General features: G+C 45.3%; 47 protein-coding genes and 10 tRNA genes. 46 read left to right on the forward strand and 11 right to left on the reverse strand.

Annotated elements, in window-relative coordinates; genetic code table 11:
• Positions 1 to 15: 15 nt before the first annotated feature.
• Both JOC95_RS17170 and JOC95_RS17175 read left to right on the forward strand, forming a co-directional pair.
• A complete protein-coding gene (locus tag JOC95_RS17170; protein ID WP_204418425.1) occupies positions 16 to 1,725 on the forward strand; it encodes an ABC transporter transmembrane domain-containing protein in 1,710 nt (569 codons plus the stop codon).
• A gap of 91 nt (positions 1,726 to 1,816) precedes the next feature.
• Complete coding sequence (locus JOC95_RS17175; RefSeq protein ID WP_204418426.1) at positions 1,817 to 2,368, forward strand: general stress protein; 552 nt, start codon at positions 1,817 to 1,819, stop codon at positions 2,366 to 2,368.
• 139 nt (positions 2,369 to 2,507) lie between these two features.
• Here JOC95_RS17175 and JOC95_RS21585 read toward each other — a convergent pair whose 3' ends face one another.
• Positions 2,508 to 2,639: a hypothetical protein gene (locus JOC95_RS21585; RefSeq protein WP_275580581.1), complete on the reverse strand. Its 132-nt coding sequence runs from the start codon at positions 2,637 to 2,639 to the stop codon at positions 2,508 to 2,510.
• A gap of 274 nt (positions 2,640 to 2,913) precedes the next feature.
• A complete protein-coding gene (locus JOC95_RS17180; protein WP_204418427.1) occupies positions 2,914 to 4,332 on the reverse strand; it encodes an LVIVD repeat-containing protein in 1,419 nt (472 codons plus the stop codon).
• A 325-nt stretch (positions 4,333 to 4,657) separates the two neighbouring features.
• Here JOC95_RS17180 and JOC95_RS17185 point away from each other — a divergent pair, with 325 nt between their 5' ends.
• Both JOC95_RS17185 and JOC95_RS17190 read left to right on the forward strand, forming a co-directional pair.
• On the forward strand, positions 4,658 to 5,182 hold the full coding sequence (locus JOC95_RS17185; protein ID WP_204418428.1) for a hypothetical protein: 525 nt from the start codon (positions 4,658 to 4,660) through the stop codon (positions 5,180 to 5,182).
• 125 nt (positions 5,183 to 5,307) lie between these two features.
• Positions 5,308 to 6,237 (forward strand): manganese-dependent inorganic pyrophosphatase, encoded by a 930-nt coding sequence (locus tag JOC95_RS17190; protein ID WP_204418429.1) that lies wholly within the window; start codon positions 5,308 to 5,310, stop codon positions 6,235 to 6,237.
• A gap of 59 nt (positions 6,238 to 6,296) precedes the next feature.
• On the opposite strand, the gene JOC95_RS17195 is transcribed toward JOC95_RS17190, so the two are convergent.
• Positions 6,297 to 6,443, reverse strand: a complete 147-nt coding sequence (locus JOC95_RS17195; protein WP_204418430.1) for a lmo0937 family membrane protein — start codon at positions 6,441 to 6,443, stop codon at positions 6,297 to 6,299.
• A 181-nt stretch (positions 6,444 to 6,624) separates the two neighbouring features.
• On the reverse strand, positions 6,625 to 6,771 hold the full coding sequence (locus JOC95_RS17200) for a lmo0937 family membrane protein (RefSeq protein ID WP_204418431.1): 147 nt from the start codon (positions 6,769 to 6,771) through the stop codon (positions 6,625 to 6,627).
• Positions 6,772 to 7,004: 233 nt separating this feature from the next.
• Between JOC95_RS17200 and JOC95_RS17205 the strand changes: the two genes are divergently transcribed.
• From JOC95_RS17205 to JOC95_RS17215, 3 genes are all read left to right on the forward strand, one after another.
• A complete protein-coding gene (locus JOC95_RS17205) occupies positions 7,005 to 7,202 on the forward strand; it encodes a CsbD family protein (protein ID WP_204418432.1) in 198 nt (65 codons plus the stop codon).
• A 24-nt stretch (positions 7,203 to 7,226) separates the two neighbouring features.
• A complete protein-coding gene (locus tag JOC95_RS17210; RefSeq protein WP_204418433.1) occupies positions 7,227 to 7,712 on the forward strand; it encodes a DUF2188 domain-containing protein in 486 nt (161 codons plus the stop codon).
• Positions 7,713 to 7,794: 82 nt separating this feature from the next.
• Entirely contained in the window at positions 7,795 to 8,673 is an 879-nt protein-coding gene (locus JOC95_RS17215) for an SDR family oxidoreductase (RefSeq protein ID WP_204418434.1), read from the forward strand.
• Between the two features lie 505 nt (positions 8,674 to 9,178).
• On the opposite strand, the gene glsA is transcribed toward JOC95_RS17215, so the two are convergent.
• The 3 genes from glsA to JOC95_RS17230 form a co-directional block, all read right to left on the reverse strand.
• A complete protein-coding gene (gene glsA, locus JOC95_RS17220) occupies positions 9,179 to 10,132 on the reverse strand; it encodes a glutaminase A (RefSeq protein ID WP_338083115.1) in 954 nt (317 codons plus the stop codon).
• Between the two features lie 140 nt (positions 10,133 to 10,272).
• Entirely contained in the window at positions 10,273 to 10,566 is a 294-nt protein-coding gene (locus JOC95_RS17225) for a hypothetical protein (protein WP_204418436.1), read from the reverse strand.
• 134 nt (positions 10,567 to 10,700) lie between these two features.
• Positions 10,701 to 11,246: a hypothetical protein gene (locus JOC95_RS17230; protein WP_204418437.1), complete on the reverse strand. Its 546-nt coding sequence runs from the start codon at positions 11,244 to 11,246 to the stop codon at positions 10,701 to 10,703.
• Between the two features lie 155 nt (positions 11,247 to 11,401).
• Here JOC95_RS17230 and JOC95_RS17235 point away from each other — a divergent pair, with 155 nt between their 5' ends.
• Positions 11,402 to 11,725 carry a YciI family protein gene (locus tag JOC95_RS17235; RefSeq protein ID WP_204418438.1) on the forward strand — a complete coding sequence of 108 codons (324 nt, stop codon included), beginning with the start codon at positions 11,402 to 11,404 and terminating at the stop codon, positions 11,723 to 11,725.
• A 33-nt stretch (positions 11,726 to 11,758) separates the two neighbouring features.
• On the opposite strand, the gene bioB is transcribed toward JOC95_RS17235, so the two are convergent.
• The gene (gene bioB, locus JOC95_RS17240; protein WP_419096263.1) at positions 11,759 to 12,772 is read right to left on the reverse strand and encodes a biotin synthase BioB; all 1,014 of its coding nucleotides are present in this window, start codon (positions 12,770 to 12,772) and stop codon (positions 11,759 to 11,761) included.
• Positions 12,773 to 13,437: 665 nt separating this feature from the next.
• On the opposite strand from bioB, the gene helD reads away from it, so the two are divergent.
• Positions 13,438 to 15,810: an RNA polymerase recycling motor HelD gene (helD, locus tag JOC95_RS17245; RefSeq protein ID WP_239582986.1), complete on the forward strand. Its 2,373-nt coding sequence runs from the start codon at positions 13,438 to 13,440 to the stop codon at positions 15,808 to 15,810.
• A 113-nt stretch (positions 15,811 to 15,923) separates the two neighbouring features.
• Here helD and JOC95_RS17250 read toward each other — a convergent pair whose 3' ends face one another.
• On the reverse strand, positions 15,924 to 16,490 hold the full coding sequence (locus tag JOC95_RS17250; protein ID WP_338083113.1) for a TVP38/TMEM64 family protein: 567 nt from the start codon (positions 16,488 to 16,490) through the stop codon (positions 15,924 to 15,926).
• Between the two features lie 85 nt (positions 16,491 to 16,575).
• Between JOC95_RS17250 and JOC95_RS17255 the strand changes: the two genes are divergently transcribed.
• The 12 genes from JOC95_RS17255 (at position 16,576) to JOC95_RS17310 (ending at position 31,306) form a co-directional block, all read left to right on the forward strand.
• The gene (locus JOC95_RS17255; protein ID WP_204418441.1) at positions 16,576 to 16,929 is read left to right on the forward strand and encodes a metal-sensitive transcriptional regulator; all 354 of its coding nucleotides are present in this window, start codon (positions 16,576 to 16,578) and stop codon (positions 16,927 to 16,929) included.
• Between the two features lie 21 nt (positions 16,930 to 16,950).
• The gene (copZ, locus tag JOC95_RS17260) at positions 16,951 to 17,157 is read left to right on the forward strand and encodes a copper chaperone CopZ (protein ID WP_204418442.1); all 207 of its coding nucleotides are present in this window, start codon (positions 16,951 to 16,953) and stop codon (positions 17,155 to 17,157) included.
• Positions 17,158 to 17,265: 108 nt separating this feature from the next.
• Positions 17,266 to 19,656, forward strand: a complete 2,391-nt coding sequence (locus JOC95_RS17265; RefSeq protein ID WP_472926651.1) for a heavy metal translocating P-type ATPase — start codon at positions 17,266 to 17,268, stop codon at positions 19,654 to 19,656.
• A gap of 15 nt (positions 19,657 to 19,671) precedes the next feature.
• Positions 19,672 to 20,544, forward strand: a complete 873-nt coding sequence (locus tag JOC95_RS17270) for a hypothetical protein (protein WP_204418444.1) — start codon at positions 19,672 to 19,674, stop codon at positions 20,542 to 20,544.
• 12 nt (positions 20,545 to 20,556) lie between these two features.
• Entirely contained in the window at positions 20,557 to 21,192 is a 636-nt protein-coding gene (locus JOC95_RS17275) for an NAD(P)/FAD-dependent oxidoreductase (RefSeq protein WP_204418445.1), read from the forward strand.
• Positions 21,193 to 21,307: 115 nt separating this feature from the next.
• Positions 21,308 to 23,200 (forward strand): beta-propeller domain-containing protein, encoded by a 1,893-nt coding sequence (locus JOC95_RS17280; RefSeq protein WP_204418446.1) that lies wholly within the window; start codon positions 21,308 to 21,310, stop codon positions 23,198 to 23,200.
• A gap of 508 nt (positions 23,201 to 23,708) precedes the next feature.
• The gene (locus JOC95_RS17285) at positions 23,709 to 24,779 is read left to right on the forward strand and encodes a D-alanine--D-alanine ligase (protein WP_204418447.1); all 1,071 of its coding nucleotides are present in this window, start codon (positions 23,709 to 23,711) and stop codon (positions 24,777 to 24,779) included.
• 96 nt (positions 24,780 to 24,875) lie between these two features.
• Positions 24,876 to 26,240: a UDP-N-acetylmuramoyl-tripeptide--D-alanyl-D-alanine ligase gene (locus tag JOC95_RS17290; protein ID WP_204418448.1), complete on the forward strand. Its 1,365-nt coding sequence runs from the start codon at positions 24,876 to 24,878 to the stop codon at positions 26,238 to 26,240.
• 432 nt (positions 26,241 to 26,672) lie between these two features.
• Positions 26,673 to 28,196, forward strand: coding sequence for a degradosome RNA helicase CshA (gene cshA / locus JOC95_RS17295; protein ID WP_204418449.1), 1,524 nt, complete (start codon positions 26,673 to 26,675; stop codon positions 28,194 to 28,196).
• Between the two features lie 129 nt (positions 28,197 to 28,325).
• The gene (gene uvsE / locus JOC95_RS17300; protein WP_204418450.1) at positions 28,326 to 29,291 is read left to right on the forward strand and encodes a UV DNA damage repair endonuclease UvsE; all 966 of its coding nucleotides are present in this window, start codon (positions 28,326 to 28,328) and stop codon (positions 29,289 to 29,291) included.
• A gap of 76 nt (positions 29,292 to 29,367) precedes the next feature.
• Complete coding sequence (locus JOC95_RS17305; protein WP_204418451.1) at positions 29,368 to 29,847, forward strand: PH domain-containing protein; 480 nt, start codon at positions 29,368 to 29,370, stop codon at positions 29,845 to 29,847.
• Positions 29,837 to 31,306, forward strand: coding sequence for a PH domain-containing protein (locus JOC95_RS17310; protein ID WP_204418452.1), 1,470 nt, complete (start codon positions 29,837 to 29,839; stop codon positions 31,304 to 31,306). The genes JOC95_RS17305 and JOC95_RS17310 overlap by 11 nt, the downstream gene beginning before the upstream one ends.
• Positions 31,307 to 31,339: 33 nt before the next feature.
• On the opposite strand, the gene JOC95_RS17315 is transcribed toward JOC95_RS17310, so the two are convergent.
• Positions 31,340 to 32,047, reverse strand: a complete 708-nt coding sequence (locus tag JOC95_RS17315) for a rhomboid family intramembrane serine protease (protein WP_204418453.1) — start codon at positions 32,045 to 32,047, stop codon at positions 31,340 to 31,342.
• Positions 32,048 to 32,303: 256 nt separating this feature from the next.
• Between JOC95_RS17315 and acpS the strand changes: the two genes are divergently transcribed.
• From acpS to JOC95_RS17385, 14 genes are all read left to right on the forward strand, one after another.
• The gene (gene acpS / locus JOC95_RS17320) at positions 32,304 to 32,663 is read left to right on the forward strand and encodes a holo-ACP synthase (protein ID WP_204418454.1); all 360 of its coding nucleotides are present in this window, start codon (positions 32,304 to 32,306) and stop codon (positions 32,661 to 32,663) included.
• A 144-nt stretch (positions 32,664 to 32,807) separates the two neighbouring features.
• Positions 32,808 to 33,824, forward strand: coding sequence for an outer membrane lipoprotein-sorting protein (locus tag JOC95_RS17325; protein ID WP_204418455.1), 1,017 nt, complete (start codon positions 32,808 to 32,810; stop codon positions 33,822 to 33,824).
• A gap of 149 nt (positions 33,825 to 33,973) precedes the next feature.
• Complete coding sequence (alr, locus tag JOC95_RS17330) at positions 33,974 to 35,146, forward strand: alanine racemase (RefSeq protein WP_204418456.1); 1,173 nt, start codon at positions 33,974 to 33,976, stop codon at positions 35,144 to 35,146.
• Positions 35,147 to 35,294: 148 nt separating this feature from the next.
• Positions 35,295 to 35,576 (forward strand): CopG family ribbon-helix-helix protein, encoded by a 282-nt coding sequence (locus JOC95_RS17335; protein WP_078382395.1) that lies wholly within the window; start codon positions 35,295 to 35,297, stop codon positions 35,574 to 35,576.
• Between the two features lie 4 nt (positions 35,577 to 35,580).
• Entirely contained in the window at positions 35,581 to 35,931 is a 351-nt protein-coding gene (ndoA, locus tag JOC95_RS17340; protein ID WP_010195163.1) for a type II toxin-antitoxin system endoribonuclease NdoA, read from the forward strand.
• Between the two features lie 255 nt (positions 35,932 to 36,186).
• Positions 36,187 to 37,014 carry an RsbT co-antagonist protein RsbRA gene (locus JOC95_RS17345; RefSeq protein WP_204418457.1) on the forward strand — a complete coding sequence of 276 codons (828 nt, stop codon included), beginning with the start codon at positions 36,187 to 36,189 and terminating at the stop codon, positions 37,012 to 37,014.
• Complete coding sequence (locus JOC95_RS17350; RefSeq protein ID WP_010195165.1) at positions 37,011 to 37,367, forward strand: STAS domain-containing protein; 357 nt, start codon at positions 37,011 to 37,013, stop codon at positions 37,365 to 37,367. The genes JOC95_RS17345 and JOC95_RS17350 overlap by 4 nt, the downstream gene beginning before the upstream one ends.
• 3 nt (positions 37,368 to 37,370) lie before the next feature.
• A complete protein-coding gene (locus JOC95_RS17355; protein ID WP_204418471.1) occupies positions 37,371 to 37,772 on the forward strand; it encodes an anti-sigma regulatory factor in 402 nt (133 codons plus the stop codon).
• A 13-nt stretch (positions 37,773 to 37,785) separates the two neighbouring features.
• On the forward strand, positions 37,786 to 38,793 hold the full coding sequence (locus tag JOC95_RS17360; protein ID WP_204418458.1) for a SpoIIE family protein phosphatase: 1,008 nt from the start codon (positions 37,786 to 37,788) through the stop codon (positions 38,791 to 38,793).
• Positions 38,794 to 38,869: 76 nt separating this feature from the next.
• Positions 38,870 to 39,178: an STAS domain-containing protein gene (locus JOC95_RS17365; RefSeq protein WP_204418459.1), complete on the forward strand. Its 309-nt coding sequence runs from the start codon at positions 38,870 to 38,872 to the stop codon at positions 39,176 to 39,178.
• 22 nt (positions 39,179 to 39,200) lie between these two features.
• Positions 39,201 to 39,677, forward strand: a complete 477-nt coding sequence (gene rsbW / locus JOC95_RS17370) for an anti-sigma B factor RsbW (protein ID WP_204418460.1) — start codon at positions 39,201 to 39,203, stop codon at positions 39,675 to 39,677.
• The gene (gene sigB / locus JOC95_RS17375) at positions 39,652 to 40,437 is read left to right on the forward strand and encodes an RNA polymerase sigma factor SigB (RefSeq protein ID WP_204418461.1); all 786 of its coding nucleotides are present in this window, start codon (positions 39,652 to 39,654) and stop codon (positions 40,435 to 40,437) included. The genes rsbW and sigB overlap by 26 nt, the downstream gene beginning before the upstream one ends.
• On the forward strand, positions 40,434 to 41,033 hold the full coding sequence (locus JOC95_RS17380) for a PP2C family serine/threonine-protein phosphatase (RefSeq protein WP_204418462.1): 600 nt from the start codon (positions 40,434 to 40,436) through the stop codon (positions 41,031 to 41,033). Before sigB ends, JOC95_RS17380 begins: the two co-directional genes overlap by 4 nt.
• Positions 41,034 to 41,134: 101 nt before the next feature.
• Positions 41,135 to 43,318 (forward strand): Tex-like N-terminal domain-containing protein, encoded by a 2,184-nt coding sequence (locus JOC95_RS17385; RefSeq protein ID WP_204418463.1) that lies wholly within the window; start codon positions 41,135 to 41,137, stop codon positions 43,316 to 43,318.
• A gap of 47 nt (positions 43,319 to 43,365) precedes the next feature.
• Here the strand turns inward: JOC95_RS17385 and cmpA are convergent, their stop codons facing one another.
• Positions 43,366 to 43,476, reverse strand: a complete 111-nt coding sequence (gene cmpA / locus JOC95_RS17390; protein WP_204418464.1) for a cortex morphogenetic protein CmpA — start codon at positions 43,474 to 43,476, stop codon at positions 43,366 to 43,368.
• Positions 43,477 to 43,569: 93 nt separating this feature from the next.
• On the opposite strand from cmpA, the gene JOC95_RS17395 reads away from it, so the two are divergent.
• From JOC95_RS17395 to JOC95_RS17445, 11 genes are all read left to right on the forward strand, one after another.
• The gene (locus JOC95_RS17395) at positions 43,570 to 44,043 is read left to right on the forward strand and encodes a SprT family protein (RefSeq protein WP_204418465.1); all 474 of its coding nucleotides are present in this window, start codon (positions 43,570 to 43,572) and stop codon (positions 44,041 to 44,043) included.
• Positions 44,044 to 44,208: 165 nt separating this feature from the next.
• Positions 44,209 to 44,283 (forward strand) — tRNA-Asn (locus JOC95_RS17400).
• A gap of 5 nt (positions 44,284 to 44,288) precedes the next feature.
• Positions 44,289 to 44,379: transfer RNA gene (locus tag JOC95_RS17405), tRNA-Ser, on the forward strand.
• 10 nt (positions 44,380 to 44,389) lie between these two features.
• Positions 44,390 to 44,461 (forward strand) — tRNA-Glu (locus JOC95_RS17410).
• Positions 44,462 to 44,510: 49 nt separating this feature from the next.
• Positions 44,511 to 44,586, forward strand: a tRNA-Val gene (locus JOC95_RS17415).
• A 36-nt stretch (positions 44,587 to 44,622) separates the two neighbouring features.
• Positions 44,623 to 44,697, forward strand: a tRNA-Gln gene (locus tag JOC95_RS17420).
• A 25-nt stretch (positions 44,698 to 44,722) separates the two neighbouring features.
• A tRNA-Leu gene (locus tag JOC95_RS17425) sits at positions 44,723 to 44,806 on the forward strand.
• 23 nt (positions 44,807 to 44,829) lie between these two features.
• A tRNA-Leu gene (locus JOC95_RS17430) sits at positions 44,830 to 44,912 on the forward strand.
• Positions 44,913 to 45,012: 100 nt separating this feature from the next.
• Positions 45,013 to 45,089, forward strand: a tRNA-Arg gene (locus JOC95_RS17435).
• 14 nt (positions 45,090 to 45,103) lie between these two features.
• Positions 45,104 to 45,177, forward strand: a tRNA-Pro gene (locus JOC95_RS17440).
• A gap of 11 nt (positions 45,178 to 45,188) precedes the next feature.
• Positions 45,189 to 45,262: transfer RNA gene (locus tag JOC95_RS17445), tRNA-Gly, on the forward strand.
• Positions 45,263 to 45,435 lie beyond the last annotated feature (173 nt).

Here is a 45,435-nt window from a genome sequence, read left to right on the forward strand (position 1 = left end):
AAGGAGGGGAAAAGCGTGCTGCGACGTTTTTTTTCTTACTATAAGCCATACAAGTGGCTGTTTATCCTCGATTTTTCCTGCGCGGTCCTTGTCGGGCTGCTCGAGCTTGCCTTTCCGCTCGCCGTCAATCAGGTAATCGACCGGCTCTTGCCGGAATCAAACTGGACGCTCATTCTCTGGGCATGCCTTGGGTTGATGGCAATATACGCCATTAATACCGGCCTGCATTTTATAGTCACCTATTGGGGGCATATGCTCGGGATCAATATCGAGACAGATATGCGCCGCAAGCTTTTTCAGCATATGCAAAAGCTTAGCTTCAGCTATTATGACAACAACAAGACTGGTCATTCCATTTCCAGGCTGACAAAGGATCTCGAGGAAATCGGCGAGGTTGCGCATCATGGGCCGGAGGATGTGTTCGTCGCCGTGATGACCTTGATCGGGTCATTTGTGCTCATGCTCTCCATCAACTGGAAGCTCGCGATTCTTTCATTTTTGGTAATTCCATTATTGATGGTGCTTGCCATTCATTTTAATAAAAAAATGACCCGTACCTTCCGCCGGATGTTCGGGGATGTGGCGGAAATCAATGCAAGGGTGGAGGACAGCATCGGCGGGATCCGTGTCGTGCAGGCCTTTGCCAATGAAAAGCATGAGCAGAAGCAGTTTGCCGTCAATAATGAAAACTACCGGAATACAAAACTTGCATCCTATAAAATCATGGCACAGAACGTGACGGCAAACTATATGCTGATGCGTCTTGTCACCTTGTTCACCCTACTGTTCGGTACATTTTTCGTCATCCGCGGCAACCTGACCTATGGGGAATTTGTCGCGTTCATTTTACTGTCAAATGTTTTAATGGGGCCGATCCAGAAAATCAATGCAGTGATTGAGAGCTATCCAAAAGGGATTGCCGGCTTCAAGCGTTATGTGGAAATCCTTGATACGGAGCCGGATATTGCGGATGCACCGGGAGCGGTGGCGGCAGAGCTTGATGGGGAGATTCATTACCGGAATGTTTCGTTCGGTTATGAGGGAACGGAGCGGGTATTGAAGAATATCAACTTGAACATCCGTGTAGGAGAGACGGTGGCGTTTGTCGGGCCATCTGGTGCGGGTAAAACGACGCTATGCAGTCTGCTGCCACGGTTCTATGAGCTTGAGGAAGGAAGCATTTTGGTTGATGGCTATGACACACGCGAACTGACATTACAGTCCCTGCGCAGCCAGATCGGTATCGTCCAGCAGGATGTATTCCTTTTCTCCGGGACCGTGCGAGAAAATATCGCATACGGCAAGCTCGATGCCACAGATGAGGAAATCATGGAAGCAGCGCGCCGCTCGCAATTGGATGAGTTCATTGCCTCACAGCCACATGGTCTTGATACAGTCATTGGGGAGCGCGGCGTGAAGCTATCCGGCGGGCAGAAGCAGCGTTTGGCGATATCCCGTATTTTCTTGAAGAACCCGCCGATTCTTATTTTGGATGAAGCGACATCTGCTTTGGATACGGAGACCGAACGCGCCATCCAGGGGGCTTTGAATGAGCTTTCCAAAGACCGTACCACACTGGTGATTGCACATCGACTGGCAACCATCAAAAATGCCGACCGGATCATGGTTGTCACAAAGGACGGGATCGCTGAGCAGGGCCGACATGATGAATTGATCGAAGCGGAGGGAATCTACAGCAGGCTCCATGCCGCACAGTTCGGATAAGGCGATTTATTAGTAATCCGCGTTTCGAAAAATAGCCACCGGGGAATGTAAGAGTTAACAACAACTTTTACTTTCCTAGGAGGAATAATAGATGAGAAAAACAATTTTAGGAGTATACGATTCGGAATTGGAAACGAGGAATGTGGTAGAGGGCCTGATCGTCCATGGCTATACGGCAAATGAAATTTCAGTAGTTTCCCAGCATAAGATGAGCAGCTCAGATTTTCCGGAGGGCACCAACGTCGAGAGGATAACGACTGAGCCGGAGGATGACTCTGTCATGGATAAGATCAAGCACGCCATCATGCCAGATGAAGCACAAGAAACAGAAGGTGTCGGCAACCGCCTGCTTAAGATGGGCGTATCCGACAGGGAAGCGCCGATGTATGCAACGGATATCGAGAACGGCAGGATTGTCGTACTGGTGGATGAGGCAAGCCATAGAGGCACGCCGGTAGAAAGCACCAAGCCGATTTCCGTCATGGAGGAGCAGACAGAACCTTCCTATCGTGTAGAATCATCGGCAGTGCATGAAAGCCCGAAAGAGCATAATCCATTCACCGGAATCGATGAAGAAACAAAGACAGTCCGTGCCAAAAGGGAAGCGGATATGCTGAAACAGGCAGATCTATATAAACTGTGAGAAGGGTGCCTACACTTTGGTGTAGGCGCTTTTTTTTGTGGGCGGGGTGGTGCGTGGAGCGGTTGTTGAGGTGGTGTTCGGGTGTGATGCTTTGTGATGCGTTGCAATGCTGCGATGCAAAACCAATGGCAATTTTCCTTTAATTGGAAAACGGACCGATAACGTGGCATTTTGGATCGATTGACAGGTGGAATGGACCGATTAGGGCATGTTTTAGATCGATTACCGGACATTTTGGATCGATTATTGCCGCTTTTGGATCGATTAACAAAATTCAGCCCCCGAACGCCCACGATCAATCCCCATTTCATAAGCACAACCCAGCGCCAGTCCAACAACAATAATCCCTATACCAAAATAGCTAAAATTAAACAAACGTTTGATTAAACGGCAAAAAAGTGTAGACTTCCCTTAGAATGCAGCCGATTTTCAAAAAAACACTTATAAAATTGTTATATAAAAATAAAGAGGGGCCAGACCCCCTTGCTAACACAAAAAAGCAAGCGGAGAAAAACTTCACCTCCGCTTGCTGCATACCCTATGTTCTACTCCAAAATCCGATTAGATTTATTACCATTCCCGTTATTCTTCAACAATACCTTCAAACCAGACCCCATATCGGAAGCCAGCACAAAATTCTTGTCTACGAATACGCCCCAGACATTCGCACTTTCCGGAGTATAGCGGCCAATTTCGGTCGGCTCGGATGGGTTGGTGATGTCCACGGCGATCACTCCGCCTGCATAATAGCTGAGGTACAGCGTATTGCCATGCACTTTCGGATCATGCACCGTGTTGGAGAATGTCGCATAAGTAGGTGGCGCATCCTCTGGGATATCAGTAGTCAGATCTGTCTTGAACTCGCTCAGCAATACAGGGTTTGTCTTATCCCTGATATCAAAAATGCGCGTATAGCCAAACGCTGCTTCAAAGCCGGACTTCAGCGGCTGATACACCTCACGCGTTTCGATCAAAATGGTATCCCCTTTAGCCAGAGCAGCGGAATGAGCGGAACCCTGCTGGTCGGTGGCAAACTCGGTGCGTCCCAGATAAACTGGTTTTTCGGGATTCTTCAAATCAAAAATCACCGTTCCCAGATCCCACATGGAGACATATGCATAGCGGCCGTTATTGTCCGCGATGACACTATGGTTGAACACTGGACGGGTCTTTCCGTCCGGGGAATCCCAATGGTAGCCGTTAAAGTCGGTCCCGACCTCTGGTACGCTGCGGGGATCGAACTGCCATAATGTCGTCGGTTCCGTTGGGTTGGATACATCGACCACCTGGAAGTCACGTGCCTTTCCATGACTGTAATAGTCGGCGTAAGGGCTTGCTGCAAGCACCAATGCCCGGTTGCCCTGCATCGTCAAATAAAGCTCATGCGTCCCGGTTGTCTGTTTCGTAACCTCCCAGAATCCCAATTTTTGAGGCTGATAAGGATCGGTTACATCATAAAGTAAAAAGCCTCCTTTGGAATCCGGATTATTCCTGTTCAGCTGCTGCACACTCACTACAGCCAAATCCCCTTTGAAATCAGCGGTGTTTACCGACTTCACAATCACTTTTTCATGCCAGGTCCCCGGGATATCATTATGGGCAAAAACAGCCACCTCTTTTGGATTGGAAGGATCCTTCAAATCGAGCACACGCACGCCGCCATTCCCGCCATTGCGTGTGTGGGTGCCGACATAGGCAAATCCTTTATGGGAATAGACATCTGCAAAAGAATTCTGCTTGCCATCTTCACGAACCACGTTCATCTCAGGGGCTGCCGCTTCATATAAGTGTTTTAAGTTTTTGCTTCCTTTCATCTGAGGAACAGCAAGATCGTCATAGTAAGTACGATCCCCTTTGATTAAACCCGTTTCATCCAAGGCGTCATGGGCAAGTCCGACAGGCGCCAGAGCAGAAAAGACAAGCATCCCTGCAATTGAAGTTTTGAAAAGAAAGTTCTTTTTCATATTGTTCCTCCTATTATGTAGAGTTTCGGAAAGCTAAATAACTTCCTTAAACTACATAGTAAGGAGGAAATTCCATCAGCACAAATTCTTATAAGAATATTCAGAAAACTGAACTTGATACCTCTGTCCCTTGAAATGAAGAGTATTTTTTAAATGGGGGCCAGGCTTCCTAGTAAAGGATGGATTTTCGACAATTATCGACGGAGTATTTCTGCACAAAACAATTTGTAGGATAAAAGTTTTGTTTTTTTAACCCGTATTCCATGAATCATTATAGAGATTCAGTTAGTATGAATAGTAGAAAACAGTAAAAGGGTGGAGAGTGTTGGAGAAAATAGAACTAAGTTATCGTTTTAAGCCAAGAGATGGGAAAGAGGGGCTAAGAAACCTGCCCCGTGCAAGACTCACTGAAAGGCTGATGTTTATCATCATGCCGCTGGTGGTGATCCTTACAGCCATTTATTCCGGAATGAGGGATCCATTTGGGATAATATTATTATTAATATTTGGGTCCGCGATTTTCTTTGGGATTTTTTATGTGATTATTTTCATCGGATTATCGGCAATGGGTAGAATCTTTTACAAGAAGACATTTTCTGATCCTTCAAAAAAGATCAGGATCACCTATCATCTTGGAGACGACTTTTTTACAGCCGGCAAAGATAATCTCCAAATTCCGATTGATAAAAATTTAAAGCTTGTCACGACAAAACGCAATCATCTACTTTACTTTGGCAAAATGATGAAAGCGAAGGTCCTGATCATCCCTAAGGAATACGAAGGGGACAAAAGATACCAGGAGCAGGTCGTCATTTTTATCAATGAGGTGAAGAAGAGACTGGCAGCATAATTGATATAATTTCACATACTCTTTTGAAAATCTCCCACATTTAAGGTAAAATTCAAAGAGGAAAAGCTATCCGGGAATAAGCGGATGGCTCTATTAAAAAGATGACGAAGCAAGGAGAATATACCATGTCAAAAGTATTCGTATTAGGACATAAAAACCCGGATACAGATTCGATCTGTTCCGCGATTGCATATGCAGAATTGAAAAAGCAATTGGGGATGGACGCAGAGCCTGTTCGCCTTGGTGAATTGAACGGGGAAACGGAATATGCGCTAAAAACTTTCAACGCAGAAGTGCCTCGTCTGATCGAGACAGCAGCAAACGAAGTGCAGGAAGTGATTCTTGTAGACCATAACGAATTCCAACAAAGCGTGAGCGACATCGCTCAGGTCCGTGTGCTGGAGGTTATCGATCACCACCGAATCGCGAATTTTGAAACAAGCGACCCATTGTACTATCGCGCGGAGCCGGTTGGATGTACGGCTACTATTCTTAACAAGCTTTATAAAGAGAACAATGTGGAAATCACGAAAGAGGTTGCGGGTCTGATGCTTTCTGCCATCATCTCTGATTCCCTGCTATTCAAATCCCCTACATGCACAGAGCAGGACGTGCAAGCTGCAAATGAACTTGCAGCCATTGCGGGAGTGGATGCGAACAGCTATGGCCTGGACATGCTGAAGGCTGGTGCCGACCTGAGCGACAAAACTGTCGAGCAGTTAATCACCCTGGATGCAAAGGAGTTCCAGATGGGCAACTACAAAGTGGAAATCGCGCAGGTGAACACTGTCGATACAGCGGACGTATTAAAGCTGCAGGAAGAGCTTGAGCTTGCCATCCTTAATACGATTGCGAACAAAGGCTTGGACCTGTTCGTATTTGTCGTGACTGATATCCTGACAAATGATTCTGTTGCATTGGCTCTTGGTAAAGAGACGGCAGCTGTAGAGAAGGCCTACAACGTTACATTGGAAAACAACACCGCACTATTGCGTGGCGTGGTTTCCCGTAAGAAACAGGTTGTTCCGGTATTGACGGACACCTTAACAAAATAAAAAAAGCTGGCAGTCATCGGTGAAAACCGATTGCTGCCAGCTTTTCTTTTTTCCTCTATCTACGGCCGTCTGCGTCCAGCGAATAGATTCCAGACCAACGCGATAAGTGCTACTACTAAAACGATATGGATTAAGTTACCTGCTACATCAAATGCGAATCCAAGTAACCATAATATGATTAAAACTGCAAATACGGTCCATAACATATGCGGCTGCCTCCTCAACATCTTATTTGAAGCTTATGATTGGTTTTCCCTAAGCTATTTCAAACTAAACATAGTAATTTTTTTCAAAAATGGATAATCAATATGATAGCTGTTTTGTGATCGGCTCCACTTGTTTTTTCGGGTGGAGCCGGTCAACTTTTACTCATGTTCTGTGCCGCGGTCAGACTCGACGACGTCCTGCAAATAGGTTGAATACGATTGCCAACAGGGCAAGTACAAGAAGGATATGAATAAGTCCTCCGCCGATTTCCATTGCGAATCCTAAGATCCAAAGTACGATTAATACAGCAAATACTGTCCATAACATAATAAGTTCCTCCTCGAAAGTTGTTTTGGTAAATTTTTTCAACGTCTACACTCTGGTTAATTCCCCAAGCTTCAAATTGTTAAACAAAAAATTTATTTCGGGAAATAGTGTAGGAGGATGGAATCAATTTTACATTTCAGCAAATTTACATGTTTTAAAACTATCTAAGGTGGAATTCATTAACTAGTGACGAGCAGGCTAGAATGTCACAAAAACATTTGGAGGTGATTTGAATGAATCAGGCAACCATGAAAGGTAAGTGGAACCAGATGAAAGGCGACGCTAAGAAGAAATGGGGCAATCTCACAGATGACGATCTTCAGCAGGTAGAGGGAAATCACGACAAACTAGTAGGCAAGATTCAAGAACGTTATGGAAAATCAAAAGAAGAAGCCGAGCGCGAAGTAAACGACTGGCACAAAACATACTAAATAAGAAAAGAGGAGATGGATAAAATGGCTAACAACAATAGTAACAATAATGATAATAACAATAACAATAGCAATAACGGAAACAACAGCAACAGCAGCAACAACAGCGGAAACAACAATAATAGCGGCAACAACAGTAACAGCGGAAGCAACAATAATAGCGGCAACAACAGCAACAGCGGAAACAACAATAATAGCGGCAACAGCAACAACAGCGGAAACAACAATAATAGCGGCAACAGCAGCAACAACAGTAATAGCGGAAACAACAGCAACAGCGGAGGCAACAATAATAGCGGCAACAACAACAGCAACAATAGCAGCTCCACCAACAGCAGCAGTAACAGCAGCGATAGCAGCGGCGGAAATATGAGCCGTGAAGAGGCAGGAAGAAAAGGTGGAGAAAAAGTAAAAGAGAAATATGGAACAGAGCACTTTGCAGAGATCGGCAAAAAAGGTGGAAACAGTTCCAACAACAACTCTGATAGCTCCAATAATTCCAACAACTAAGCTGATATGTACTTACAAAAAGCAGCCTCAGACAAAGGCTGCTTCTTCCTATTAAAAGCAACGAAAAGGAGAGGAAATAGAAATGGCACATGAAGATATCACGCAAAGACAAACAGACGGACAGCCGGCACAGGAGCAGAAAAAGCAGCCTGGTGACGAACATAAAATGGTACCTGAACCACTTTTCGATGACCCATCCTATAAAGGGAGCGGCAAGCTCAAAGGGAAAAATGCCATCATCACAGGCGGGGATAGCGGGATTGGAAGGGCGGTTGCCATCGCGTTTGCAAAAGAAGGCGCCAATGTCAGCATCGTGTATTTGGACGAGCATGAGGATGCGAAGGAAACGAAGCGTCTTGTGGAGGACTATGGGGCAAGATGCCTCCTGTATTCAGGGGATGTAGGGGAGAAGCGTTTTTGTACAGATGTAGTTAAGCAGACGGTAGAGGAACTCGGAGGTCTACATATTCTTGTGAATAATGCGGCAGAGCAGCATTACCATGAGAAAATCGAGGATATCTCAGAAGACCAGCTTACCCGCACCTTCCAAACCAATATTTTTTCCTATTTCTATTTTATTCAGGCGGCCATGCCGTATCTGAAAGAAGGCAGTTCGATTATCAATACGGCATCCATCGTTGCGTATAAAGGGCAGCCGGTTCTGATGGATTATGCGGCAACAAAAGGCGCGATCGTCGCGCTGACCCGATCCTTATCCGTCAATATCGTCGGAAGCGGAATCAGGGTCAACGGGGTGGCGCCTGGCCCTATCTGGACTCCTTTGATTCCTGCATCCTTCCCTGGAGATGACGTGGAGGATTTTGGCACCGACTCTCCGATGGGACGCCCCGGGCAGCCGGCAGAGCTAGCCCCAGCGTATGTATACTTGGCTTCAGACGATTCCACATATGTATCCGGTCAGATGATTCATGTAAATGGCGGTACGGTAGTAAACGGATAATGAAAAAAGGCTCAGAGCTGACTCTGGCCTTGGCCTTTTTGAGGTGCTAAGAAGTGACAGTCGTTTGTGCATCAATAGTGGTATATGTAAAAAGTGAAACTCGCCGAATTAAGCGGCGAGTTTCTTTATTAGGAATTCAAAAACTGATTTTCGAAGAGCAATTAAAAGTAAATTAAGCGGAGATTTTCCGGTTAAATTCAAATTGTAGCTTGTTTCGGGGAAAATAAGGGAAGTTTTTCCGCCTATGCATTGCAAAATCACCCATTTTGGGATTTTTCGAGTCAATAGGCGGAATTTCTCCGTCTATTTCCGCCTTTTTTAATAGGAGTATTAAAATAAGCGGAATTGTTCCGTCTATTTTTCTTTTCTAGCGAGTATCTCCCAACCGATAAGTGCGAGCCATCTATGATCCTAGATGAAGAAATCAGCAGTCCTGTAGAAACGTTGGAAAATAAGAAAAAGACGTATGCCGATTCATACGTCAATTCTTGTGTTTTTTGCCTTTTTATAGGTTCCGCACATTCCGGTCATGAAGCAGGCTTAATTCAAGGTCTCGCGAGAGGATCCTAAGTGCTTCCCCTCCTGCACAGCTGTTCCCTTTTCTGTTGATGGCAGGACCGATGATGCCGATGCCCATGCGCCCGGGAACGGATCCGACAATCCCGCCGGAAACCCCGCTTTTTAAAGGGAAACCGACCTCCACGGCATAGGTGCCGGATTCATTGTACATCCCGGACGTCAGCATAATCGCTTTTACTGTTCTGATATTCTCCGCCTGGATGATTTGTTTTTTTCCTCCGATCAGCCTTCCATGATTGGATAGGAAGCAGCCCATCTTGGCCAGTGCGAGGGAATTGATCTCGATGGAGTTCACTCGATTATAAAGGTCCAGCGCGGCATCTGACTCTTGGCTGGAAAGGACTCCGGTGCTTTCCATGAAATAGGAAAGGGCCTTATTGCGGGCGCCGTTTTTACACTCAGCGTTGTATACTTCCTCACTCATGGTGATCTTATCGTTTTCCGTGATTTTACGGAGGAAATCGAGAATCCTATCAAAACGCTCTTCCACCGTAGTGCCTTTGATCAGACTTGCGGTTGCGATTGCCCCCGAATTGATCATCGGATTATAAGGGCGCCTTCCACCGTATTCCTCCAGGTTGGAAATGGAATTAAAAAGATCATCCGTCGGTTCCATACCGACCTTCTGAAAGACTATGTCCTTTCCGAAATCCTCCAAAGCCATCAACAGGAGAATGACTTTTGAAATGCTTTGAAAGGAAAAGTTGTCCTGGTCTTCACCGGCAGAATAGGTCTCCCCGTCAAGCGTAACAATCGTTACTCCCAGATTGGTAAGATGGGATTGGTCCAAATCGGGGATATGGTCGATGACCTTTCCGCGGGAGGCGAAGGGCCTGCATGCCTTTACCACTTCTTCTATATATTCATTTGTTAACTCCACCAATTGTTTTTCCTCCTCAGATCTTGCTTTTTTCCTATTACATCTATACCCCAAAAATGGTGGAATATAAGCAGGAAGGGGACGCGGGGGCTAAACCATAAAAAAATGCCATCCCTTTGATAGGGACGACATGTTTTACATCATAGATTTATTTCATTCAGACTATTTGCTTTTTGTTCTGTCAGATGATAGATGTACCGATAAAATCTGACTGTAAGGATGGCTAACAAAGCAATGGTAGCGAGCATGGTGAAGAGAATCCATTCCTGCGTCCAGCTGTTGAAAATGGCAAACACGCTTCCGGCGCCATAGAGCAATCCCAGAAGGTAAAGCGCATTGAATTTAGGTAGTATGACTTGGATGATGCCAAAAACACCAAATGTGATAATACCGCCGATGAATAGCTGGATAAGCAATACAAATAGAAATTCCATCTTCCAACCTCCTATAGTCTTGTAGAAACTATTTGCAACCATACAATATGACCTGGTGTTAATTAGTTTCTGCAAGAGGAGGGCAGTATCCTTTCAATTTTTCATAAATCGTTCCAATAGGCTAGTTTCTCCTGTCATTCACTTGCTTTAAAAGGAAATTTGTACTGTCTTTTTGCAGTATTAAAGTTGGAGAACTCGGCCTGAAATTCATTGTTTCGAACAAATGTCACTTCTTTTCCATCATTGAAGTAGAACACCATTTTATGTTTTTCTTCTTCTGTAGGAGGAGAAACGAGAATGACCTCTTTTACATCCTCCCATGAATAGGAATTAGTTTTAAAAGAGAAAGGTTCACCCCAAGCAATTTCCTCGGTACTCAAGGATTTGTAAGAGAAAGTTCCCATCACAAATAATACTCCCGCCAATACCAGTCCAAGTCCTGTTAAAAAGACGGCCCTTTTGACAAAAAAGGATGAAAAGCCTAAACCCAGTGCAAGCATGAGCGCGGAAATCCCATACATCCCATAAGCAGTCATCGGAGTCTGAAGAAGCCAGACGCTTACATCATCGAACATAATCCCTTGAAAAATGAACGGTCCAACCAGTATGTAAAAAGGAGCCAAAATTAAAACCGCAATCGCACCCATCATATAAAGATGCTTTTTTTCATAGTTAACCAACGTAATCCCCCTATATCCCCTGAAATTAATTTTAAATTTCTAAATATTTCAATATAATTATACACCATTTGGTAAAAGATGAGAATTAATTTGTTAGAGGTTATTGGAGTGAAAATAGAGAATTAATGATTAGGAGACAAAAGGGGGTAAAACCGATGGAAACTTATATTTATGTATTACGCTTACCGGAAAGGCTTTATGAAGCAGCAAACTGGACAGAGGAAGAGGGAAATATCGTATCCAAGCACTTCCAGTATCTGAAGGAGAACGTAGAAAAGGGCATTGTGATCCTTGCAGGCAGAACCGACCAGACCGACGCGACAGGTTTTGGCATTGTCATTTTTCAGGCTGAAGACGAGGAAGCAGCAGAACATTTCAAAAATCATGACCCGGCGGTGCAACAAGGTGTGATGACAGCGGAATTATCACGCTATCGCCTCGCGCTGCTCAATGAACAGTTCTCTCTGGTGGCAAACTAAATAAAAGCCTGTGATATCACAGGCTTCTTCTAATCATATGTTGGCGAAATGCTGACTTTCCGTTTCAAAGGCATTCTCTTCAATCTCAAACCCAAGATCTTCAATCATTTGATAATCCTGCTGGGATGCCTGGCCGCTTGTTGTTAAATAGTCACCGACAAATATGGAATTTGCCATATAGAGTCCAAGGCTCTGCAACGTGCGCAGATTATATTCCCTGCCACCTGATATTCGGATCTCCTTCGTCGGGTTGACAAAGCGGAACAATGCTAGGATCTTCAAGCATTTAAGTGGTGTCAAATCATCGAGATGCGCTAGCTTCGTTCCCTCGATCGGATGCAGGAAATTCACCGGAATGGAATCCACATGCAGGTCTTTCAAGCTGAACGCCATCTCCACAATATCCTCCAAGGTTTCTCCCATTCCGCAGATGACACCGGAGCACGGGGAAATCCCTGCGTTCTTCAACGTTTCAAGCGTTTTGATGCGGTCATCATATTGATGGGTCGTCGTGATCTCGCTGTGGTGTCCTTTGCTTGTATTGATATTATGGTTAAAGCGGTCCACCCCGGCTTCCTTGAGAAGGTGGGCCTGTTCATCATTTACAAGTCCGAGGCAGGCACAGATCTTGATGCTTTCAATATCCTTCTTGATATCCTGGACGGCTGCCACTACGGTGTTGACATCGCGATTGGTGGGCTTTCTGCCACTCATCACGATGCAATAGGTTCCGATTTTATTTTTCTTGGCTTCCCTTGCCCCTTCGACAATCACCTGTTTGCTGACTAGGGGATAACTGTCGATTACCGTATCTGCTTTCATAGATTGTGAACAATATCCGCAGTCCTCTGGGCAAAGGCCGCTCTTGGCATTGATGATCAGATTGAGTTTTACTTTATTGCTATAATAATGTTTTCTTATTTGATAGGCAGCATGAACAAGCTCCAGTACATTTTCATCACTTTCCGTAAGAATCCCGAGTGCTTCCTCCGTAGTAAGGGAATAACCACCAATCACTTTCTCCGCAAGCTGTTTCCAAGTCATTATGTATCACTCCTAGGTCATATGTTAACTAAAACTTATTTAAAGTTTACATATAGCGAAGCAGATAGACAAGGATTATTTTTAATAAGGCTACCTTGGTAATAATCCGATAACGTTGAATACCCTGTTGGTTTCCGCTTCAGGGGTTCGCTTTCCGCGGGCGGCCTCGGGAGCCTCCTCGGCGCTAAAGCGCCTGTGGGGTCTCCCTTGACACGCTGCTCCCGCAGGAGTCTCACCCCTTACGCTACAACCAACAGGGGCGACGGATAAACCAGCTTTTATTTTTCTAATGGATTCAATGATTAACGGGAGTGCGTTTCTGAAAACAAAATATTTGTCCGTCGATAGCTGTTGATTGGAGCAATAGGCGAAGACTCCTGCGGGAAGGTAGCGGTAGGCTGGAGACCCCGCAGGGCGAAGCCTGAGGAGGCTCCAGCATCGCCCCGCGGAAAGCGCAGCCTAGTGCGGAAATCAACAGCGGTGTTTAACAGATAAAAAAGAAAATTGCAAATTATCATGTAAGCGTTTATAATGATTTTTCCGGCTAAAAAAAGAACATAAGAGCGTTGCGTACTTTGAAAATGTAACCCAAGGATTGTACCATGAATGGAGATTTCTCTAGTTCATGGTTTTTTGCGTCTCCAAAACAAGCAAGGAGTGTGAAGAGGTTGGGAGAAAAAAAGAAGAAGCATCCTGAATTTGATCAGGAAGTCGAACGGCTTTTGTTTACGAAAAAATATATGGACATTGTCATCAAGGCGTCTGAAATGGACGAAGAGTCCTTTCGCTCAAGTTTCAAGGAAGCACTCGAAGGAATGGACTTCAAGGACAGCAGTTTCAGCTATATGAACATGCTGACCAACGCCAATCTTTTGCAGCGCACCCAAGAAGAAATCCGCAATTTGAAAAAAATCTACAACAAGCCTTATTTTGCTAGAGTGGATTATAAAAGAGAGGGCAAAGACCAGGAGGAAATCTTGTATTTCGGAAAGGCATCCCTCTTTGATAGAGAAACACAGGATCCCATCATCGTGGACTGGCGTTCTCCCATAGCCAACCTATATTATGACGGCAGACTTGGGGACGTCCAGTATGAAGCGGAGGGGGAAGTCTATGACGGCTATCTTTCCTTGAAGCGACAGTACATCATGGAGGATGGGGAGCTTGAGGAGATCAGGGATGTAGATTTGACGACGACAGATGAGCTCCTGCAGGAATCCTTGTCTGGAAGCTCAAGCAATCGCCTGACCGATATTGTATCCACCATCCAGGAAGAGCAGAACAGGATCATCCGTGCGGATCTCAATAAACCTATCATTGTACAGGGGGCAGCGGGGAGCGGGAAGACGACGATCGCCCTGCACCGGATTTCCTACTTCATCTATACATACCAGGAGCATTTCCGTCCCGAGCAGCTGATGATCCTGGCACCGAATAACCTATTCATCGACTACATCTCAGAGGTTCTCCCGGAACTCGGGGTGGACCGGATCCTACAGACCACTTTTATCGATTATGTGAAAAGCTGTATCGGCAAGAAAATAAAGCTTCGACCGCCGTCCGAAAAACTGATGGGCTTCATCAACCACGAGTATGAGGATCCGGAAATGGTGCAGTGGCTGGCAAGCTTCAAAGGTTCACTGGAGTTTAAGGAGATTATGGATGCCTATCTGACCGATATCCTGGAAACCCTGCTGCCAAAAGAAGATTTCTATTTGACTGAGAAATTCAAGCTGTATACGGCTGAGAGGATGGAGCAGCTGATCAAGCGGGAATATACCTACCTCCCCTATTACAGGCGGATCGAAAAGGTAAAGGAAGTGCTGCAGAACTACGTACGGACGGAGAAGAAGACGCTGATACTAAAAGTTGAAAAGTTCTATGACCACAAGCTGGATAAGGCCCTTTTCAATTCCAACCTTGATCCGGCAAAGCGGAAAAGCTATGTGACAAAAGCGATGGACAAGAAGGATGAGCTCGTGAATGAGATCATGAGGGAATCCCGGACTGCAGTGAATGCTTTTATCAGAAAGCTTCCAAAGCACACACTCTTCTACTATTATGAACAGCTTGTCACAGACAGGGAGCGCTTTGCGAAATACGCAAAAGCATACCTGGATGACTATCAGATCCGATACTTCATCAACCACCAGATCAAATTACATAAACAGAAAAACTATGAACTCGAAGACCTGGCCGGGCTCCTTTACCTGCAGCATAACCTTTTTGGAATAGATAAGGACCTGCGTGCAAGGAATGTGGTGATCGATGAGGCGCAGGACTACAGCTACTTTCAATTGGCAGCATTAAAAAGCGCCCTTGAAACGGACATGTTTACGATAGTGGGGGACCTTGCGCAGGGGATCCATTCCTATCGCGGCATTCAGGACTGGAATAAGGTGAAGGAAGAAATCTTCCCAAGAGCTGCATACACTACCCTCCAGAAAAGCTACCGGACAACTGTGGAAATCATGCAGGCTGCAAATGACATATTGGCGTTGCTGCCATTCGAACTGCCTCGCGTAGAGCCGGTGGTAAGGCATGGTGCGAAGCCGAGGTTCGTAGAGTGGAGAGAGAGTGATGCGAAAATGGTGGCTGTGATGGCCCAAGACATTGAAAAACTGTATGCGGATGGACGGAAAACGATCGCGATCATCGGGAAGACGGAGAAGGAATGCGGAAAGATCGAATCGCTTTTCCGGAAACATACAGATCTGTCAGTTCAATTGCTGAAGGAAAATGAAGAAATCAATCAGAAGGACGTCGTCATCGTACATGCACAGCTGGCAAAAGGACTCGAGTTCGATGCAGTCCTGCTATGCGCGCTTGATGAGGTGTATACAGAAACGGAAATCGATGTAAAACTCTTATACGTTGCCATGACCAGGCCGCTGCATCACCTAAGCTTCTACGGAAAAGACCATACCGCCTTCCTGCTCGGACACGTGAGTGAAGGACTGGTCGAACTGAGTGACCAAGCAGGCCAGGCCGAACTAGTAGACCAGGTAGACCAGGTAGACCAGGTAGACCAGGTCAATTAGATAAATTATCATACTAAAACAACTCTCAAACACTACAAATTACAAACACATCAAAGCGCCCTCCACTGTAAGGTGGAGGGCGTTTTTCCAGGTTTCTGGACGGGGTCAGGCCCCTATCTTTTTCGTAAAAACAACATACCCACCACCCCTATCGAGAAGAGGGTGAGGATGATTTTGCCTTCGGTTCCCCATTCGAGTACGCGGTAGACGGAGTAGGCTTCGAGTAATAGGGCGGGTACTTTTCCGAGTGTGCTGGCGATGGCGAAGTGAATCAGGCTGATCCTGCTTGTCGCACCAGCCAATGTGACGAGGCCAGATGGTGCAAACGGAAAGAGCCTGAGGCCGAGTACGAGCAGGAACGCTCGGTGTCCTTCCGTTCCTTGCAAACGGATCAGCCATTTATTACGCTCAAGCGCCTTCGGGGAGAAAGCTTTCAAACCCTTCCGGTAAAGCAGGAAACTGACAACCGCACCAACCGACTCGCCAAGAAAAGAAACAAGGGTGCCCACCCAAAACCCGAAAAAGGCAATATTCGCCGCGGTGATAAAGACGCTTGGGACGAATGCGAGAATGCTGATGACTGTATTGAAGATAATACTAAGTAAAATGGCGAATGGCCCGGCTATATCCAGCCATTCCAGAACAAAATCTTTCCACATATTTGAACGCTTCCTTATCAACGAATTTTTTTATAATTATAAAACTTTAGGCTTTACATACCGTATAGGGGTATGTTACTTTAATAACGAGAGGAGGTCAACAACCATGGAAAACCTTCCAATAGAACCTATTTTAAATCAAGATCCAGAATCAAGCGAGTGCTGCCATGTCGAGAATGGGGAGCGGAAAAGCCACCATTCGGAAACAGTCAAGAAAAGCCTGATCTCCCGATTGAACCGTGTTGAGGGGCAAGTCAGGGGAGTGAAGCGCCTCATTGAAGAGGATACGTACTGTGATGATGTGCTGACGCAGATTGCTGCGATCCAATCCGCCTTGAACGGCGTCGGAAAGCTGCTGCTTGAAGGACATTTGAAATCCTGTGTGGTCGAGAGAATCCAAGAGGGCGACACGGATGTCATTGATGAACTATTAGTAACTGTAAAGAGATTAATGAAATAAACATAGAGGAGAGATGGAGAAATGGAACAAGTAACGTTAAAAGTAAATGGGATGTCATGTGGGCATTGTGTGAAAGCAGTAGAAGGAAGTGTCGGTGAACTATCTGGCGTGAATTCCGTAAAAGTGGACCTTGCGTCCGGTACAGTAGCGGTTGAATATAAGAGTGAAGATGTAACTTTGGATCAGATCAAAGAAACAATCGACGAAGAAGGCTATGAAGTAGAATAATGAGAACAGCGTGCTTTTTACAAAGCGCGTTTTCTTACCAATAAAATATACCCCATACAGGTATATGGGAGGCTGAAAGCGATGAGTCAAAAATCTAAAGAAACGCAAATGCAAATATTGGGTATGACCTGTGCAGCCTGCTCCACAAGGATTGAAAAAGGATTGAATAAGCTGCAGGGTGTGGAGAAGGCCAATGTCAATCTGGCATTGGAAAACGCCTCGGTAACATACAATCCGGACGAAGTGAGTCCAGGAGAAATCGAGAAAAAAGTCCAAAGCTTGGGGTATGAGGTGGTAAAGGAAAAAGCGGAGTTCCTCATTACCGGAATGACGTGTGCCGCCTGCTCAAGCAGAATCGAAAAGGTTCTTAACAAGCTCGATGGCATCAATAAGGCAACAGTCAATCTGGCGCTCGAAACCGGGACGGTGGAATATAACCCGTCCAGACTTACACCATCCGATATCATAGCAAGAATCGAAAAAGCAGGATATGGTGCAACGGTAAAAGTGGAAAAAAATGAAGGTGCAGAGGATTTCAGGCAAAAGGAGCTGGAGAAACAGAAAGGCAAATTTGCATTTTCCCTGATTCTCACGATTCCGCTTTTATGGGCAATGGTAAGCCACTTTTCCTTTACTTCGTTCATCTACTTGCCCGATATGCTGATGAACCCGTGGGTGCAGATGGCTCTGGCGACCCCGGTCCAATTTTTCATTGGCTGGCAATTCTATAGAGGTGCCTATAAAGCGCTGAAAAATAAAAGTGCCAATATGGATGTGCTGGTAGCGCTGGGAACAAGTGCGGCTTACTTCTACAGTATCTACCTATCGATCGCATCCATCGGTTCTGGTGCCCACATGGTGGAGCAATATTTTGAGGCAAGTGCGGTCATCATTACGCTCATTATTTTAGGGAAGCTTTTCGAAGTGAGAGCAAAAGGACGTTCTTCCGAAGCAATCAAAAAGCTGATGGGACTGCAGGCAAAAACAGCATTGGTTGTCCGAGATGGAAAAGAGATGGAAGTTCCGTTGGAGGAAGTATTGGTGGGCGATATCCTTTCCGTGAAACCGGGAGAGAAAATACCGGTCGACGGTGAGATTTTGGAAGGCCAATCAGCTGTCGATGAATCCATGCTGACTGGTGAAAGCATTCCTGTCGATAAGCAGATCGGTGATACGGTCTATGGCTCCACCATTAATAAAAATGGATTTTTGAAAATGAAAGCAACAAAGATCGGCCGTGAAACGGCGCTCGCGCAAATCATCCGGATCGTGGAACAGGCGCAAGGCTCTAAGGCGCCAATCCAGCGCCTGGCAGATAAGATTTCGGGAATTTTTGTTCCGATAGTGGTTGGCATTGCCATACTGACTTTCCTTGTGTGGTATTTCATCGTGGACCCAGGCAACTTTGCGGGTGCCTTGGTAAACCTGATTGCGGTGCTCGTAATCGCCTGCCCGTGTGCACTTGGGCTTGCAACGCCAACCTCCATCATGGCTGGTTCCGGTCGTTCGGCAGAACTGGGAATTCTTTTCAAAGGCGGCGAGCATTTGGAGCAGACACACCGAATCACAACGGTGGTGCTGGACAAAACGGGTACAGTCACTAACGGTAAACCTGTTTTGACGGATGTTTTGCTGGTCAACCAAGGGGAGGAAGAAGAAATCCTGCGTTTGGTCGGTACAGCGGAAAAGCAATCCGAGCATCCGTTGGCACAGGCAATGGTTGATGGAATCAAGGAAAAAGGAATCGAGCTTGGCGAAACCACGACATTTGAAGCAATACCGGGATATGGGATCGAAGCGGTTATAAATGAAAGAAAAGTGGTAGTCGGCACACGCAAGCTTATGAAAAAGCATGACATTGATTTGACCGATGCCGAGAGCACAATCCAGGCGCTCGAGTCTGATGGAAAAACTGCAATGATGGTTGCGGTGGATGGCGATTATAAAGGGATCATTGCTGTTGCAGACACAATCAAAGAAACTTCTGCCGCTGCGATCAAACGATTGAAGGATATGGGCTTGGAAGTAGTGATGATGACAGGTGACAACCAACGCACGGCGCAAGCAATCGCCGATCTTGCCGGTGTGGATCGTGTCATCGCGGAAGTACTGCCTGAGCAGAAAGCCGAGGAGATCAAAAAGCTTCAGGCTGAAGGGAAAAAGGTGGCAATGGTCGGTGACGGCATCAATGATGCACCTGCCCTTGTAACGGCTGATATCGGAATGGCCATTGGCACAGGTACGGATGTTGCCATGGAAGCTGCTGATATTACCCTGATGCGCGGTGATCTGAACAGTATTGCGGACGCCATCATGATGAGCAAAAAGACCATCAAGAATATCAAGCAGAACCTTTTCTGGGCTTTTGCCTATAACACGATCGGAATCCCTATTGCAGCTCTTGGATTCCTGGCACCTTGGGTAGCGGGGGCCGCAATGGCATTCAGTTCCGTTTCTGTTGTGCTTAATGCATTAAGATTGCAGAAAATAAAATTATAAAAGAGGATGACAGATATGAAAAAATGGATCTTTTCCGCAGTTATCTATCTATTGATCGTGATAGGAGGGTACAGCGCTTATTCCTTCTTTGCGCCGGAGGATAGTGCCACCAGCGATCATGACGAGCATGAGAAGGCAACAGAAGAGCATGCACATGGGGATGAGGATGCTACAGAAGAAGACGGAGAGCATGGAGGTCATGGAGAACACGGTGAAGGCGAGTCTTCTGGTGAGGTGAATTCGGAAGTAGTAACCGAAAATGGAGCCATCACTGTGTCCCTCAAAGACCAGGATGGCAAGCCGATGGATGAGCTTGACGTGAACCATGAAAAGCTGATGCACCTTATCGTGATCAGCGAAAACCTGGAAAGCTTCCATCATCTGCATCCAGAAAAGACTGATCCTGGAGTGTTCGAGGTCCAGGCAGATCTGGAGGAAGGCATGTATCAGGCGTTTGTAGATATCAAGCCAACCAATCTGGAGTATAAGGTTGAACCGAAATCGTTGATGATCGGGAAACATGAGGAGCATGAGGACGACGGAGAGCATAAGGATGACCATGCTCACCTTGAAGCAGAAACAAATTGGACGAAAGAACAGAACGGCTATAAAGCAACGCTGAATGTGGAAAGCTTTTCGATGAAGGAAAATGTGGTCCTATCCTTTGACTTGAACGGGGCAAAACCGGAAAACTACCTAGGGGCATTAGGGCATGTAGTGGTAGTGGATGAAGCGCTCGAACAATTCATCCACGTTCATCCTGCAAGTGAAACGGAACCTGTATTCGAGGCACATTTCACAAAGCCTGGCATGTATAAGCTTTGGGGTGAATTCAAATTGGACGGCAAGGTATATGCCTTCCCATTTGTCATCGAAATCACGGAATAAAGGGGTAGACAAATGACTGAGGAAAAAATGGTGAAACTAGCGGTCAACGGGGGGATTTCATTTGGCGCCAAGCTGACCAGCAAACAATTGCTCATACTTGCCGCTTATATGAAGGAAGAAGATGAAATAGAGCTTACGACCTTTCAGCAACTCTATGTGGATATTCCGGAAAGCAGGCTGGATGAAGCGGTGCTGGCCTTTGAAGGAGCAGGGCTTGAGTGCTATCCTGTCGGGAACTATGTGAAAAGCCTTCGTACCTGTAACTTTTGTAAAGGTGAGTTGGAGGAAGGCATGCCGATTGCAAAGGAATTGAACAGGCGGATTGCAGGAAAGCCGGTTCCTTTCACATTGAAGCCTGCTTACACGGGCTGCCCAACCGCATGCGGGGAGCCATTGGTCAATGATATCGGTGTAATCAAGCGCCATAATGACCGATATGACTTGTATGTGGGAGGCAAGGGCAAAGGCTTGGACGCAAAAACGGCAGAGCTTTTTGCCGCGGAAGTAACCGAAGGGGAGCTTTACGGCATGGTAGACTTCCTGATAGATACCTATGCTGCCAATGGCAAAAAACGCGAGCAGTTCGGGAAGTTTGTCCGCAGATATGGTTTGGAGAATTTAAGAGAAGAAGTGTCGGCAGTATTATGAGAAAAATGAAACAACGTTCTAGCGCAGGGATGCGTGTGGGCGTTGTTTTTTTATTTTTACATGTGACTTTTTAACCACTCCTCTCGTCTAACAAAAAAAGGAGGGTTTTATTACCATGCAAAAAAGGGCACTTATCTTTTTCCTTATCATTGTAGCGATGTCTGCAGTGTTCGGTTTCATTTACTATAAATATGATCCAACTTCCGCAACAGGTTCAGTGAACAAGGGCAACTGGGATAAAGAAAATGGACTTCCTACAGTAGGTTCCAAAAAAGAACTGAACAAGCTTTTTCAGGATAGACTTGAAAAAAGGGAAAAGCAGATGGGCGCTGGAATAGCCTTTGAAACAGCTGAGGATTCTTCTGCCGGTGCAGAAGCGGAGCGCTCCGCCGACAACAGCAAATCGGAAGGGGACAGCTCATCCTCCGGACATTCGGACACCAATGTTCAGGTAGAGGGCGTGGATGAAGCGGATATCGTCAAAACGGATGGTGAATATATCTACCAGGCGATTGACGGAAAGCTGAAAATAACAAAGGCGACTCCGGTCGACTCGATTGAAATAATCACAGAAATAAAATATCAGGATTTTTCTCCATACCAGATGTTCTTGGACGGCAACCAATTGGTGCTTATCGGCCATCATTGTAAAGAAACCTTCGCGCCACATTCTACAAAAGAGGGCACGCGTGACCTGATCATGCCGATGAATGAGGCGACGAGAGTGATTGTCTATGATATTTCGGATGCGGCAAATCCGAAGGTCCAAAAAACGCTTACCCTTGAAGGAGGATACTTTTCAAGCAGGAAGATTGACGAGAAAGTCTATGTAATCGTGAATCAGTATCCAAACTATTGGATGCTTGAAGAAAATCCTGATGTGGATCTCCGCCCAAGACTTTCTGATACAACTGGGGAGGAAGAGTCCGAAGACATGAAGCGCATCGCCTATTCCGACATCCACTATTTTCCGGAATCCTCGGAGGATAATTTCATGACCATCGCCTCCTTTGACTTGACCAAGCCGGACCAGGATGCAACAGTCCTCTCCTATATCGGAAGCGGGCAACAGGTCTATATGTCCAAGGAAAATCTATATGTGGCCGTTCCAAGCTACAATCAGAGTGGACGGATGATGCCTGCTGATGTCAATACAGACATCTATAAGTTCTCCGTAAACGGATTGGATGTGCAGTTCGCGAGCAGCGGAAGCATCCCGGGCTATCTGCTCAATCAGTTTTCCATGGATGAGTACAATGGATACTTCCGTGTCACTGCAACAGATGGTCAGGCATGGGATGAAACCTCGCCTTCACGCAACAACCTATTCATCATGGATGGAAGCATGAAGGTGATCAGTAGCGTCGAGGACCTGGCAAGGGGGGAACGGATCTATTCGGTGCGTTTCATGGGGGAGAAGGCATATGTGGTGACATTCAAAGAGGTGGATCCATTGTTCGTGTTTGACCTCAGCGATCCCAATGCACCAAAAGTATTGGGAGAGCTGAAAATTCCAGGGTTCAGCAACTATCTCCACCCATATGATGAAAACCACCTGATCGGTTTTGGTCAAAACACGAAAATAGAAAAGGATCAATTCGGCACAAGGGTCGTGACGGACGGGGTGAAAATCTCCCTGTTTGATGTAAGCGACCCGGCAAATCCCATTGAAAAGCATACAGAAGTGATTGGCGGGCAGGCGACCTATTCGCCACTGAATTACGACCATAAAGCACTTCTATTCAACAAGGAAAAAGACATTTTTGCCTTCCCGATCGTCATGTACCGTGAAAAGGAAAAGCACGACTACCGCTTCGAATTTGAAGGTGCCCTGGTGTACGGAATCGACCCTGAAAAAGGCTTCACCCTCCACACCAAAATGACCCATCAAGAACAAGGCACACCATACGAAGACTGGGAAAACACCATACAAAGAGTATTGTATATAAATGACCACCTCTACGCGGTTTCCCCAAAAAAGATAACCGCTACGGAAATAACTTGGTAATGAGTTATTAAAACAAGGATATGTAAAGCAAAAGTGTTGATTTATGGATGACAGCTGGTGATTGGAGCAATAGGCGAAGACTCCTGCGGGAATGAAGCGGTAGGCTGGAGACCCCACAGGGCAAAGCCCGAGGAGGCTCCAGCATCGCCCCGCGGAAAGCGAAGCCTAGTGCGGAAATCAACAGCGGTGTTCAATAGGAACAAAACATCCCACAGAAAGAGCGCAAAACTCGCGCTCTTTCTTCAATCTAAAACACAAAAAATCGACCAATTCCAGCAAATTTATTTCCCGGGTAAGCAACTTGTCGAATTTTCTCATCCAAAATAGGTTTGTACTTAACATGCTAGTGGAATGACATTCATATATTAAGAAAAGATTTTTCGAGAATGACGTACTTAAATGATAGATCCAGTTTCGAATTCTTATTTGTAAGTGATATAATAGGAACAACCAAGAATGAAATGATCTTTTTTTAAATATATCGATGACTCGCACGAGGGGGAGCAACATGAAAACAAAATTGCATTTATTATATGGTGGTAAATCAGCAGAACACCAAGTTTCATTACAGACTGCATTGGCAGTGACCAAAGCATTGGATACAGAAAAATTCGACGTTTATCCGTTATACATAACCGAGCAAGGTGAATGGCGCAGCGGCAGTCTTCTATCAGGTCCGGCAGAAAGTGTCCAGCAGCTTAAATTGGAGGGCGGCGGCACGACGATAGCACCATTGGCATTGCCATCATCAGAAGAGACAGAAGAACAGCAGACTGTTGTATTCCCGTTGTTACACGGACCGAATGGAGAAGATGGTACCGTACAAGGGATGCTCGAACTGCTTAACCTTCCTTACGTGGGTAATGGCGTATTGGCTTCATCGGCCGGTATGGATAAAGTCATCATGAAAAACCTATTCGATCAAGCAGGGCTTCCTCAAGTGGGATATGTACATTTCCTTCGCTCCGAATGGGAAAAGGCTGCAGATGCCACTTATGAGAAGGTGGAAAAAGAGCTTGGATTCCCTTGCTTCGTAAAACCTGCGAACCTAGGTTCCAGTGTTGGGATCAGCAAGGCGAAGAACCGTGAAGAATTGGCAAAAGCCTTCCGTGAAGCCTTCGAATATGACCGTAAAATCATTGTGGAGCAAGGACTTGAAGGTGCGCGTGAAATAGAAATCGGCGTTCTCGGAAACGATGAGCCTGAGTGCTCCGTAGTAGGTGAAATTGCCCCTAAAACAGAATTTTACGATTATAAAGCTAAATATGAGGATGGGGATACGGCAATGATCATCCCTGCTGAAATCAGCGAAGAGATCTATGAGCAAGTTAAGGAAATGGCGATTACCGCATTCAAGGCGATCGATGGATCGGGATTGGTCCGTGCAGATTTCTTCCTGACAAAAGAAGGGAAGTTGTACATTAATGAAGTGAATACGATGCCTGGCTTTACACCGTTCAGCATGTTCCCTCTTTTATGGCAGCACACGGATGTCCCATATCCGGAACTGATCAAGAAGCTTGTAGAGTACGCGCAAGAAAGACATGCGGATAAACAGAAAATTAAACACACATTCTAAGATGACAGATAGGGGATGACAAAGGAGTTTTAAGAAATTAAAACGTCCATGTCAGCCCCTTCTCTATGCAAAAAGAAACCGGGAGAGTGAATCAGGATGATTAAAAGAACCTTGAAGGAAATACAGGAGATGGCAAAAGGCGAAGCGATAGCTCCTGAATATAGTGAAGTCATGGTGGAAGGTGTATCCAAAGATACGAGGGAGGATATGAATGGCAAGTTATATATCCCGATTATCGGGGAGAATTTTAACGGCCACAAATTCGTCCAACAGGCGATTTTGGAAAAAGGCGCTGTCGCTTCACTATGGCAAAAGGACCAGCCGGAACCGCCCTCAGATGTGAACTTGATTTTTGTAGATGATACGATAGAAGCGTTGCAAAACCTTGCAAGCGATTATCGCGATCAAATCGGGATGAAGGTAGTCGGGATAACAGGAAGCAACGGAAAAACCACGACAAAGGATATGGTGACATCCCTCCTTCAAACCACTTTTAACGTACATAAAACAGCCGGCAACTATAATAATCATATTGGCCTACCTCTTACCATCCTATCTATGAAAGAAGACACGGAAGTCGCGGTCCTGGAAATGGGGATGAGCGGCAGAGGGGAAATCGAGCTTCTCTCCAATATTGCAAAACCCGATGCAGCGATCATTACCAACATCGGGGAGTCCCATATGCAGGAACTCGGCTCAAGGAAAGGGATTGCGGAGGCGAAATTGGAGATTGCAGCAGGTCTTAAACCAGGCGGGAAACTGATCATCAATGGAGACGAACCGTTGCTGACAAATAAAATTTCCGATTTTGATTGTGATGTGATTACTTTCGGTTTAAATGCCGACAATGATTATGTTGCACAAGCTATCGTGCTTAAAGGAAACGGCACGCAATTTATAATAGAAGAAACTGCTTACATGATTCCTGTTTTAGGTGCCCATAACGTGACAAATGCCCTAGCGTCCGTAGTGGTGGGTAAACTCTTTGGGGTGAATGAAGAAAATAGGAAAAAAGGATTGGAAAATCTCTCCCTTACGGCCATGCGAAATGAAGTCGTGGAAACTAATGGCGGATGGACTGTGATCAATGATGCATATAATGCCAGCCCAACCTCGATGAAAGCTGCGATAGATCTTTTGGGTAGTCTGACAGGCTACACGAAGAAAATTGCTGTGCTTGGCGACATGCTCGAGCTTGGTGACCAAGAAATCTCCTTCCACCAGGAAGTGGGGAGATATGTGCAAGGCAAGGAGATTGACTTTGTATTCACCTATGGCAACCTCGGCAAAAGCATCGCTGAAGGGGCTGTATCCGTCCTTGGTAAAGATAAGGTGAAATCCTACACCGATAAGAAGGTACTGACAGAGGACCTTTTGAATATCCTGCAAAAGGATGATGTGGTAATCGTGAAAGGATCAAGAGGCATGAAGCTCGAAGAAGTAGTGCAGGGACTGCAATAAATATGTACTAAATTATTTTTCAACATACGTTTTGTTCCTGTTGCACGGGGAAAACTATTTAAGGTAAAGGAATACAAACAAAGCCAAAAGCAAAAAGTAGAAAAGAGCAATAAAAGTGGAAACAAACGCACACATTTATTGAAAATGGTGGAAATGCTTGTATATGACCACAAAGGGCTATATGCTTAATAAGAATGAAAAAGTCATTTTTGAAAACAAAATGGCTTGAAAATGGTACGGTGTTCTTATGGAAAAAGAACAAGAGGAAGATGGTTTTCTCCTATAAGTTGGCATTAACGTTTATTGCTATTTATTAGCTGAAGTGTTATGATTACAGTTAATGTGTTTAATAATGTCTACTTATAAGGAATTAGGCAGCGTCTGACGTTTGCCTAATTTATTAATTTGTATAGATAAAGGAGTAGGAATAATTTGGCGTTTTTTAAAGATTTAGGTTTATCAGATGATATCATGCAGTCAATCAACAGAATGGGGTTTGAAGAAGCTACCCCTATCCAATCGGAAACAATTCCTGTTGCACTAGAAGGGAAAGACGTAATCGGTCAGGCCCAGACTGGTACAGGTAAAACGATTGCGTTTGGTCTGCCATTGCTTGAAAATGTTGATGTGAAAAATGAATCCATCCAAGGGATCGTTATCGCTCCAACGCGTGAACTAGCAATCCAAGTTGCTGAGGAAATTTACAAAGCTGCTTACCATAAACGTGTACGTGTACTTTCTGTATTTGGTGGCCAGGACATTTCAAGACAGATCCGTTCATTGAAAAAGAACCCTCACATCGTAGTTGGTACTCCAGGTCGTCTACTTGACCATATCAACCGTAAGACTCTACGTCTTCAAAATGTGAACACAGTTGTTCTTGATGAAGCGGATGAAATGTTGAACATGGGATTTATCGAGGACATCGAAAAAATCCTTGCTGAAACACCAGAACAAAAACAGACATTACTTTTCTCTGCTACAATGCCTGCACCTATCCGTGCAATCGCTGAGCGGTTCATGACTGAGCCTGTAAGTGTAAAGGTACAAGCGAAAGAACTGACAATTTCCAACATTCAACAATATTACGTGGAAGTCCCTGAAAAGAAAAAGTTCGATACATTGACTCGTCTTCTTGACATTCAATCTCCAGAGCTTGCAATCATCTTCGGTCGTACGAAGCGTCGTGTAGATGAGCTGTCTGACGCATTGAACGTGCGTGGATACTCTGCAGAAGGAATCCATGGTGACCTTTCCCAAGCGAAGCGTATGAGCGTACTTCGCAAGTTCAAAGAAGGATCCATCGATGTACTTGTTGCAACAGACGTAGCAGCTCGTGGACTTGATATCTCAGGTGTAACGCACGTATATAACTTTGACATTCCACAAGACCCTGAAAGCTATGTTCACCGTATCGGGCGTACAGGTCGTGCTGGTAAGAGCGGATTGGCGATCACTTTCGTAAGCCCTCGTGAAGTCAGCTACCTGCACCATGTGGAAAGAGTGACAAAGCGTAAAATGGATAAAATGAAGGCTCCGACACTTGACGAAGCGTTGGAAGGCCAACAAAAAATGTCCATGGAGAAAATTACGCAAGCAGTTGAAGCTGAAAATCTTGGCTTCTACCGCAATGCAGCAGAGCAATTATTGGAAGAGCATGATGCAATTACATTAGTATCTGCAGCTCTTAAATTGTTCACAAAAGAGCCGGACGAAACTCCTATCCGCTTGACTGAAGAAGCGCCTATGCACTCAAGAAGAGACCGTGGCGGCAACCGTGGCGGCGGAGATCGCAATCGTGGCGGTGGAGACCGTAACCGTAGCGGCGGCCAAGGCGGCAGCAAAGGCAACTGGTCTAAACGTCCAAGCGGCAAACCAGGATCAGGTTCTGGTTCAAGGGACGCAAGTGCCAAACGTCAAGGCTTCAAACGCTCTTCCCGTAAGGAACGCGTATAAATAAAATGATAAAAAGCAGAAGAGGCTTGCCTCTTCTGCTTTTTTTTGTTGTTCTGGGACAGCTCCCTTGTCCCAGAAATTTGGGCATGCTAAATCTAAACCCAAACGATAGTTCAAGGAGTGAAGAGGATGACGCTTGTCAGACTAGGGTATGTGGCGATGAGTATGCAATTGCAAAATGCATCTCCGTCGAAGACAATGACATTTGCACAGTTCAGCAAACTGAAGGACCGGGATGCGGCGATAGATAAGCTGGAGCGTATTTCGGTGACAAACCTTGAGAACTGCTTGCGTTTATTAAGGCATAATGTTGCAAATGATATAAAGTTTTTCCGTTTCAGCTCAAAGCTCATTCCCCTGGCGAATCATGAAGAACTTAGTGACTGGAAGTTCATGCGGCCGTTAAAGGGGATACTGAAAGAGATCGGGGATTATATCGAGGAACATCCGATGCGAGTGGATTTTCATCCTGATCATTTTGTGCTCTTGAATTCCAAAAACAAGGATATCCTCAACCAGACCATCAAGACGCTGAGCATGCATCGTTCCCTCCTGAAAGGGATGAGGGTGCCGACAGAACACCGCTGTGTTTTGCATATCGGCGGAGGCTATGACGACCGGGAGCTTGCGCTTGAGCAGTTTATACATAACTGGGCCCTTGTCCCGCAGGCACTGCAGGAAATGCTGATATTGGAGAATGACGATACTACATTCCATCTGCGGGATGCTTTGTATGTTTGTGAAAAACTCAATGTCCCATTGGTATTCGATTATCATCATCATTTGGCTCATTTTGAAAAGGAAGAATGGGAAGAAGAGTGGGAGCGGGTCGTGGGAACGTGGGAATTCTCGCCGCTGCCTGTAAAAATGCATATCTCAAGCCCAAGGGATGAAAAGAATTTCAGGGCCCATGCAGATTATATCGACCCAAGGATGTTTATGGATTTTTTATCGAAAATCAAGGGAAGTGTCGAGGAGATCCATTGCATGATCGAGGCAAAGAAGAAGGATGAGGCATTGTTCCGCCTGATGGAAGACCTAAAGGGATATCCGGAAATCGAAAGGGTGGACGGAGCTTCATTCATCGTCCATTAAATTTTCCAAATTCTTTCTATGAATAGTATACTGAGGGAAGATGAAATTTAGAGAGAGAAGAAAGGTGGGGAGCGAGATGAGGCCTGAACCTAGTCAGAGAATCAATAGGAAGGCACTGTCCGTATGGAGGATAGCGGCTGTGCTCAATGGTTTATTTTATATAGCGCTATTTGCAGGCTTTTGGTTTGTCCAGCAGTTTTTCGACACACCATGGTGGCTTATTGCCGCGGCTACCGGGCTGCTAGTGCTTTTCCTGATAGCGTCCATTTTTATTTTTCCTTCCTTGCAGTGGAAGCGTTGGCGATATGAAGTGCATGAGCATGAAATCGATATTCAGCGAGGCATTTTCATTAAAAGGAGAACGCTTATCCCGATGGTCCGTGTCCAGCATGTTGATACAAAGCAAGGGCCGATACTGAAGAGGTACCATCTGTCGACCGTCACGATATCCACTGCGGCGACGGTTCATGAGATACCAGCTTTGGACGAGGAACAGGCAGATACGTTACGGGATTATATATCGAGGCTTGCGCGGGTGACAGAAGATGATGTCTGAAAAAAGAAGGATGCACCCTGCCGCGATTGCAGTGAGCGTATTAAAGCGGATGAAAAGCATTGTTTTGCCATTTTTGTTTCTTGTTTTCCTTGCAGTGAAGGATGGGGAAACCCTTGGCCTTTTAATATTTGGCGCTGGCCTGGTCGTGGTTTTTGCTGCGACTACAGGCTGGGGTGTTGCCGAATGGTATCGCTTCTATTATTGGGTCGAGGATGGGGAGTTGCGTATTGAAAATGGCGTCTTTGTGAGACAGCGCAGATATATCCCCCAAGAAAGGATCCAGACGATCGATACCTCCGAAGGGATCATTCAGCGTATGTTCGGCCTGGTGAAAGTGCAGGTGGAGACAGCTGGGGGCGGTACGGAGGCAGAGGCGGTACTCTCGGCGGTGACGAAGGAAGAAGCAGAACGGCTCCGTGATGTGCTGCTAAAGAAAGGGCCGGGCGAAAGTGTTGTGGATGTGATGGACGGAGATCCCGGTGCCCTGTTGAAGGAGCGGGAGATTTCCAAGCCTACATACACAATATCTTGGAGATCCTTGTTTTTGGTCGGGACCACCTCCGGGGGGATCGGGGTCGTATTATCCGCGGTCGTTGCATTCATTTCCCAGCTCGATCAGTTTGTTTCGTATGAAGATGTGGTCGATCGCTTTGACCTGGTGGTGCAGACGAGTGTGTACTTCATCGCTTCGGTTGCCTTTTTTGTCCTTTTTTTGGCTTGGATGATTTCCATTGCGATGACCATGATCAAGTACGGGAACTTCACTGTAGTCAAACAAGGGGACGAGCTTTTGATTTCAAGGGGTATCATCGAAAAGAGGCAGCTGACGATCCCGCTCGGAAGGATCCAGGCGATTCGGATCTCCCAGAATCTTTTAAGGCAGCCTTTTGGGCTTGCAACCGTCTATGTAGAAAGTGCGGGTGGTGCCGGTGGGAAGGAATCGGATTTTGCGACCATCCTGTTTCCTTTAGTGAATGTAAAAGAAGTGAGCGGACTCTTGCAGGAATTCACACCGGAGTACATCATGCAAAAACACATCCAGCCGCTTCCTAAACGGTCGTTGCCCCGCTATCTGATAAGGTTGGTCCTTCCGGCATTACTCGTATCCTCCGTCGTGTCCTATTTTTTTCAGCCGTATGGATTCTTTTCATTCATACTTGTTGGCCTTGCAGGAGCACTGGGGTATGGTCAATATAAGGCAGGAGGGTGGAATGTGAGAGGCTCGCAGCTCCAGTTATCCTATCGGTTAGTGAATAAAAATATCGTGCTGGTCCATAGAAAGCGCGTCCAGGCCTTTGAATGGAAGGAATCAGAATTCCAAAAAAGGCGGCAATTGCAGACAATCAATGCTTCCATCAAAAGCAGTGTCACCTCCAAGAGCTTCCGTGTCGTGGATGTAGAGAAAGACGATAGCGTGAAGATATTTGATTGGTATACGTATGAAAAAAAGCAAGGATAGCAGGGTGAAAGCCCCTTGTATCCTTGCTTTTTTCTACATGAATCTGGATAAGGCACCCAAGGCGACAAGCACGATCAGCACAATCCAGAAAATCGATTGGCCCTTGCCTGCGGTAGAAGGAGAGCGCCTCATATTCGGAAAGATCTGGCTTAACGAGCGGGTGTAGGTTCCCTTGCCAAGAAAAATTGGTGCCATGATCGTTCCCGCCAGGAATCCGAAAAGGTGTGCGTAGATATTAACGTTGCCTGTGAAGAAGGTCATGACCAGTGAAATGGCCAATATGACGAGCACAATTTGGGAATTCGCCGTGTTCAGCATGTCGGGGCGGAAGAACACCATATAGAAGTAGATGCCGAATAGGGCGAATATTGCCCCTGAAGCCCCGAGGTGGGAATAATAGACCGGTGCCAGCAATAGGGTGGCAACATTGGCAGCTATCCCTCCGAGCAGATACATAGAAATGAACTTTACTTTTCCGAGCAACCTCTCAAGGCCCGGTCCAAATAGGACGAGGGAAAGGGAGTTGAAAAGCAGATGTGTGATGGATTCATGCAGGAAAATGGGGGTGAAGAGCCTCCAATATTCCCCTTGGAAGACCAATAGATTATAGCCTACTGTCAGGTGGAGGAAATTCTCGGAGAATTGAACAATCAGCCACAGCACTAGATGAATGGCTGTGATTGTGGTAATAATAGGATATAATTTTGTGAAAGTACGAAAGTTTTCAGTCCGGACAAACATATTTTTCACTCCTTCTAAAATTAGAGTACCACGACTGTTGTGAAAAGTCTTTTAAGTAAGTGTTCAAAAAGGAGGATAAAAAGAGCAAAGAAGTTCGAGGAAGCGAAGTCTCGAGCACCACAGCGTATGATTGAGATACGTGAGGAGCGGAGAGGCAAGCTGACGAAGAAATTCGAAGCTATTTTTACCGGACTTTTTGAACAGTACTTTAAGTAACTTGTCATACTATAAACATATGTAAAAGGGAGGTCGTTGTATGATTATCGGCACAGGCATAGATATCATAGAGCTCGAACGGGTCGAGAAATTGATGAACCGTCAGCCGGGCTTTGTGGAAAGGGTCCTCACTCATGAAGAAAGGACGCAATTTCAAGGGTTGGGCGAAAAAAGAAAAGTGGAATTCCTCGCAGGCAGATTTTCCGCGAAAGAGGCTTTTTCCAAAGCTTATGGTACCGGGATCGGGAAGGAACTTAGCTTTCAGGATATGAATATCGCCACGACAGAAAAGGGAAAACCCTTTTTTACAAGACCATTATCTAGTAATGTCCATCTTTCCATTTCTCATAGCGAGCAATATGCGGTTGCCCAAGTAATTATTGAAAGCTTGGAAAGCTAGTCTGCATATTCCCTAGGCTTGCCTCATATACATAGTTCAGAAAGGAGACAAGGTGTACAAGTAAGAGGTGGCAACCCTGTTATCTCTGCAATCTCACTTTTTCTCTAAGATAAACATGTAATTAAGGCAAAGGGGATGAAAAATTTGAGAAAAGCATGGCTTTTGTTAATGGTGGGAATTGTGAGTATCCTTGTTCTTGCCGGATGCGGTACAAAATCGAAAGAAGACGTCACGCAGGCATTAGGTAAAAAGGTAGAACAGATGAAAAGCTATGAATCCAATGCAAAAATGACGTTGCAAACTGGCGCAGAGCCACAGGTGTATGAAGTGCAGATCGGTCATAAAAAGCCTGGCTATTATCGTGTGAACCTGAAGAATGCCCAAAAGGATCAAAGCCAGATAATCCTTCGCAATGATGAAGGGGTCTTCGTACTGACGCCTGCGCTTAATAAAAGCTTCCGTTTCCATAGTGAGTGGCCGCAAAACAGCAGCCAGGCATACCTTTTTGAATCTCTTGTGAACGATATCAAAAATGATCCGGAGGCAACGTTCACTGCAACGGAAGAGAATTATGTGTTCGTGACCAAAACGAACTATCAGAATAACAAGCTATTGCCTACACAGGAGATCACAATCAATAAAAGTGATATGACTCCAGTCAGCGTCAAAGTGATGGATCCTGACAAAAAGCCGTTGGTGCTTGTAGAGTTCTCCGACTTCAAATTTGACGCAAGCTTTGATGAAGATGCGTTTGATGTGAAAAAGAACATGGCTGGTGCGCAGGTAGGTCTGCCGACATCTGGTCAGGTAAATGAAGAAAGTGCCGAATTCAATGTCCTGATGCCGACTGATGTTCCTGCGGGATCTGAAGTCAAAGAGCAAACGCAAATCACGACAGATGACGGAAATCGTGTAGTCACGACCTTTACCGGGGACAAAACGTTTACACTGGTCCAGGAAAAAGCACGCTATTCCGAGGTCAGCACATCCACTTTTGTCAGCGGAGAGCCGGTAGATCTTGGATTCACGGTAGGTGCGCTGACAGAAAACACCTTGACATGGAACTACCAGGGTATGGATTTCACCTTGGCATCCCAGGATCTGTCGCAGGAAGAATTGATGATGGTCGCGCGCTCCGTCCAGGGTGCAGCGGTTAAATAAAATTTGAATATCAAACGAGCAGGTCCCTAGATGGGGCCTGTATTTTTTTATGTGGCGGGGGCAGGTCACTTGTACCGGGTGGGACAAGGGAGCTGCCCCCGTGGTATGATGGTGGAATAAGAATTGTAGGTAAAGGAAGTGCAAGGGTAATGTCAAGCTTTCATCGGGACACTTGGGTTGAAGTTGATTTGGATTGTATCTATGAGAATGTGAAGGCGGTGCAGGAGCATGTGTCGGACGATGTGTCTGTCATTGCTGTTGTAAAGGCGAATGCTTACGGTCATGGAGATGTGCAGGTGGCGAATGTCGCGCTTGAGGCAGGGGCGAAATATTTGGCCGTTTCTTTCCTGGATGAAGCTATGTCGCTTAGACAGCAGGGAGTGAAGGCTCCCATCCTCGTTTTGGGTGCATCTAGGGTAAGTGATTTGGAGCTTGCGGCCAAAGAGGACATTACACTGACTGTTTTCCAAAGGGAATGGCTGGAAGAAGCAAGCAAGGTCAGCCTCGGGGATGCTAGCATCAACCTTCACTTAAAGCTGGACACTGGCATGGGCAGGATCGGAGCTAGATCGAAGGAAGAGGTAAAAGAGATCGTCTCTCAAATCAAGAGCATGGATAACTTCCGATTGGAGGGAGTCTACACACACTTTGCTACAGCTGATGAGATCCATTCCACCTATGTGGAGAAGCAGTTCGAACGATTCAATGAACTCATCTCCGAAGTGGAGGAGCTGCGATCGGTCCGTTTTATTCACTGCGGCAACAGTGCCGCCACTTTAAGGTTTCCAAAAAGGATTTTTAATGCGGTGCGGGTGGGAATTGCAATGTACGGCCTCACTCCATCCCCAGAAATGGTGCCCTCCTTGCCTTTCCTGTTAAAAGAAGCCTTTTCCCTTCATACAAAATTGGTACATGTGAAAAAGCTGGCCTTGGGTGAAAGTGTAAGCTACGGTGCAACATATACGACGAAGGATGAAGAATGGATCGGAACGGTGCCTGTCGGCTATGCGGATGGATGGACAAGGAAACTGCAGGGAATGAATGTACTGGTAGATGGCCAATATGCTCCGATTGTTGGAAGGATTTGCATGGATCAATTCATGATCAAGCTGCCGTATCAACTTCCGGTGGGAACGGTCGTTACATTAATTGGAAAACAGGAGGAGCAGAAAATAAGCTCTGACGATGTGGCTGATAAACTGGATACCATCAACTACGAAATCCCCTGCATGATCAGCTATCGTGTGCCGCGCATGTTTCTAAGAAATAGGAGTATAATGGAAGTGAGAAATTATTTGCAAGACAAACCAATAATGGGATAAAAGCGGGGCATTTGTATAAAAAAGGCTTTTTGAAGCGATAATAGGTAGGAATTCAGGAAATTGACTTTGCATTTTCCGGCATTGATGGTATTATGGAATATGGAATAGTATTAATTATATGTGTCTGTAGTTCTTGGAGGTGTATGCTGTGTCTGAATCCAGCGCAACAACTGAAATCTTAATTCGATTACCTCAAAACTTAGTATCGGAGCTAGATGGATTGGTGAAACAAGAAAACGGCAATCGAAACGAATTAATTTATCAAGCGACAAAGATGTATCTTCGCGAGCGTAAAAAGCGTCAAATTCGCGAGTCCATGAGACGTGGCTACATGGAAATGTCTAAGATTAATTTAAACATTGCATCTGAAGCTTTTCTTGCAGAATATGAGGCGGAGCATACGGTTGAACGCTTAGTTAGCGGGGGGTAATCATTTGATTGTCAAACGCGGTGACGTTTATTTTGCTGATTTATCCCCGGTAGTCGGGTCTGAGCAAGGAGGCGTTCGACCAGTACTTGTCATCCAAAATGATATAGGTAATCGCTTTAGCCCGACCGTTATTGTAGCTGCAATTACTGCTCAAATTCAGAAAGCGAAACTCCCTACACATGTAGAGATCGATGCAAAGCGTTATGGTTTTGAACGTGACTCGGTTATCTTGCTCGAACAGATTAGAACCATTGATAAACAAAGACTGACTGACAAAATTACTCATCTAGATGAGGAAATGATGGACAAAGTAGATGAGGCGTTACAAATAAGTTTAGGACTTATCGACTTCTAAATATTTGTATCCTTTCCTGTTATGAAAGCTATTCACTAAAGCGAGTGAGTAGCTTTTTTAATTTGTGTCCGATAAAAACAAATTCCTGTCCATATTTGATACCACCAAATTTAGGTAAATAAACCACAATTATGGATGGTTTCCCAATGAAGAAATTTGACAGGTAAAATAAGAAAAATTTATAGTGTAGGTAGCGGAATTTTTAAATTATTGTCGAATTTATATATTATTCACCATAAAAAAGGAGCCGGGATAATGAATCGAGAGATAATGAGTTATATCGAAAAGAACCGTGAATCAATCTTCAACCAATGGATAGAAGGAATGGACGAAATAGGCGAGAAGAAGGAACTGAAAGCGATTTCGGAAAAGGTGTACCTAAGTACAAGCCGAGAGTATATCAATTTACTTTTGAATAACATCAGCCAGAATCCGGACAACCTTTCCGCTAAATTGACTGACTTTGCGGAAAAGATCGTACGCTTCGGCTGGCCGCTTGTATATGTGACGGAGGGCTTATCCCTGTTCGGAAAAATCGTGTTTGAGGGGATGACGGAAGAAACGAGTGACTCTGATAAAATTAGCATCATGTATGATTTTGACCAATGGCTGCGTCCTGTTTATAACGAGATCGTCAAAACCTATACAGGCACATGGGAGCATACGGTTTCCATGCAGAAGATCGCCCTGCAGGAATTGGCTGCACCATTGATCCCGGTATTCGATAAAATCTCTGTCATGCCGTTGGTTGGCACAATCGATACAGAGCGCGCAAGGCAAATCATGGAGAATCTTCTTCAGGGTGTCGTGAAGCATCGCGCAGAGGTTGTATTAATTGATATCACTGGTGTCCCTGTAGTTGATACCATGGTAGCTCATCACATCATCCAGGCTTCGGAAGCGGTCCGATTGGTCGGGGCGAAATGCCTGCTTGTGGGCATACGACCTGAAATCGCACAAACGATCGTTAATCTAGGAATCAACCTGGATCAGATCATCACGAAGAATTCGTTGAAAAAAGGTATTGAAACGGCATTGGAAATAACAAATAGAAAAATTGTGACTGCGGGGGATCCAGAGTGAGAATTCCAATATTAAAACTTCATAACTGTCTTCTTATCTCTATCCAGTGGGAATTGGATGACCAGACGGCATTGCAATTCCAGGAAGATCTTCTAAATCGGATACATGAAACCGGGGCAAATGGAGTGGTGATCGATCTTACTTCTGTCGACATGATCGACTCCTTCATCGCAAAGGTGCTTGGTGATGTAATCAGCATGTCAAAACTTATGGGTGCACAAGTTGTTTTAACAGGAATTCAACCGGCTGTTGCCATTACTTTAGTTGAACTTGGGATTCAGCTTGACGAAGTTTTCACGGCGTTGGATTTAGAAAAAGGTCTGGAGAAATTACAACAGGAATTGGGGGAGTAAATGATGACTGTCCAATCCTGTGTGAAAATAAGGAATGAATGGGACATTGTAGCTGCCAGGCAAATGGGTAGGAATGTTGCCAAGGATCTAGGCTTCGGTACTGTGGACCAGGCCAGAATCACCACCGCTATTTCAGAATTGGCGCGGAATATTTATTTGTATGCAGGAACAGGTCAAATATGTATAGAGGAAATGAACGAATACGGAAAGATGGGCCTTAGGGTCATCGCGACAGATGACGGTCCCGGAATTTCGGATATCAGGCAAGTCATGGAAGACGGTTTCTCGACGTCAGGGGGACTTGGAGCGGGTTTGCCAGGGGTGAAGCGTCTGATGGATTCCTTTTCGATCGACTCTGAATCAGGTCAAGGGACGACAATAAATGCAGTAAAGTGGGTTCGTTAAGGGGGGATAACCCGTGAATTTTGAGGAGATAGAATTACAATATAAAGAGATATTATCAGCTTATCTGAACAGGCAATCAGAGGAAGCTTTGTATAAGGGGCAGGAATTCAGCCGCAAGCTTTTGGCTGAAAAAGTTTCCCCAGAAGAGATAATCAGTGTCCATAAGGCGATGCTGCAGGACCTGTCACCGGATATCCCTGATGACATCCTGCATTCACTCGATGTGTTGCTCGAAGTGATGATCGGGTATGGTATAGCTTACCGCGAACATCAGAGCCTGCGTCACCGCCAACAAGAGATTCAGACGGAGATCGAGATCGCCGTCAACGTCCAGCAAACCTTGCTGGAAACCAAAATCCCGCAAACGGATGCCGTGGAAATTGGTGCAATCAGTGTACCGGCGAAGATGATGAGCGGGGACTATTATCACTTTGTGCACAATGAAAACGACTCGTTCAGTGTGGCGATAGCCGATGTCATCGGGAAAGGCATTCCCGCTGCCATGTGTATGTCGATGATCAAATATGCAATGGACAGTCTGCCTGATACAAGAGTTGCGCCAAGTTACGTCTTGGGCAATTTAAATAGAGTAGTAGAACAGAATGTGGATGCCAGTATGTTCATTACGATGTTCTATGGAATGTATGACCTGACAAATCATCTCTTTTCCTTTGCGTCGGCCGGTCATGAACCGCCTCTATACTATGACTCGGCTACAGACAGTTTTTATGAGCTGGATGCAAGGGGATTGGTGCTCGGAATCGATCGCCATGCGACCTATGAGCAGTTTGAAAAGCAGATCGGGATAAATGATTTGGTCATTCTCTTCAGTGATGGCGTCACAGAGTGCCGGACAGAAGAAGGATTCATAGAGGTTGATAAAATCATCGATCTGATCAGATCCTATATCCACCTGCCTCCTCAGGCAATCGTGGAGCTTGTTTACCGCGACCTTGAAAAGATTCAGGATTTCCAGCTTAGAGATGACTTCACTTTGATAATTTTAAAAAGAAATGTTTAGATATTTGTAAAGCGGGTATTTAGTATTGGGATGACCAAAAATGGAATTCTAATTCATGTTTGAGGTGACGATGTAAATGAATATGGAAATTCAAATAAAAGAAGATTTAAACCAAACGATTGTTGTATTAGAAGGAGAAATCGATGCCTACACCGCTCCGAAGGTGAAGGAAAAGGTTGCCCCAATGCTTGAGGGCTTCAGTGGAGAAATCGTTTTTGACTTATCGAATGTTAATTATATGGACAGTACAGGTTTAGGGATGTTCGTCGGTTTTTTCAAAACAGTAAAAGCAAACAACGGAGTCTTCCGTCTGATCGGGCTTTCCGATCGTCTGAAAAGACTGTTTGATATTACTGGTTTAGCAGGAATAATGGAAATTAAATAAGTTCACTAAAGGTGGGGGAACAATGAACCGGGCTTATGATTATATAGAAATGGCTTTTCCGGCCAAGGCTGAATATGTAGGAGTGATCCGTCTTACTCTATCCGGAATAGCTAATCGTATGGGATTTTCCTACGATGAAATCGAAGATATCAAGATCGCTCTCAGTGAAGCGTGTACCAACGCTGTCGAGCATGCATATAAACAGGAAGAAGAAGGAAATATCAGATTAGGTTTTGGAATCTATAAAGACCGTCTGGAACTGGTGGTTGCGGATAACGGGAAAAGCTTTGACTTCGAAAAAGTCAGAGAGGAGCTTGGACCTTATACCGAATCACAACCCGTAGAAACTTTGCCTGAAGGAGGGTTAGGGTTATTCTTAATCCAAACGCTGATGGATGATGTGAAAGTACACAGTAATCAGGGCGTTACAGTCTTCATGACAAAGTATGTACAAGGAGAGCAGGTGGAAAGGGATGCAGAAACAATCTCCGTCCAATAAATTGGATGTTAATATGCTATTGGAGCGGTACCAACAGGAAAACTGTGAAGTATCGCAGTTGCAATTAGTCGAGCATTATACTGCACTTGTTGAATCCATCGCTCGTAAGTATTCGAGAGGCAAAGCCTTCCATGAAGATCTTTCCCAAGTAGGGATGATTGGATTGCTTGGTGCCATGAAGCGTTTTGACCCAAGCTTTGGAAGAAGCTTCGAGGCATTCGCTGTTCCTACGATAATCGGAGAAATCAAACGATTCCTAAGAGACAAAACGTGGAGTGTCCATGTACCTCGCAGAATCAAGGAGATTGGTCCGAAAATAAAATCGGCAGTTGAAGAGCTGACGAATGAGCTGCAGCGTTCACCAAAAGTATATGAAATTGCCGATTTTCTAGAGGTTACAGAGGAAGAAGTATTGGAAGCGATGGAGATGAGCCAGAACTATCAAGCGCTTTCCGTCGATAACGCAATCGAGGCTGATTCTGATGGAAGCACCGTCACCATACTTGATATAGTCGGTAACAAAGACAGCGGATTTGAACAGGTGGATCAACAGATGCTCCTGCAAAAAATATTCCATGTACTTTCCGAAAGAGAAAAGCAGATCATTGAATGCACCTTCTTCCATAACATGAGCCAAAAGGAAACCGGTGAGAAGCTTGGCATTTCACAGATGCATGTCTCAAGACTGCAAAGAAAAGCCTTAACAAAACTGAAGCAGGCATTTTTAGCTGATAACTCTAGTGCGGAGATCTTTTCATGATTGAAAATTTCCAACATGAAAAAGTGAACGTTAATGCCTATCAGAATCCCAAAAATGGAATGTATTTTTGCGGAGATAGTTATTATGTGAATGCTACAGATAACTATTTTATATGTGTCGTAGCTGATGGCTTGGGTAGTGGGGAATATGCACATGATGCTTCGCAAGCGGTAATCTCCGCTGCCAAAGCCAGAGAAAAGGAAGATGTCACTGAGATTATGAAGGCTTGTAACGAAGCAATGAAAAATAAGCGTGGAGCTGCAGTATCTGTCTTTAAGGTAAACTACGACAAACAAGAGGTTGTTTACAGCTGCGTTGGTAATATCCGCTTTTTCCTTTACCCTCCGTCAGAAAAGCTTATTTATCCTCTTCCGGTCAAAGGCTACTTATCTGGAAAACCTCAAAATATGAAGACCCATCGATTTCCTTTTTCATCAAAAATGAAGTTCTTTGTATACTCGGATGGTTTGAATATTCCTTCCGTCCGCAAATACATCAAGGATATTCCCTCTGCCACTTCCTTGCTTGAGATTGCAGAAATCTTCACAACGGATGGCATGGACGATGTAACCATCATATCAGGTGAAATTCTATAGTGTTGATGCTTTTGACTAACGACAAATGTTGTTAGTCTTTTCTTTTTTCATTCAAACTTTGATAAAATAAAAGAGGGATTTTACGTTGGGAGGCCAAAATTGTGGAATGGAATCAAAAAAACGAGCAGCTGCTCAATCAACTTGTTAAAGACGTTGAGGTTACTAAATCACAAGCAAAAAAAGTGATCTCACTATTGGAAGAAGGGAATACGGTTCCTTTTATAGCCAGATATCGCAAAGAGCAAACGGGCTCACTTGATGAAGTGCAAATTCGCGCTGTCATGGAAAAGTGGCAATACATACAAAACCTAGAGAACAGAAAAGAAGAGGTTATCCGTCTTATAGATGAACAAGGCAAACTGACAGAAGAACTTCGCGGCAGTTTGTTGAAGGCATCGAAGCTCCAACAGGTGGAAGACCTTTACCGACCATATAAACAAAAACGCCGTACAAAAGCGACCATAGCAAAAGAAAAGGGACTCGAACCATTTGCTTTATGGCTATTAAGCTACCCTTCCGCACCATCGCTTGAAGAAAAGGCACAGGAATTCCTGTCAGAGGACAAAGAAGTATCCACTGTGGAGGAAGTGTTGGTGGGTGCAAAGGATATCATTGCAGAAATGGTATCCGACGAGGCAGCTTACCGCCAATATATCCGAGACCTGACCTTTAAACAGGGCAAGATCGTGTCGGTTGTTAAATCGGAAGAGAAAGATGAGAAAGAAGTCTTTGCCATGTATTACGAATATGAGGAACCGATCAATAGAGTGCTTCCGCACAGGATACTCGCTGTAAACCGTGGGGAAAAAGAAGATATCTTACGCGTATCCATTAAGGCGCCGGCTGAAAGAGTCCTTTCTTATTTAAATAAACAGGTTATAAAAAAAGAACACTCCCAAGCTACGCCCCTAGTCAAAGAGGCGATCGAGGATAGCTATAAGCGCTTGATCGAACCTGCCATAGAACGGGAACTGAGAAAAGAGCTTACGGAAAAAGCGGAGGAGCAGGCCATTCACATCTTTTCGGAAAACCTGCGCAATCTTTTGCTCCAACCGCCTTTGAAGGGCAGAGTCGTTCTTGGGGTGGACCCGGCATATCGTACCGGATGTAAACTCGCCGCGGTGGATGAAACCGGCAAGGTACTGACAATTGGCGTCATCTATCCGCATGCCCCGGTCAACAAACGAAGAGAAGCGATCCAGAAACTATTGGATGTCCTGCATACCTATCATATCGAGGTTGTAGCGATCGGGAACGGGACCGCATCAAGGGAAACGGAACAACTGATTGCAGAAGTGATCCAGCAGTCAGGAAAAAGCATCTCCTACCTGATCGTAAATGAGGCCGGTGCAAGTGTCTACTCCGCCTCGGACCTTGCGAGAGAGGAGTTCCCAAACCTTCAAGTAGAAGAAAGAAGTGCCGTTTCCATTGCCCGCCGCCTGCAGGACCCATTAGCGGAGCTGGTAAAAATCGATCCGAAGTCTGTCGGTGTCGGCCAGTACCAGCATGACGTTGCCCAAAAGAGGTTGGCGGAATCCCTGAACTTTGTGGTCGAAACAGTAGTAAACCAAGTAGGGGTGAATGTGAACACCGCATCATCCTCTCTTTTGCAGTATGTGGCAGGATTATCGAAAACGGTGGCCAATAACATCATCAAAAAGAGGGACGAGCAAGGAAAGTTCAGCAGTCGTTCGGAATTGAAGGGGATCCCAAGGCTCGGGGCAAAAACCTATGAGCAGTGTATCGGATTCCTGCGTATCATCGATGGCAAGCAGCCATTAGATCGAACAGACATCCACCCCGAAACCTATCCTGATGTAAAAAAACTGTTAAAGCAATTGGGAGTTTCCGAAAAGGATATCGGGACCGAGAAGCTGCAGCTTGCATTGAAGGAAGTGGATGTCCAAACGCTATCAACAGACTTGAGCATCGGTGACATTACGCTTCAGGACATCATAGATTCCCTGATCCGACCTGAGCGTGATCCGCGCGATAATATGCCGACACCTCTGTTGAAGCAGGATGTCCTGCAGCTTGAGGATCTGAAAAAAGGGATGGAACTAGAAGGTACCGTCCGCAATGTCGTGGACTTCGGAGCCTTCGTCGATATCGGAGTCAAACAGGATGGACTCGTCCATATTTCTAAACTGAGCAACCGCTTCGTGAAACATCCGCTTGATGTCGTCTCTGTAGGGGATATCGTGACAGTCTGGGTGGACGGTGTGGAGGCGAACAAAGGAAGGGTCTCCCTCACCATGCTCTCACCGGAAAAACAAGAAGTGTAGATTACGATAGAATGCCGCCCCCATTGAAAAGGGGCGGCATTTATCAATTATCCATTCTTTTTATGATAAAAAAACCAGCACTGATTCAGCATCTTTATCTGGTATCTGTCTTTTTCTAAATAGGCGCGTTGCATCTGCTTTTTAAACCAAGAGGGCATAAGGCTTACCTCCTTAAATTTAAATACTTTTCCTTTATGTATAAGTAGTTTATGCATTATACTTGTGTTGGTTCGAATGAAAGGAAGATACCCATGGATGACAAACAGCTGCAAACCCTGATTGAACAAACCTCTTTGAAATTTTTCAACCTGCCATTTATACACAAGGGAACCTTTAATCCGCGTCTTAAGACGACAGGAGGTAGGTACCTGACATCTACAGGCAATATCGAAATCAATAAACGATACTACGATGCCTTAGGGATGGACGAGCTGATCGGCATCATCAAGCATGAGCTTTGCCACTACCATCTTCACCAAAGAGGGATGGGCTATAAGCACCGTGACCAGGACTTCAGGATCCTCCTGAAAAAAGTAGGTGCCCCGCGCTTCTGTACACCGATAGAAGCCCGAGTTGGAAAGCCGAAAAACTATCGCTTCTACGAATGTGTAGAATGCCATCAAGTATATAAACGTGTAAGAAGAGTTAATATAGTGAAGTACCGTTGCGGGAAGTGCAGAGGGAGGTTAAAAGAAGTCAAAGACCGTATTGACAGAGGGGAATGATCTGTGATATTTTATTAAAGTCGCTATTTTATAAAGCGCACGAAACATTATAATCATATATCTTTTACCGTTTTAAAAAGGCTTGACATTTTAAGACAAGCTTATTAAAATAAAAGAAGTCGCCTGATTGATAGTCAGTCGATTGGCAAAAGGTTTTTGTACCGTTCCACCATAGCTCAGCGGTAGAGCATTCGGCTGTTAACCGAAGGGTCGTAGGTTCGAATCCTACTGGTGGAGCCATATTCGGGGAAGTACTCAAGTGGCTGAAGAGGCGCCCCTGCTAAGGGTGTAGGTCGTGTAAGCGGCGCGAGGGTTCAAATCCCTCCTTCTCCGCCATAATATTCAAGGCCCGTTGGTCAAGCGGTTAAGACACCGCCCTTTCACGGCGGTAACACGGGTTCGAATCCCGTACGGGTCACTACTAAGTGGGATGCAAAACTGCATGTTTTGCTTCCCATTTCTATCCTGGAGGATTAGCTCAGCTGGGAGAGCATCTGCCTTACAAGCAGAGGGTCGGCGGTTCGATCCCGTCATCCTCCACCAGAGGGACTTCAATCCTTTTAAATTAAATCTATTTGATGGGCTATAGCCAAGCGGTAAGGCATCGCACTTTGACTGCGACATGCGTTGGTTCGAATCCAGCTAGCCCAGCCATCTTTATACTTTGTTTTTACACCTTGCGGGTGTGGCGGAATTGGCAGACGCGCTAGACTTAGGATCTAGTGTCATTGACGTGGGGGTTCGAGTCCCTTCACCCGCACCATATTATTTTTCAGCCTTATATATGCGGTCGTGGCGGAATGGCAGACGCGCTAGGTTGAGGGCCTAGTGGGGGCAACCCCGTGGAAGTTCGACTCTTCTCGGCCGCATCGAAATAACTTTTTAAAAAAAGTGTTGACATTGAATGGCTCACTTGGTATTATAGTTAAGTCGCCATTGAGCGGCTAACGAAAAACACAACTTCATTTAGCGCCCGTAGCTCAATTGGATAGAGCGTTTGACTACGGATCAAAAGGTTAGGGGTTCGAGTCCTCTCGGGCGCGCCAACATATAAATTAAACGGGGAGTAGCTCAGCTTGGTAGAGCACTTGGTTTGGGACCAAGGGGTCGCAGGTTCGAATCCTGTCTTCCCGATTTTGTTTTTAGCGGGTGTAGTTTAATGGTAAAACCTCAGCCTTCCAAGCTGATGTCGTGGGTTCGATTCCCATCACCCGCTCCATAATGATTTAATGATCTTTGAAAACTAAACAAAACAACAGCGTCTAAGTTAATCTTTTAACGAGATTAACCATAAATTATGTAACATAAGCTAGTCAACATTTGAGCATAAGCTCAAACTCTTTATTGGAGAGTTTGATCCTGGCTCAGGATGAACGCTGGCGGCGTGCCTAA

This window comes from Sutcliffiella tianshenii (genome assembly GCF_016908565.1).
GTDB classification, from domain to species: domain Bacteria; phylum Bacillota; class Bacilli; order Bacillales; family Bacillaceae_I; genus Sutcliffiella_A; species Sutcliffiella_A tianshenii.

Bases quoted from the DNA above. Each gene is read 5' to 3' on its own strand.
- sigB (WP_204418461.1), top strand. From the start codon at position 39,652: ATGCAGAAACAATCTCCGTCCAATAAATTGGATGTTAATATGCTATTG.
- JOC95_RS17365 (WP_204418459.1), top strand. From the start codon at position 38,870: ATGAATATGGAAATTCAAATAAAAGAAGATTTAAACCAAACGATTGTT.
- JOC95_RS17285 (WP_204418447.1), top strand. From the start codon at position 23,709: ATGAAAACAAAATTGCATTTATTATATGGTGGTAAATCAGCAGAACAC.
- JOC95_RS17305 (WP_204418451.1), top strand. From the start codon at position 29,368: ATGAGGCCTGAACCTAGTCAGAGAATCAATAGGAAGGCACTGTCCGTA.
- rsbW (WP_204418460.1), top strand. From the start codon at position 39,201: ATGAACCGGGCTTATGATTATATAGAAATGGCTTTTCCGGCCAAGGCT.
- JOC95_RS17280 (WP_204418446.1), top strand. From the start codon at position 21,308: ATGCAAAAAAGGGCACTTATCTTTTTCCTTATCATTGTAGCGATGTCT.
- uvsE (WP_204418450.1), top strand. From the start codon at position 28,326: ATGACGCTTGTCAGACTAGGGTATGTGGCGATGAGTATGCAATTGCAA.
- JOC95_RS17215 (WP_204418434.1), top strand. From the start codon at position 7,795: ATGGCACATGAAGATATCACGCAAAGACAAACAGACGGACAGCCGGCA.
- JOC95_RS17195 (WP_204418430.1), bottom strand. From the start codon at position 6,443: ATGTTATGGACCGTATTTGCAGTTTTAATCATATTATGGTTACTTGGA.
- JOC95_RS17310 (WP_204418452.1), top strand. From the start codon at position 29,837: ATGATGTCTGAAAAAAGAAGGATGCACCCTGCCGCGATTGCAGTGAGC.
- JOC95_RS17200 (WP_204418431.1), bottom strand. From the start codon at position 6,771: ATGTTATGGACAGTATTTGCTGTATTAATCGTACTTTGGATCTTAGGA.
- JOC95_RS17395 (WP_204418465.1), top strand. From the start codon at position 43,570: ATGGATGACAAACAGCTGCAAACCCTGATTGAACAAACCTCTTTGAAA.
- JOC95_RS17380 (WP_204418462.1), top strand. From the start codon at position 40,434: ATGATTGAAAATTTCCAACATGAAAAAGTGAACGTTAATGCCTATCAG.
- copZ (WP_204418442.1), top strand. From the start codon at position 16,951: ATGGAACAAGTAACGTTAAAAGTAAATGGGATGTCATGTGGGCATTGT.
- JOC95_RS17190 (WP_204418429.1), top strand. From the start codon at position 5,308: ATGTCAAAAGTATTCGTATTAGGACATAAAAACCCGGATACAGATTCG.
- JOC95_RS17275 (WP_204418445.1), top strand. From the start codon at position 20,557: ATGACTGAGGAAAAAATGGTGAAACTAGCGGTCAACGGGGGGATTTCA.
- JOC95_RS17315 (WP_204418453.1), bottom strand. From the start codon at position 32,047: ATGTTTGTCCGGACTGAAAACTTTCGTACTTTCACAAAATTATATCCT.
- JOC95_RS17270 (WP_204418444.1), top strand. From the start codon at position 19,672: ATGAAAAAATGGATCTTTTCCGCAGTTATCTATCTATTGATCGTGATA.
- alr (WP_204418456.1), top strand. From the start codon at position 33,974: ATGTCAAGCTTTCATCGGGACACTTGGGTTGAAGTTGATTTGGATTGT.
- JOC95_RS17180 (WP_204418427.1), bottom strand. From the start codon at position 4,332: ATGAAAAAGAACTTTCTTTTCAAAACTTCAATTGCAGGGATGCTTGTC.
- JOC95_RS17290 (WP_204418448.1), top strand. From the start codon at position 24,876: ATGATTAAAAGAACCTTGAAGGAAATACAGGAGATGGCAAAAGGCGAA.
- JOC95_RS17175 (WP_204418426.1), top strand. From the start codon at position 1,817: ATGAGAAAAACAATTTTAGGAGTATACGATTCGGAATTGGAAACGAGG.
- JOC95_RS17255 (WP_204418441.1), top strand. From the start codon at position 16,576: ATGGAAAACCTTCCAATAGAACCTATTTTAAATCAAGATCCAGAATCA.
- JOC95_RS17355 (WP_204418471.1), top strand. From the start codon at position 37,371: ATGACTGTCCAATCCTGTGTGAAAATAAGGAATGAATGGGACATTGTA.
- JOC95_RS17345 (WP_204418457.1), top strand. From the start codon at position 36,187: ATGAATCGAGAGATAATGAGTTATATCGAAAAGAACCGTGAATCAATC.
- acpS (WP_204418454.1), top strand. From the start codon at position 32,304: ATGATTATCGGCACAGGCATAGATATCATAGAGCTCGAACGGGTCGAG.
- JOC95_RS17210 (WP_204418433.1), top strand. From the start codon at position 7,227: ATGGCTAACAACAATAGTAACAATAATGATAATAACAATAACAATAGC.
- JOC95_RS17235 (WP_204418438.1), top strand. From the start codon at position 11,402: ATGGAAACTTATATTTATGTATTACGCTTACCGGAAAGGCTTTATGAA.
- cmpA (WP_204418464.1), bottom strand. From the start codon at position 43,476: ATGCCCTCTTGGTTTAAAAAGCAGATGCAACGCGCCTATTTAGAAAAA.
- JOC95_RS17265 (WP_472926651.1), top strand. From the start codon at position 17,266: ATGCAAATATTGGGTATGACCTGTGCAGCCTGCTCCACAAGGATTGAA.
- JOC95_RS17225 (WP_204418436.1), bottom strand. From the start codon at position 10,566: ATGGAATTTCTATTTGTATTGCTTATCCAGCTATTCATCGGCGGTATT.
- JOC95_RS17205 (WP_204418432.1), top strand. From the start codon at position 7,005: ATGAATCAGGCAACCATGAAAGGTAAGTGGAACCAGATGAAAGGCGAC.